This window comes from Micromonospora sp. BRA006-A (genome assembly GCF_033433935.1).
Taxonomy (GTDB): domain Bacteria; phylum Actinomycetota; class Actinomycetes; order Mycobacteriales; family Micromonosporaceae; genus Micromonospora; species Micromonospora aurantiaca.
Genome location: NZ_JANCLW010000001.1, coordinates 1,085,914 through 1,142,666 on the forward strand (window position 1 = coordinate 1,085,914; position 56,753 = coordinate 1,142,666).

General features: G+C 72.7%; 53 protein-coding genes (2 of these 53 only partly in view). 37 read left to right on the forward strand and 16 right to left on the reverse strand.

Features of this window, described 5'->3' with window-relative positions; all coding sequences use genetic code 11:
- Positions 1-133: the 3' end of an acetoacetate--CoA ligase gene (locus NMK34_RS05390; RefSeq protein WP_318332455.1), read on the forward strand. Its footprint begins 1,859 nt before the window's first position; only the last 133 of its 1,992 coding nucleotides appear in the window; the start codon falls outside the window, past its left edge; the stop codon is at positions 131-133.
- Positions 134-238: 105 nt separating this feature from the next.
- Here NMK34_RS05390 and NMK34_RS05395 read toward each other — a convergent pair whose 3' ends face one another.
- Complete coding sequence (locus tag NMK34_RS05395) at positions 239-928, reverse strand: TIGR03089 family protein (protein WP_318332456.1); 690 nt, start codon at positions 926-928, stop codon at positions 239-241.
- Between the two features lie 150 nt (positions 929-1,078).
- Here NMK34_RS05395 and NMK34_RS05400 point away from each other — a divergent pair, with 150 nt between their 5' ends.
- Both NMK34_RS05400 and NMK34_RS05405 read left to right on the forward strand, forming a co-directional pair.
- Entirely contained in the window at positions 1,079-2,224 is a 1,146-nt protein-coding gene (locus tag NMK34_RS05400) for a glycosyltransferase family 4 protein (protein ID WP_194798512.1), read from the forward strand.
- Positions 2,225-2,288: 64 nt separating this feature from the next.
- Positions 2,289-3,380, forward strand: coding sequence for a mannose-1-phosphate guanylyltransferase (locus tag NMK34_RS05405; protein ID WP_318332457.1), 1,092 nt, complete (start codon positions 2,289-2,291; stop codon positions 3,378-3,380).
- A gap of 49 nt (positions 3,381-3,429) precedes the next feature.
- On the opposite strand, the gene NMK34_RS05410 is transcribed toward NMK34_RS05405, so the two are convergent.
- The gene (locus tag NMK34_RS05410; protein ID WP_318332458.1) at positions 3,430-3,999 is read right to left on the reverse strand and encodes an NUDIX hydrolase; all 570 of its coding nucleotides are present in this window, start codon (positions 3,997-3,999) and stop codon (positions 3,430-3,432) included.
- 39 nt (positions 4,000-4,038) lie between these two features.
- Between NMK34_RS05410 and NMK34_RS05415 the strand changes: the two genes are divergently transcribed.
- Both NMK34_RS05415 and NMK34_RS05420 read left to right on the forward strand, forming a co-directional pair.
- The gene (locus NMK34_RS05415; protein WP_318332459.1) at positions 4,039-5,082 is read left to right on the forward strand and encodes a hypothetical protein; all 1,044 of its coding nucleotides are present in this window, start codon (positions 4,039-4,041) and stop codon (positions 5,080-5,082) included.
- Between the two features lie 242 nt (positions 5,083-5,324).
- Positions 5,325-6,314: a winged helix-turn-helix domain-containing protein gene (locus NMK34_RS05420; protein ID WP_318332460.1), complete on the forward strand. Its 990-nt coding sequence runs from the start codon at positions 5,325-5,327 to the stop codon at positions 6,312-6,314.
- A 15-nt stretch (positions 6,315-6,329) separates the two neighbouring features.
- Here NMK34_RS05420 and NMK34_RS05425 read toward each other — a convergent pair whose 3' ends face one another.
- Both NMK34_RS05425 and cofD read right to left on the reverse strand, forming a co-directional pair.
- Entirely contained in the window at positions 6,330-7,415 is a 1,086-nt protein-coding gene (locus NMK34_RS05425) for a coenzyme F420-0:L-glutamate ligase (RefSeq protein WP_318332461.1), read from the reverse strand.
- Positions 7,412-8,359 (reverse strand): 2-phospho-L-lactate transferase, encoded by a 948-nt coding sequence (gene cofD / locus NMK34_RS05430; RefSeq protein ID WP_318332462.1) that lies wholly within the window; start codon positions 8,357-8,359, stop codon positions 7,412-7,414. The genes NMK34_RS05425 and cofD overlap by 4 nt, the downstream gene beginning before the upstream one ends.
- A gap of 99 nt (positions 8,360-8,458) precedes the next feature.
- Between cofD and NMK34_RS05435 the strand changes: the two genes are divergently transcribed.
- The 6 genes from NMK34_RS05435 (at position 8,459) to NMK34_RS05460 (ending at position 15,050) form a co-directional block, all read left to right on the forward strand.
- A complete protein-coding gene (locus NMK34_RS05435) occupies positions 8,459-9,394 on the forward strand; it encodes a hypothetical protein (RefSeq protein WP_318332463.1) in 936 nt (311 codons plus the stop codon).
- Between the two features lie 143 nt (positions 9,395-9,537).
- Positions 9,538-12,063: a bifunctional FO biosynthesis protein CofGH gene (locus tag NMK34_RS05440; RefSeq protein ID WP_318332464.1), complete on the forward strand. Its 2,526-nt coding sequence runs from the start codon at positions 9,538-9,540 to the stop codon at positions 12,061-12,063.
- Between the two features lie 150 nt (positions 12,064-12,213).
- Positions 12,214-12,507, forward strand: a complete 294-nt coding sequence (locus NMK34_RS05445; RefSeq protein ID WP_091418605.1) for a hypothetical protein — start codon at positions 12,214-12,216, stop codon at positions 12,505-12,507.
- Between the two features lie 72 nt (positions 12,508-12,579).
- The gene (locus NMK34_RS05450) at positions 12,580-13,977 is read left to right on the forward strand and encodes a DUF4331 domain-containing protein (protein WP_318332465.1); all 1,398 of its coding nucleotides are present in this window, start codon (positions 12,580-12,582) and stop codon (positions 13,975-13,977) included.
- Positions 13,978-13,990: 13 nt separating this feature from the next.
- Positions 13,991-14,329 (forward strand): hypothetical protein, encoded by a 339-nt coding sequence (locus NMK34_RS05455; RefSeq protein ID WP_013284160.1) that lies wholly within the window; start codon positions 13,991-13,993, stop codon positions 14,327-14,329.
- Positions 14,330-14,789: 460 nt separating this feature from the next.
- Complete coding sequence (locus NMK34_RS05460) at positions 14,790-15,050, forward strand: WhiB family transcriptional regulator (RefSeq protein WP_013284161.1); 261 nt, start codon at positions 14,790-14,792, stop codon at positions 15,048-15,050.
- 99 nt (positions 15,051-15,149) lie between these two features.
- On the opposite strand, the gene NMK34_RS05465 is transcribed toward NMK34_RS05460, so the two are convergent.
- Positions 15,150-15,599, reverse strand: coding sequence for a metallopeptidase family protein (locus tag NMK34_RS05465; RefSeq protein ID WP_018787548.1), 450 nt, complete (start codon positions 15,597-15,599; stop codon positions 15,150-15,152).
- Between the two features lie 153 nt (positions 15,600-15,752).
- Between NMK34_RS05465 and NMK34_RS05470 the strand changes: the two genes are divergently transcribed.
- Complete coding sequence (locus tag NMK34_RS05470; protein WP_091418612.1) at positions 15,753-16,124, forward strand: DUF3499 domain-containing protein; 372 nt, start codon at positions 15,753-15,755, stop codon at positions 16,122-16,124.
- 135 nt (positions 16,125-16,259) lie between these two features.
- Here NMK34_RS05470 and NMK34_RS05475 read toward each other — a convergent pair whose 3' ends face one another.
- The 3 genes from NMK34_RS05475 to NMK34_RS05485 all read right to left on the reverse strand — a co-directional run bounded on the left by NMK34_RS05475 (position 16,260) and on the right by NMK34_RS05485 (position 19,652).
- Positions 16,260-17,639, reverse strand: coding sequence for an FAD-dependent oxidoreductase (locus NMK34_RS05475; protein WP_318336279.1), 1,380 nt, complete (start codon positions 17,637-17,639; stop codon positions 16,260-16,262).
- 5 nt (positions 17,640-17,644) lie between these two features.
- Positions 17,645-18,991, reverse strand: coding sequence for an aspartate aminotransferase family protein (locus NMK34_RS05480; RefSeq protein ID WP_318332466.1), 1,347 nt, complete (start codon positions 18,989-18,991; stop codon positions 17,645-17,647).
- 148 nt (positions 18,992-19,139) lie between these two features.
- On the reverse strand, positions 19,140-19,652 hold the full coding sequence (locus NMK34_RS05485) for an Lrp/AsnC family transcriptional regulator (protein WP_318332467.1): 513 nt from the start codon (positions 19,650-19,652) through the stop codon (positions 19,140-19,142).
- A 205-nt stretch (positions 19,653-19,857) separates the two neighbouring features.
- On the opposite strand from NMK34_RS05485, the gene NMK34_RS05490 reads away from it, so the two are divergent.
- The 8 genes from NMK34_RS05490 to NMK34_RS05525 all read left to right on the forward strand — a co-directional run bounded on the left by NMK34_RS05490 (position 19,858) and on the right by NMK34_RS05525 (position 28,628).
- A complete protein-coding gene (locus NMK34_RS05490; RefSeq protein WP_318332468.1) occupies positions 19,858-21,042 on the forward strand; it encodes a spermidine/putrescine ABC transporter substrate-binding protein in 1,185 nt (394 codons plus the stop codon).
- A complete protein-coding gene (locus NMK34_RS05495; RefSeq protein WP_318332469.1) occupies positions 21,039-22,196 on the forward strand; it encodes an ABC transporter ATP-binding protein in 1,158 nt (385 codons plus the stop codon). Before NMK34_RS05490 ends, NMK34_RS05495 begins: the two co-directional genes overlap by 4 nt.
- Positions 22,193-23,101 carry an ABC transporter permease gene (locus NMK34_RS05500; protein ID WP_318332470.1) on the forward strand — a complete coding sequence of 303 codons (909 nt, stop codon included), beginning with the start codon at positions 22,193-22,195 and terminating at the stop codon, positions 23,099-23,101. The genes NMK34_RS05495 and NMK34_RS05500 overlap by 4 nt, the downstream gene beginning before the upstream one ends.
- Positions 23,098-23,931 carry an ABC transporter permease gene (locus NMK34_RS05505; protein WP_318332471.1) on the forward strand — a complete coding sequence of 278 codons (834 nt, stop codon included), beginning with the start codon at positions 23,098-23,100 and terminating at the stop codon, positions 23,929-23,931. Before NMK34_RS05500 ends, NMK34_RS05505 begins: the two co-directional genes overlap by 4 nt.
- Positions 23,928-25,349: an FAD-dependent oxidoreductase gene (locus NMK34_RS05510; protein ID WP_318332472.1), complete on the forward strand. Its 1,422-nt coding sequence runs from the start codon at positions 23,928-23,930 to the stop codon at positions 25,347-25,349. Before NMK34_RS05505 ends, NMK34_RS05510 begins: the two co-directional genes overlap by 4 nt.
- Positions 25,349-26,551, forward strand: coding sequence for a saccharopine dehydrogenase family protein (locus tag NMK34_RS05515; RefSeq protein WP_318332473.1), 1,203 nt, complete (start codon positions 25,349-25,351; stop codon positions 26,549-26,551). Before NMK34_RS05510 ends, NMK34_RS05515 begins: the two co-directional genes overlap by 1 nt.
- Complete coding sequence (gene speB, locus NMK34_RS05520) at positions 26,548-27,561, forward strand: agmatinase (RefSeq protein ID WP_318332474.1); 1,014 nt, start codon at positions 26,548-26,550, stop codon at positions 27,559-27,561. The genes NMK34_RS05515 and speB overlap by 4 nt, the downstream gene beginning before the upstream one ends.
- A 218-nt stretch (positions 27,562-27,779) precedes the next feature.
- Positions 27,780-28,628 (forward strand): DUF559 domain-containing protein, encoded by an 849-nt coding sequence (locus NMK34_RS05525; RefSeq protein WP_318332475.1) that lies wholly within the window; start codon positions 27,780-27,782, stop codon positions 28,626-28,628.
- A gap of 172 nt (positions 28,629-28,800) precedes the next feature.
- Here the strand turns inward: NMK34_RS05525 and NMK34_RS05530 are convergent, their stop codons facing one another.
- The 4 genes from NMK34_RS05530 to NMK34_RS05545 form a co-directional block, all read right to left on the reverse strand.
- A complete protein-coding gene (locus NMK34_RS05530; protein WP_318332476.1) occupies positions 28,801-29,256 on the reverse strand; it encodes a hypothetical protein in 456 nt (151 codons plus the stop codon).
- A 134-nt stretch (positions 29,257-29,390) separates the two neighbouring features.
- Positions 29,391-29,738, reverse strand: a complete 348-nt coding sequence (locus NMK34_RS05535; protein ID WP_318332477.1) for a DUF779 domain-containing protein — start codon at positions 29,736-29,738, stop codon at positions 29,391-29,393.
- Positions 29,738-31,243: an aldehyde dehydrogenase gene (gene adh, locus NMK34_RS05540; protein ID WP_318332478.1), complete on the reverse strand. Its 1,506-nt coding sequence runs from the start codon at positions 31,241-31,243 to the stop codon at positions 29,738-29,740. The genes NMK34_RS05535 and adh overlap by 1 nt, the downstream gene beginning before the upstream one ends.
- 40 nt (positions 31,244-31,283) lie before the next feature.
- Positions 31,284-32,567 (reverse strand): transcriptional regulator, encoded by a 1,284-nt coding sequence (locus tag NMK34_RS05545; RefSeq protein ID WP_318332479.1) that lies wholly within the window; start codon positions 32,565-32,567, stop codon positions 31,284-31,286.
- Between the two features lie 246 nt (positions 32,568-32,813).
- Between NMK34_RS05545 and NMK34_RS05550 the strand changes: the two genes are divergently transcribed.
- Complete coding sequence (locus NMK34_RS05550; protein ID WP_318332480.1) at positions 32,814-33,473, forward strand: hypothetical protein; 660 nt, start codon at positions 32,814-32,816, stop codon at positions 33,471-33,473.
- 67 nt (positions 33,474-33,540) lie between these two features.
- Here NMK34_RS05550 and gabT read toward each other — a convergent pair whose 3' ends face one another.
- Together gabT and NMK34_RS05560 are read right to left on the reverse strand one after the other, a co-directional pair.
- Complete coding sequence (gene gabT, locus NMK34_RS05555; protein WP_318332481.1) at positions 33,541-34,812, reverse strand: 4-aminobutyrate--2-oxoglutarate transaminase; 1,272 nt, start codon at positions 34,810-34,812, stop codon at positions 33,541-33,543.
- Positions 34,813-34,818: 6 nt separating this feature from the next.
- Positions 34,819-36,255, reverse strand: a complete 1,437-nt coding sequence (locus tag NMK34_RS05560; protein WP_318332482.1) for a gamma-aminobutyraldehyde dehydrogenase — start codon at positions 36,253-36,255, stop codon at positions 34,819-34,821.
- 142 nt (positions 36,256-36,397) lie between these two features.
- On the opposite strand from NMK34_RS05560, the gene NMK34_RS05565 reads away from it, so the two are divergent.
- Positions 36,398-37,837, forward strand: coding sequence for an aldehyde dehydrogenase family protein (locus NMK34_RS05565; RefSeq protein WP_318332483.1), 1,440 nt, complete (start codon positions 36,398-36,400; stop codon positions 37,835-37,837).
- Positions 37,838-37,849: 12 nt separating this feature from the next.
- Here the strand turns inward: NMK34_RS05565 and NMK34_RS05570 are convergent, their stop codons facing one another.
- Entirely contained in the window at positions 37,850-39,085 is a 1,236-nt protein-coding gene (locus tag NMK34_RS05570; RefSeq protein WP_412098853.1) for a YwqJ-related putative deaminase, read from the reverse strand.
- Between the two features lie 78 nt (positions 39,086-39,163).
- On the opposite strand from NMK34_RS05570, the gene NMK34_RS05575 reads away from it, so the two are divergent.
- From NMK34_RS05575 to efeB, 14 genes are all read left to right on the forward strand, one after another.
- Positions 39,164-39,577 carry a YbaB/EbfC family nucleoid-associated protein gene (locus tag NMK34_RS05575; protein WP_318332485.1) on the forward strand — a complete coding sequence of 138 codons (414 nt, stop codon included), beginning with the start codon at positions 39,164-39,166 and terminating at the stop codon, positions 39,575-39,577.
- Between the two features lie 3 nt (positions 39,578-39,580).
- A complete protein-coding gene (locus NMK34_RS05580) occupies positions 39,581-39,937 on the forward strand; it encodes a hypothetical protein (RefSeq protein WP_135243437.1) in 357 nt (118 codons plus the stop codon).
- 24 nt (positions 39,938-39,961) lie between these two features.
- Complete coding sequence (locus NMK34_RS05585) at positions 39,962-44,182, forward strand: toxin glutamine deamidase domain-containing protein (protein WP_318336280.1); 4,221 nt, start codon at positions 39,962-39,964, stop codon at positions 44,180-44,182.
- Complete coding sequence (locus NMK34_RS05590; protein WP_318332486.1) at positions 44,179-44,613, forward strand: hypothetical protein; 435 nt, start codon at positions 44,179-44,181, stop codon at positions 44,611-44,613. The genes NMK34_RS05585 and NMK34_RS05590 overlap by 4 nt, the downstream gene beginning before the upstream one ends.
- Before the next feature lie 17 nt (positions 44,614-44,630).
- Positions 44,631-45,350 (forward strand): deoxyribonuclease V, encoded by a 720-nt coding sequence (gene nfi, locus NMK34_RS05595; protein ID WP_318332487.1) that lies wholly within the window; start codon positions 44,631-44,633, stop codon positions 45,348-45,350.
- Positions 45,351-45,455: 105 nt separating this feature from the next.
- Positions 45,456-46,403, forward strand: coding sequence for a hypothetical protein (locus NMK34_RS05600; protein WP_318332488.1), 948 nt, complete (start codon positions 45,456-45,458; stop codon positions 46,401-46,403).
- A gap of 199 nt (positions 46,404-46,602) precedes the next feature.
- The gene (locus NMK34_RS05605; RefSeq protein ID WP_013284195.1) at positions 46,603-46,809 is read left to right on the forward strand and encodes a Trm112 family protein; all 207 of its coding nucleotides are present in this window, start codon (positions 46,603-46,605) and stop codon (positions 46,807-46,809) included.
- Positions 46,806-48,002, forward strand: coding sequence for an SIS domain-containing protein (locus NMK34_RS05610; RefSeq protein ID WP_262012440.1), 1,197 nt, complete (start codon positions 46,806-46,808; stop codon positions 48,000-48,002). The genes NMK34_RS05605 and NMK34_RS05610 overlap by 4 nt, the downstream gene beginning before the upstream one ends.
- A 28-nt stretch (positions 48,003-48,030) precedes the next feature.
- A complete protein-coding gene (locus NMK34_RS05615) occupies positions 48,031-49,053 on the forward strand; it encodes a cation diffusion facilitator family transporter (protein WP_318332489.1) in 1,023 nt (340 codons plus the stop codon).
- Positions 49,054-49,056: 3 nt separating this feature from the next.
- Complete coding sequence (gene manA / locus NMK34_RS05620; RefSeq protein WP_318332490.1) at positions 49,057-50,217, forward strand: mannose-6-phosphate isomerase, class I; 1,161 nt, start codon at positions 49,057-49,059, stop codon at positions 50,215-50,217.
- Between the two features lie 288 nt (positions 50,218-50,505).
- Positions 50,506-52,005 carry an adenosylhomocysteinase gene (gene ahcY, locus NMK34_RS05625; RefSeq protein ID WP_318332491.1) on the forward strand — a complete coding sequence of 500 codons (1,500 nt, stop codon included), beginning with the start codon at positions 50,506-50,508 and terminating at the stop codon, positions 52,003-52,005.
- A gap of 186 nt (positions 52,006-52,191) precedes the next feature.
- Positions 52,192-53,127 (forward strand): iron uptake transporter permease EfeU, encoded by a 936-nt coding sequence (gene efeU / locus NMK34_RS05630; RefSeq protein ID WP_318332492.1) that lies wholly within the window; start codon positions 52,192-52,194, stop codon positions 53,125-53,127.
- Between the two features lie 29 nt (positions 53,128-53,156).
- The gene (gene efeO / locus NMK34_RS05635; protein WP_318332493.1) at positions 53,157-54,287 is read left to right on the forward strand and encodes an iron uptake system protein EfeO; all 1,131 of its coding nucleotides are present in this window, start codon (positions 53,157-53,159) and stop codon (positions 54,285-54,287) included.
- Positions 54,284-55,606 carry an iron uptake transporter deferrochelatase/peroxidase subunit gene (gene efeB / locus NMK34_RS05640; protein WP_318332494.1) on the forward strand — a complete coding sequence of 441 codons (1,323 nt, stop codon included), beginning with the start codon at positions 54,284-54,286 and terminating at the stop codon, positions 55,604-55,606. Before efeO ends, efeB begins: the two co-directional genes overlap by 4 nt.
- 7 nt (positions 55,607-55,613) lie before the next feature.
- On the opposite strand, the gene NMK34_RS05645 is transcribed toward efeB, so the two are convergent.
- The gene (locus NMK34_RS05645) at positions 55,614-56,567 is read right to left on the reverse strand and encodes an RDD family protein (RefSeq protein ID WP_318332495.1); all 954 of its coding nucleotides are present in this window, start codon (positions 56,565-56,567) and stop codon (positions 55,614-55,616) included.
- 41 nt (positions 56,568-56,608) lie between these two features.
- On the opposite strand from NMK34_RS05645, the gene NMK34_RS05650 reads away from it, so the two are divergent.
- A protein-coding gene (locus tag NMK34_RS05650) for a stage II sporulation protein M (RefSeq protein ID WP_318332496.1) crosses the window boundary here: on the forward strand, positions 56,609-56,753 show its 5' portion. Its footprint extends 809 nt past the window's final position; the window shows 145 of its 954 coding nt (coding positions 1-145); the start codon lies at positions 56,609-56,611; its stop codon lies beyond the right edge, outside the window.

Consider the following 56,753-nt stretch of genomic DNA (forward strand, 5'->3'; position numbering starts at 1 on the left):
GAAGATCCTGACCGGTACCCCGGTGGACAGCGCGGCGGCCAAGGGCGCCCTGGCCAACCCCGAGTCCCTGACGGCGTTCGCCGTCCTGGCCCAGCGCCGCGCCACCACCGACAGCCCCGTCTCCCCTAGCTGATCCCGCCCTCTTCCCCGTTGATCTTGCACTTCTTGCCCCGGCGAACGGGGCGAATCACCCGTCCCGAGGGCCGAAACTGCAAGATCAACGGGGGAGGGGTGGGGGTTAGGCCAGGGTGTGGGTGGTCTTCTCGGTTTCGGCGCGGGAAGCCAGGCGGGTCGGGTCGGGGTGGGCGCACGCCACCACGCTGGCGCCTGCGGTGAGCGGGGTGAGCAGCCAGTCGACCGGGTCGGGGTGGACTGTCACGTCTACCAGGAGGCGGTCGCCCTGGGTCAGGCCCAGCTCGGCGGCGCGGGCCGCCGCGCGGGCCAGCAGCGGCGCGTCCCCGTCCCCGGCGGCCGGGTCCGGCGTGAAGTGGTCGCCGTGCCCGCGTACCGCCGCGACGAAGTCGGTGCAGCCCGCCGGCACCTGCCGCATCGGCAGCGCGAACGGGTCGAGCGCCAGCGCGTACCGCTCGCCGGCCGGCCACCCGGCCGCCTCGTCGACCCGGTCGACGGCCACGAACAGCGCCTCCACCGGACCCGGCGGGCCGGCCACCGTCAGCTTCGCCGACCAGCAGCCGAGCAGCACTGCGGCGGTCTGCCAGTGCGGCGGCAGCAGCACCCCGGCCGTGTCGCCGGGCGCGGCGCCCACCTCGTCGGTGAGCAGGTTCGCGGTCTTCGCCACCCAGTTCGCGAGCGTCGCCCCGGAGAGTTCGGTGCGCTCGCCGGTGGCGTCGTCGTACCAGGTCAGCAGCGGTCGGGTGGGGTCGGTCGCGATCGCGTCGGCGAGCACCCGGGCAATGTTGTCGGCCATCGGCGCGAACGATACGCGCCCCGCGTGCGTACTCGATGACAACGACAAGTCGGCGTACCGTCGGGTCGCGGTCAGCGCCTTCCGCCGGGCCCGGCGTAGGCTTGCCGAGAGTGTTCTTCCCCACAACTGCGCCACCTGAGGAGTCGCCCCGTGACCGCCGGTCGCCCGCCCCGCGTTCTCATCGACGCCACGAGTGTCCCCGCCGACCGTGGCGGCGTCGGTAGATACGTCGACGGACTGCTCGGCGCGCTGGGCCGGGTCTGCGGCACCAGCGTCGACCTGGCCGTGGTCAGCCTCCGCACCGACCTGGAGCGCTACACCCGGATGCTGCCCGGCGCGGAGGTGATCCCCGCCCCGGCGGCGGTGGCGCACCGGCCGGCGCGGCTGGCCTGGGAGCAGACCGGCCTGCCGCTGCTGGCCCAGCAGGTCGGCGCCGAGGTGCTGCACTCGCCGTTCTACACCTGCCCGCTGCGCGCCGGCTGCCCGGTGACTGTCACCGTGCACGACGCGACCTTCTTCACCGAGCCGGAGCACTACGACAAGTCGCGCCGGACGTTCTTCCGCAGCGCGATCAAGACGTCGCTGCGCCGGGCCGGCCGGGTGATCGTGCCGAGCAAGGCGACCCGCGACGAGCTGATCCGGCTGCTGGACGCCGACCCGACCCGGATCGACGTCGCCTACCACGGCGTCGACCAGGACGCGTTCCACGCGCCCGGTGACGAGGAGAAGGCACGTGTCCGGGCCCGCCTGGGCCTCGGCGACAGCAGCTACATCGCGTTCCTCGGGGCCAAGGAGCCGCGCAAGAACGTACCCAACCTGATCCGCGGCTGGGCCCGGGCGGTGGCCGACCGGCCGAACCCGCCCGCGCTGGTGGTGGCGGGCGGCCAGGGGCACGACGACGACATCGACCGCGCGGTGGCCGAGGTTCCGTCGCACCTGCGGCTGCTGCGCCCGGGCTACCTGCGCTACGCCGACCTGCCCGGCTTCCTCGGCGGCGCGCTGGTGGCGGCTTACCCCTCGTACGGCGAGGGCTTCGGCCTGCCGATCCTGGAGGCGATGGCGTGCGCCGCCCCGGTGCTCACCACGCCGCGCCTGTCCCTGCCCGAGGTGGGCGGCGACGCGGTGGCCTACACCAGCGAGGACCCGGACCAGATCGCCACCGACTTGGCCGCCCTGCTGGACGACGAGCAGCGGCGGCTGTCCCTGGCCAAGGCCGGTTTCGACAGGGCCAAGGAGTTCACCTGGGAGTCCAGCGCGGAGGTCCACATCGCGGCGTGGCGACGGGCCCGGTCCTGAGCGCCGGCTGCCGGTCCCGGGCGACCGACCGTGACGGCTCGCCCGCTTCGGGCATGATGTGCTGATGTTCTACGCCGTCATCCCGGCGGGCGGCAGCGGCACGAGGTTGTGGCCGTTGTCCCGTGCCGGCCATCCCAAATTCCTCCACCCGTTGACCGGCACCGCCGCCTCGCTGTTGCAGGCCACTGTCGACCGGTTGTCGCCGCTGACCACTCCGGAGCGCACGCTCGTGGTCACCGGTGCCGCGCACGCCGCGGCGGTGGCTCGGCAACTGGCTGGCCTGCCGGAGGAGAACATCCTGGTCGAGCCGTCGCCGCGCGACTCGTGTGCCGCGATCGCGCTGGCCGCGGCGGTGATCGCCACCCGGACCCCGGACGCGGTGATGGGCTCGTTCGCCGCCGACCACCTGATCGGCGACCCGGCCCGGCTGGCCGAGGTGGTACGGCAGGCCATCCGGGGCGCGGAGCAGGGGCTGCTGATGACTGTGGGCATCACCCCGACGCGCCCGGAGACCGGCTACGGCTACCTGGAGACCGGCGAGCCGGCGGGGGACGGCCCGCTGCGCCCGGTACGCGAGTTCAAGGAGAAGCCGGCCGCCGAGGTGGCCGAGGTGTACGTCCGTTCCGGCCGGCACCTCTGGAACGCCAGCATGTTCGTCTGGCGGGTGGACGTCTTCCTGTCCGAGCTGGCCCGCCAGCAGCCGGAGCTGCACGCCGGGATCACCGCCATCGCGGCGGCCTGGGGCACCCCGGAGCAGGACGACGTGCTCGGCCGGATCTGGCCGACGCTGCCCCGGATCTCGGTCGACTACGCGGTGATGGAGGGCGCGGCGACTGCGGGCCGGGTGGGTACGGTGCCCGGCGACTTCGGCTGGAACGACGTGGGTGACTTCCACACGCTCGGCGAGGTGCTGCCCGCCGACGGCGCCGGCAACGTGGTGCTGGGCGGGGACGCGAAGCCGGGCGTGCTGCTGCACGACACCACGGGCACCGTGGTGGTGCCGCACTCCGGCCGGCTGGTGGCGACCGTCGGGGTGCACGACCTGATCGTCGTGGACACCCCGGACGCGCTGCTTGTGTGCCCGCGCGACCGTGCGCAGGACGTGAAGAAGATCGTGGACGAGCTGAAGGAACGCGGCGAGGAGGGCCTGGTCTGATCCGCCGGGCCGCCGGGCCGCGTCCGGCGGCGCGGCGCGGTACCGGCGCTCAGCCGCCGGCGTGGCGAGCCAGCACCGCGAGCGCCGGCGGCACGAGCTGGGCGGTGGCGTGGGCGAGCGGCTCGGGCAGCCGGTCCGGCGGGAACCAGCCGAGCGCCTCGGACTCCGCGCTGACCCGCTCGACCGCGCCCGCCGGGGCCAGGGCGGCGTACCGGACGTCGTAGTGGAACGACCCGCCCTGGCAGGTGACCTCGTGGATGTCCACGTCGATCGGCTCCGGCTCGACGGTCAGGCCGGTGATGCCGGACTCCTCGGTGGCCTCGCGCAGCGCGGCGGCCACGAGCGTCCGGTCGCCGGGCTCGCAGTGCCCGCCGAGCTGCATCCACCTGCGGATCTTGCCGTGCAGGCAGAGCAGCACCCGGCCGTCCGGGTCGAGCACCAGCGCGCTCGCCGTGACGTGCCCGGCCCGGTGCGTCCGGCTCATCGCGACCGGCCCGTCGGCCAGCAGCGCCAGGGTCCGGTCCCGGGCGGCGCCGGCGGCGGGGCTGGTCGCCGTCCAGCGGCTCAGCGTGGCGACGGCGTCGGCGTGCAGTTCGGTGTACGAGGTGAGGTCGGGCACCCGGACACTCTACGAGCGCCGCCTCCGTACCCTGGCGCGGTGACCCTGCGACTCGTCGAGTTCCTGGTGGCCGGCAACGAAGCGAGCGACCTTCTGCCGGTGCGGTCGGCCGCGCTGCTGCGGGCGCACGGCGCGCGCCGCGGCTTCTGGACCGTGCTGGACGAGGGGCCGGTCGAGCAGAGCCTGGCGCTGCTGCTGGAACGCGACGACGGCCACTGGGAGGCGCACCACGTGGCTGCCGACGCGGGCCCGGAGAACGGCCGCACGGAGGACGGCGAGGCGCTGGCCCACCACGACGGCTGGGTGTACGTCTTCGGCTCGCACTTCGGGTCCAAGCGCGGCCCGCTGCGGCCCCGGCGCGGGTTCGTGGCCCGGTTCCGGGAGGACGACGCGGTGGCCGGGCCGCTGCCGGTGCACGTGGTGCGCAACCGCTTCCGGCTGCACCGTGCGGTGAACGACGCGCTCGCCGCCGCCCCGCTGACGCTGCTGCCGGCAGGTGACCGGGTCCGGGAGCGGTTCATCGTGGAGACGCTGGCCCGGGGCACCGCCCGCGCCAAGAGCTGGGTGACCCGGCTGGCCGCCGACGACCTGCCGGTCAACGTGGAGGCGGCGGCGTTCACCCCGGCCGGTACGGCGCTGCTGGGCCTGCGGTTCCCGGTGACCGCCGCGGGGGAGCCGGTCTACGTCGAGCTGGCCGGCGTACCGGAGATGTTCGACGACCCGGAGCACTCGGGTGACCTGCGGGCGCTCGGGGCGTACGCGCTGACCGGGGTGACGCCGCCCGGCGCGCTCGCCGGTTTCCGCGCGATCACGCCGACCGGCGACGGCGGCTACGCGGCGGTGACCGGGTCGATCGACGCGCTGGGCAAGGGTTCGGTGCTGCTTGACGACCACCCGCACGGCGGTGAGGTGACCTCCCGGCACGTGCGGTTCCGGCACGACGCGGGCGCGGGCGCCCTGGTGGCGGGGGAGGTGGTCGCGGAGCTGGCGCCGTTCCACCACGTGGAAGGGCTGGCCGAGCTGGCGGGACGCTGCTACTACGTCACCGACGAGGACCATCGGGTGGCGCTCTGGATCGGATGAGCGAGGGCCGGGCGGCACCCCTGCGACTGAAGTCGCAGACCCTCGTGGTGCCACCCGGCCACGCCCGTCAGCCGGCGTCCGGGTCGATGTTGCGCCCCGGCGTCGGCAGGCAACTGAGAGTTTGCCGAACCCGCCCGCCCACCGTCGAGGTTTTTCACCTGACGCTTAAAGATGGAGATTAGTACCGGCGGGTACAGTGCGAAGTGTGGCGGGCACCCCCGCCGTCCGCACGGGAGCAATCCATGTTGAAGATCATTTTCTCGGGCGAGGACGTCCTGCGGACCCGGGTCGCACCGGCCGCGGACCCGCTCTGGGAGCTGGTCCTCAGCCTGCACCTGCTCCAGGGACGCAGCCGGGACCCGATGATGACCACGTGGCGGCGCACCGTGGCGCACGGACTGCGGACCGACACCGACGCCGAGCAGTATCGTCTCCTGCTCGCGCTCAACCCGCCGCGCGGCTACTTCCCCGACTTCCTCACCCCGTCCGCCAGCCGGGAGGGCATCGAGGCCGGACTGGACGCGGTCCGGGGCACCCCTGTGGACATGCTGCGCCGCGACCTGACGCGGCTGGCCGGGGAGACAACGCTCCCGTCGTCGGCCACCGCGCTCGCCCGTGGCGAACCGGAGACGCTGCACCACCTCACCGACGCCATGGCCCGCTACCAGTCGCTGGCGGTCACGCCCTACTGGGCCCGGGTGCAGGCGGCGGTCGAGGCGGACCGGGCCCGCCGTGCACGCGCCATGCTCGACGGCGGCGCCGAAGGGCTGCTCGCCAGCCTGCGGCCGAACATGCGCTGGGTCTCGGGCGTGCTGGAGGTGCTCGACTACCCGGACACGCGGGAACTGCACCTGGACGGCCGAGGGCTGCTGCTCGTGCCGTCGTTCTTCTGCTCGCGTACGCCGGTGGCGCTGGTCGACCCGACGCTGCCGCCGGTGCTGGTCTACCCGGTGGACCGGCTCGCCGGCCTGACGCCCGCGTCCGGTGCCGCCGCGTCACCGCAGGGCGAGGCGCTCGCCGCCCTGCTCGGCCGTACCCGCTCCCGGGTGCTCCAGGCCGCCGACGAGGGCTGCACCACCGGCGAGATGGCCCGCCGGCTGCGCATCTCCGCCGCCGCGGCCAGCCAGCACACCACAGTGCTGCGCAACGCGGGACTGCTGGTCAGCCAGCGTGACCGCAACACCGTCCTGCACACGCTCACCCCGCTGGGCCGGGCCGTCCTCGACGCCTGAGCACGCCACCCGGAGTCAGAGCGCCAGCGTGGCGCTCGCGGCGCTGCCGGACGGCGGCGGGAGCAACGCCGAGTCGATCCCCTCCGCGGCCAGCGCGGCGCGCAGGCGTTGCAGGTCCGCGCCGAACCGGACCAGGTCCGCCCGGTCGACCGGGGTGGGCGCCGCGCCGAGCAGCAGGCCGGTGGCCGAGGCGGGCCAGCCGGGCACTGTCGCGGCCAGCCCCTCGCGTACCTCGTCGTCCGTGACGTGGGTGAAGACGGTGCCCGGCGCGACCACGTCGGCCACCGCGCCGATCGCCCGCCGCACCGCGTCCGCGTCGGCGGGCTCGGGACCGATCCGGTCCGCGAGCGTCGCCGCCGCCCGCAGACCGGCGACGCGCGCCTCGGCCGTGCCGAGCGAGAACAGGTCCATCGAGGCGTCGCGCACCAGCGTGCGGGCGCCCTCGTCGTCGTCCCGGGTCGCGGCGAGGTAACCCCGCACCACGGCGACCGGCACCTGGTCGCACTTGCCCTTGATCAGCTCACCGGCGGCGGCGAGTTCGTCGACCACCGCCATCTGGGTGACGAACAGTTCGTTGCCGTACGGGTCGACCTCGCCCCGGTGGTCGCGGATCGCCGGCATGCCGGCCACCCCGAGCGCCACGTCGGTGAGCCCGTTGCGCCACGGCCGGCCCATCGTGTCGCTGACGATGACCGCCACGTCGAGGCCGTACCCGTCGCGCAGCGCGGCGCGCAGCGCCCGGGCGGACGCGTCCGGGTCGACGGGCAGCAGCACCAGCCGGGTCTTGTCCACGTTCGAGGCGTCGATGCCGGCGGAGGCCATCACGAACCCGTGGTGGGTCTGCACGATCCGGGTCGCGCCCCGGGTCGCCACCACCCGGGCCGTCTCCCCGGCCAGGATGCGGTCCCGCTCGGCGAGCCGTTCCGGGCCGTCGGCCGGCACGTCGACCAGCCGGCCCTCCGCCTTCGACACGATCTTGCTGGTGACCACCAGGACGTCGTGGTCGCGCAGCCAGGGCGCCGCACCGGTGATCAGCGCCGCCAGGTCGTCGCCCTCGGTCACGTCGCCGATGCCCTGCACCGGCAGGATCTCCAGCCTCACATCAACTCCAGCGCGGCGCGCACCATCGCGGCGGTCGCCGCCTCGTCGGTCATCCGCAGCGGCGCCGCGCGGACGGTCACGTCCGGCACCACGGTGCCCTCGTCCTCCGGCGCGACCAGCCAGCCGTCGAGCAGGCCGCCCGCCGAGCGGGCGCCGTAGAGGCCGCCCACGCCGGCCGCGCTGCACTCCACGCCGAGCACGGCGAGGCAGCGGTCGGCCATGCCGCGTACCGGCGCGCCGCCGATGATCGGCGACACCCCGATCACCGGGGCCGGTCCGCCGGTCACCGCGTCGCGCAGACCGGGCACCGCCAGCACCGGGGCGATGCTCACCACCGGGTTGCTCGGCGCGATCAGCACCACGTCCGCGGCGGCGATCGCCTCGACCACGCCGGGCGCGGGCTTCGCCGCGTCGGCGCCAACGAAGACGAACCGGTCGGTGGGTACGCCTGCTCGATGGCGAACCCACCACTCCTGGAAGTGGATCGCCCGCCGGCCCTGCTCGTCGGTGACGACGGCGTGGGTCTCCAGGCGGTCGTCGGTGGCGGGCAGCAGCCGTACGCCCGGTTGCCAGCGGGCCGCCAGCGCCTCGGTCACCTGGGACAGCGGGTAGCCGGCGTTGATCATCTGGGTGCGCACCAGGTGGGTGGCGACGTCCTTGTCGCCGAGGCCGAACCAACTCGGCTCCGCGCCGTACGCGGCCAGTTCGTTCTTCACCGTCCAGGTCTCGCCCGCCCGGCCCCAGCCGCGCTCCGGGTCGGCGCCGCCGCCGAGCGTGTAGAGCACGCTGTCCAGGTCGGGACAGACCTTCAGCCCGTGCAGCAGCAGATCGTCGCCGACGTTCACCACGGCGGTCACCTCGGCGCCCACCTCGCGGGCGTACGCCCGCACGCCGAGCAGGAAGCGGGCGCCCCCGATGCCGCCGGTCAGTACCACGATGCGCATGGCGTCCATCCTTCCGCACGCGCCGCCATCGATCGTCCGGTGGCCGGAGAGACTACGCTCACTTCGGCAACTGTCCGCTTTCGTCCCCTGGGGGAGTCCGTGACCAGCCCCGCCGAGCCCGCGTCCGGCGACGCCGCGCAGGCCAGCCAGTTGATCAAGCCGTTGCGCGAACTCGCAGCGCTCGTCCTTCTCGGCGCCAACGCCGTGCTTCTCTTCGTCGGCCTGGTGCGCCTGCTGCCGATCGACGACTACAGCACGGCCAGCGGCCGGGCCGGGAGCACGTACTTCACCTTCGTCGGCCTGGAGTCGACGGTCCTGCCGCTGCTCGCCGTCCTGATCGCCACCGCGATCCTCCCGGTCGTACCGAAGGCCAAGCTGATCACGCAGGTGGCACTCGTCGAGTACGCCGTGTCCGTGGTGTTCGGCGCGCTGACGTTCCTGATCTGGCTGGTCGGCCGGCTCGCCGACGGTGAGGTGCTGGACGCGTTCCTCGGTCTGCTCACCCGTGTGGCGTGGCTGGCGATCTTCGGGGTCGCCGCGTTCGTGGTGTTCAAGATCTGGCGCACGCTCTACTACGTGCCGAAGCCCAAGCCGCAGCCGGGCGTGTACGGCCAGCCCCAGCCCGGCTGGCCGCAGCAGCCGGGTCAGCCCGGTGGCTTCCCCGGCGCGGGCGGCTACCCGCAGCAGCCCGGTCAGGGTTACCCGCAGGCCGGCTCGCCCCCGCCCGGCTGGCCGCAGCAGCCCGGCCCGTACGGCCAGCCGCAGTCGGCGCCGCCGTTCAACACCGCCCCGCCGCACGCGCCGCAGTCCGGCCCGCCGTCCCCCGACCCGCAGTCCGGCGTCCCGTACGCCGGTCCGCAGCAGGCGCCGCAGTACGGCTCGTCGCAGTCGGCGCCGCCGTTCGGCCAGCCGCCGTCGGCCGACCCGACGCAGGCGATCCCGCGCCAGTCCGCCGAGCCGGGCGCGCCGTCGCCGGCCGCCGACGACGAGCGCACCCAGCGGTTCGACCGCGAGGACCCGAACCAGCCCCGCTGAGGTCCGGGCGGCGGGCGACGGAGCATCGTCGCCCGCCGCCATCGGAGCCCGCCGCTGTGCGGGGGACCACCCGGTTCGTCCCGCTGCCCGGATCGCGACCGGGGGCGGGCATCCGGCCGTCCGGCAGCGCCTAGGCTGGGCGGATGGTTGATCGCAGCGACCCCGAACCGACCGAGGCGAGCATCCGGCGGGCACTGGGGCGGGCCGCCACCGGCCGGGCGCTCGACGCCGGCGAGGCGAGCGCGCTGCTCGCCGCTCGCGGGCCGATGCTCGACGACCTGCTCCGGATCGCCGGCGACATCCGCGACGCCGGGCTGCGCGACGCCGGGCGGCCGGGCGTGGTGACGTACTCGAAGAAGGTCTTCATCCCGCTGACCCGGCTCTGCCGGGACCGCTGCCACTACTGCACGTTCGCCACCGTGCCGCACCGGCTGCCCGCCGCCTACCTGGAACGCGACGAGGTGCTGGCGATCGCCCGCGAGGGCGCCGCGCAGGGCTGCAAGGAGGCGCTGTTCACGCTCGGCGACCGGCCCGAGGAGCGGTGGCCGGCGGCCCGCCGGTGGCTGGACGAGCGGGGGTACGACTCGACACTCGACTACCTGCGCGCCTGCGCGGTGGCGGTGCTGGAGGAGACCGGCCTGCTGCCCCACCTGAACCCGGGCGTGCTCACCTGGTCGGAGCTGCAGCGGCTCAAGCCGGTCGCGCCGAGCATGGGCATGATGCTGGAGACCACAGCCACCCGGCTCTGGTCCGAGCCGGGCGGCCCGCACTACGGCTCGCCGGACAAGGAACCCGCGGTACGCCTGCGGGTGCTCGACGACGCCGGCCGGGTCGGGGTGCCGTTCACCACGGGCATCCTGATCGGCATCGGCGAGGACCGGGCCGAGCGGGTCGACGCGATCTTCGCGATCCGCCGGGCGATGCGGGAGTACGGCCACCTCCAGGAGGTGATCGTGCAGAACTTCCGCGCCAAGCCGGACACCGCGATGCGCGGCATGCCGGACGCGGAGCTGCACGACCTGGCCGCCACAGTGGCGGTGGCCCGGGTGCTGCTCGGCCCGAAGGCCCGTATCCAGGCTCCGCCGAACCTCATCGCGGGCGAGTACGACCTGCTGCTGCGCGCCGGCATCGACGACTGGGGCGGCGTCTCCCCGGTCACGCCCGACCACGTCAACCCGGAGCGGCCCTGGCCGCACCTGGACGAGCTGGCGGCGCGTACCGCGAGTGCCGGGTTCACGCTGCGCGAGCGGCTGACCGTCTACCCGGAGTACGTGCGTGCGGGCGAGCCGTGGCTGGACCCGCGCCTGCTGCCGCACGTCACGGCGCTCGCCGACCCGGCCACCGGGCTCGCGGTCGAGGCGGCCCGCCCGGAGGGACGGCCGTGGCAGGAGCCGGAGGAGGTCTACGGCGGCCGCACCGACCTGCACGTCACCATCGACGTCACCGGCCGTACCGACGACCGGCGGGGCGACTTCGACAGCGTGTACGGCGACTGGACCGAGGTGGCCGGCAAGGTGGCGCCGCAGGCGCGCGCCGGCGTACCGCTGGGTGCCGGCGCGGACGCCGACCTGCGCGCGGGCCTGCGGCTCGCCGCCGACGACCCGGCGGCGCTGCTGACGCCGGCGCACGAGGCCGAGGCGCTGGCGCTGTTCGGCGCGGACGGCCCGGCGCTGGACGAGCTGTGCCGGCTCGCCGACGACGCGCGCCGGGACGCCGTCGGCGACGACGTGACCTACGTGGTCAACCGCAACATCAATTTCACGAACGTCTGCTACGTGGGCTGCCGGTTCTGCGCGTTCGCCCAGCGGGAGAGCGACGCCGACGCGTTCCGGCTCTCGCTCGAGCAGGTGGCCGACCGGGCCGAGGAGGCGTGGACCGCAGGCGCGACCGAGGTCTGCCTCCAGGGCGGCATCGACCCGAAGATGCCGGTGACCGGGTACGCCGACATCGTCCGCGCGATCAAGGCGCGGGTGCCGGACATGCACGTGCACGCGTTCTCCCCGATGGAGATCGTCACCGCCGCCGCGAAGGCCGGCGTGCCGGTGCGGGAGTGGCTGCTCCAGCTCCGCGAGGCCGGGCTGGACACCATCCCGGGCACCGCCGCCGAGATCCTCGACGACGACGTGCGCTGGGTGCTCACCAAGGGCAAACTGCCGGCCTCCGCCTGGGTCGACGTGGTGAGCACGGCCCACGAGCTGGGCATCCGGTCCAGCTCCACGATGATGTACGGCCACGTGGACCACCCGGGCCAGTGGCTGGCCCACTTCCGGGTGCTGGCCGGCGTGCAGGACCGTACCGGCGGGTTCACCGAGTTCGTGGCGCTGCCGTTCGTGCACACGAACGCGCCGATCTACCTGGCCGGCATCGCCCGCCCGGGTTCGACCTGGCGGGAGAACCGGGTGGTGCACGCGATGGCCCGGCTGCTGCTGCACGGCCGGATCGACAACATCCAGTGCTCCTGGGTGAAGCTCGGCGACGCGGGCACCGTGGAGATGCTGCGCGGCGGCTGCAACGACCTGGGCGGCACGCTGATGGAGGAGACGATCTCCCGGATGGCCGGCTCGGGCAACGGATCGGCCCGCACCGAGGAGCAGTTGCGCGCCATCGCCACCGCCGCTGGGCGGCCGTTCCGCAAGCGGACGACCGCGTACGGTCACGCCCGCGCCTGAGGTCGAACCTTTCCCCGCCGCGGCCCGTACCTGTGGATGCCGGCGGCGGTTTCGGCGAGGACCGCCGCCGGTGACCCCGAACCGGGGCCCGGCGGTGTCCGGGCGCCCGGCCCGCTGCGGCGCTGCGGCGCCGGTCCGGAAAGGTTGCCGATGAGCACTGACGAGACCACCGAGGCGCCGAAACGGCGGACCTGGCCGCGGTTGACCCGCAGGCAGACGCTCACCGCCGCGGCGAGCGCGACACTGGGCGCCGCCGCCCTGACCGTGCCGGGCCTGTCCGCCGCGCAGAACGCGCCCACGGCGAGCCGGCGCGACGAGCCGATCGTGGTCCACCTCCGCGACGCCGCCGCCGGCGTCATGGACGTCTTCGTCGGCACCAACCGGGTCGAGGTGCGCGACCGCGGCCTGGCCGACCGCCTGGTGCGCGCCGCCGGCCGGCGCTGATCCCACCCTCCGCCGGCGCGGGCTCCCGGCGCCGGTTCCGACTTCCGTTCCCCCGACGAAGGTGCGTCCGCCATGTCCTCTCACCGCGAAGCCCCGGAGATCGCCAAGGATCCGGTCGCCGACAGTTCCGACCTGTACGCGTTCGTCACGCCGAGCCAGCCGGACACGGTCACGTTGATCGCCAACTACGTGCCGGTACAGCTTCCGTCCGGCGGCCCGAACTTCTTCGAGTTCGGTGACGACGTCCGGTACGAGATTCACATCGACAACGACGGGGACGGTTATCCGGACGTCACCTATCGTTTCGAATTCACTACCGAGATCACGAACCAGAACAGTTTTCTCTACAACACCGGGCCGATCGAGTCGCTGGAGAGCAAGAACTGGAACCGGCGGCAGTTCTACCGGCTGACCCGGATCGCGGACGGCCGCGCCCGAGTGCTGGCGCACAAGCTGCCCTGTCCGCCGTGCAACGTCGGCCCGCTCTCCACGCCGAACTACCAGAACCTGGTCCGGCAGGCGACGTTCAAGCTGTCCACCGGCGAGAAGGTGTTCGCCGGGCAACGCGCCGACGGTTTCTTCGTCGACCTGGGCGCGGTGTTCGACCTGGGCACGCTGCGGCCGTTCCAGCAGTTGCACGTCGCCGGCAAGAAGCTGTTCCGCACCGAGGGCGAGCCGGTGAACGCGCTGGACCGGCTCAACGTGCACAGCCTCGCCGTGCAGGTGCCGCTGCGCCAGGTACGCCGCAAGGCGTCCCGCTACGGCTACGCCGACCGCGCCTCGACGATCGGGGTCTGGACCAGCGCGTCCCGCCGGCAGGTGCGGGTGCTGGGGGACCGGGTCGCCGCCGACACCGCGGCCGGACCCTTCACGCAGGTGTCGCGGCTCGGTAACCCGTTGTTCAACGAGGTCATCGTGCCGATGTCCAGGAAGGACGTCTGGAACACGCTGCCACCGTCGGAGGACAAGCGGTTCGCCGGGTTCGTGGAGCGGCCCGAGCTGGCCGGGCTGCTGCCGGCGCTCTACCCGGGTGTGTTCCCCAATCTGGACGCGCTCAACAAGTCCAAGAAGCCGCGTGCCGACCTGGTGGCGATCCTGCTCACCGGCGTCCCGGCCGGACTGATCGACGGCTTCGCCAACACCACAGGTGACGTGCAGGCGGACATGCTGCGGCTGAACACGGCGATCCGGCCCAGCCGTACCCCGGACCGGTTCGGCGTGCTCGGCGGCGACCTGGCCGGCTTCCCCAACGGCCGCCGTCCCGCCGACGACGTGGTGACGATCGCGCTGCGCGCCATCGCCGGGCTGACCGTGCCGCTCGTCGACAAGACGTTCCGCCCGGACGCCGCCGCCGCGGCGGTGACTCCCGGCCTGAGCGCGGCCGACGTCACCGCGCCGTTCCTGGCCGACTTCCCGTTCCTCGGCACGCCGTACGACGGGTTCGGCAACCCGCAGGCGAAGAAGTCCTGACGGGAGCCGGCGAATGTCACACCATCACGATCTCGGCCCGTCGGAGGTCGGCAGCGTCGTGCTCGACCTCGGCGGCGACCGGGGCGCGCTGATCATCCACACCGGGCGGGACCTGCACGGCCGGGAGATCGAGATCAGCCGGGTGGACCTCGACGGCCCGCGGACCCATTCCGCCGTACGCGAGCGGCATGTCCGGGACGGGGTGTTCCACAGTGCGGTCTACCCGGATCTGGAGGCGGGTGTGTATACCGTCTGGTGGGACGAGAGTACGTCCGCCGGCGCGATCTCGGTCACCGGTGGGTCGATCGCCGAATTCGTTTGGCCCACCAGCTCACCAGCCCGCTTGGACTGATCCGTCAGTCGCGCCGGAACCCGCGCCTCGTCCACATCATGGACGGGGCGCGGTCGGCGTTGGACGGCTCGACGGGCGGTACCACGGGAAGCGGGTTACCCTTTGCCCCACCAATTCTGATCTTGGTACGAGCGGCCGGCGGGGGCGTCCGGCCGGCCTGCCGGCGATGCGCCACGGCAGAAAACTTCCGGCAACTCGCCGGGGAGGGCGTTACTCGTCCGGGGTCTGAATCGATAGGGCAGGTTGCGAGGCTACGGGCGACCGGGGCGGTCGTCACGGACGTGTCGGGAGGGCGACTCCATTATCAAGTTTGGCTTGACGGCGCACGCATTACACGCGTGTAATTTGAATGGGGTTGTTCGCACGGAACGCAACAAATGGTGACCGTACGGACAGGCACGCCTTTCGCGTGGGGGGTTGCAGCGGCGAATGACGCCGGTGCGCGACAAGGAGGCAATCGATGGACGGCCAGCTCGAGGTGGCCGACCTGCTCGGGAACGCGCCGGAGTGGCAGGAGCGAGCGCTCTGCTCGCAGACCGACCCGGAGGCGTTCTTTCCCGAGAAGGGCGGCTCGACCCGCGAGGCGAAGCGCATCTGCTCGCGGTGCGAAGTGAAGACGGAATGCCTGGAGTACGCGCTCGGCCACGACGAGCGATTCGGAATCTGGGGTGGCCTCTCCGAGCGGGAGCGGCGCAAGCTCAAGCGGCGGGTCGCCGCCTGATCCACGTACGGGTCCACGGGCGGTGGGGGCCGCCCGGACCCGGGTCGTCGTCCGGCCGCCTCGTCCGGCCGGGTGGCGGCGTCTGCCCGGCCGGGCCGGTCAGGCCAGCTCGTCCGGGTCGACCCCGAGCAGATTCGCCACCTGCTCGATGATCACGTCGTGCACCAGGTCGGCGAGGTCCTCGCGGTCCATCGCGCGGAACTCCAGCGGCCGCCGGTAGAGCACGATCCGCGGCGGCACCTCCTGGCGGCCGGGCCGCCCCGGCAGCAGCCGGGCGAGCGGCACCTCGCCGTCCTCCAGCACGTCCGAGTCGTAGACGTTCAGATCCGGCGGGACGTCCTCGACCGCGAACTCCACCCCGGCCAGCTCCTTGGCGAACCGGCGTTCGAGCGTCTCCACCGTGTCGAGCACCAGATCGTCGAAGACCTCGGCCTTCGTCCGCGCCAGCGGGACCGTGGCCGGCACCAGCCGCCCGCGCAGCCCGCGACCGTGCCGGTCACGGTGGGTGCGCCGGCCGGAGCCGGGGCGGCGGTTCTGCGGGCTCGTCATGACGGACAGGGTAGCCCGGGTCGGCGGTCCACCCGCCGTCGCGCGGCCGACCGGCGCGCCGATGTGCCGATCGGCGGAATTGTGATCACCATGACGGGCGTGTCGTAACGCGAAGCGGTGCGCCGGACCCGGTAATGGGGATACCCTGCCGCCGTGAGGTCACCACGGCGCTGCTCCCGTAACGGCTGCCCCCGGCAAGCGGTCGCCACACTGACCTATGTCTACAACGAGTCGACGGCGGTGGTGGGCCCGCTCGCGGCGTTCGCCGAACCGCACACGTACGACCTGTGTGAGCCGCACGCCCGCAGCCTGACCGCCCCGCGCGGCTGGGACGTGGTGCGGCACGAGGGCGAGTTCGAGCCGCCGCCGCCCACCACCGACGACCTGGTGGCGCTGGCCGAGGCGGTACGCGAGGCCGCTCGCCCCGCCCCGCCGCGTCCCCCGGAGGACGAGCCCACCACCAAGCCCCAGACCCCCCAGCAGGGCCGCCGGGGCCACCTCCGGGTCATCCCACCCCACCACTGAACGACCCCGCCCCGGCCACGGCCCCCGGGCCAGACCAAGGTCAACACCAGTACGGGGAAGTGGCGCCATCCAGGCCACCCGGACCCCACCACCACCCCGGACTGGTGTCGATCATGAACCCCGGGCGCACCGGGGTCAGTGGCCCAGGAAGCGGTTGAAGAGATCGGCTCGGCGGGACGTGCGGGACGTGCGGTGCTCGCTCTGGTCGGCTGAGGACATGATCTTCAGGCCGGCGTTCATCGCCAGCCAGCGCAGCGGCTCCGGCTCCCAGCGGGGGGAGCGGTGGCCCACCCAGGGCAGTGCCGTGAGGTCGGTGTCCACGCCCCGGATCAGGTCGGCGAGCGTACGCCCGGCGAGGTTGCTGGTGCCGACGCCGTCACCGACGTAGCCGCCGGCCCAGGCCAGCCCGGTACGCCGGTCCAGCCCCACCGACGCGGCCCAGTCCCGGGCCACGCCGAGCGGCCCGCCCCAGGCGTGCGTCACCGGCACCTCCGGCCCGAGCACCGGGAACAGCTCCCCGAGCGCCCGGCGCAGCGCCGCGAACACCCGCGGCTCCCGGTCGAAGCCCGGCCGGACCCGGGAGGCGTAGTGGTAGGGCGCGCCCCGCCCGCCGAACGCGAGCCGGCCGTCGGCGGTGCGCTGGCCGTACACGATGACGTGCCGGTAGTCGGAGAACGTCTCCCGATCCGCCAGCCCGATCCGCGCCCACGTCTCCTCGGGCAGCGGCGGGGTGGCCACCATCAGCGAGTAGACGGGCGCCACTGTGCGCCGCCGGCCCGGCAGCCCCGGCGTGTAGCCCTCCGTCGCACGCACCACCACGGGCGCCCGGACCACGCCTGCCGCTGTCACCGCCGCGCCCGGCCGCAGCGCGGTCACCGGGGTGCGCTCGTGGATGCGGACGCCCCGGCGCTCCACCGCCCGGGCCAGGCCCCGGACCAGCTTCGCCGGGTGTACGGCGGCACAGTGCGGGGTGTACGTGCCGCCGCGTACCCCCTCGGCGGCGCAGCGCGCGGCGGCCTCGCCGGCATCGAGCAGCGTCAGGTCGTCGTCGGTCAGCCCGTGCGCGTGGGCCTCGGCGACCTCGGCGCGGGCCCGGGCGAGCTGCGCCTCGCCGCGCGCGAGCGTCACCGTGCCGCCGGCCCGCCAGTCGCAGTCGATGCCCTCGGCGGTGGCGACCCGCCCCACCTCGGTGACGGTGTCGTGCATGGCCCGCTGCATGGCCAGTGCCCGGTCCCGGCCGTGCCGCCGGGCCAGCGCCGGCAGCGAGGTGGGGAACAGCGCCGAGCACCAGCCGCCGTTGCGCCCCGACGCGCCGTACCCGGCGATCTCCCGCTCCAGCACGACGACGCGCAACGTGGGGTCGGCGCGGGCCAGGTAGTACGCCGTCCACAGCCCGGTGTACCCGGCGCCCACGATCGCCACGTCGGCGTCCGTGTCGCCGGGCAACCCGGGTCGCGGTGTCAGCGGTTCGTCCAGGCCGGACAGCCAGTACGACAGGTGCCGGTAGTCGGTCATCGGCGTCAGAGCCGCGACCACGCCTCGGTCAGCACCGCGCGCAGGATCTGCTCGATCTCGTCGAAGTGCTGCTGGTCGGCGATCAGCGGCGGGGCGAGCTGCACCACCGGGTCGCCCCGGTCGTCGGCCCGGCAGTAGAGCCCGGCGTCGAACAGCGCGGTGGACAGGAAGCCGCGCAGCAGCCGCTCGGACTCGGCCTCGTCGAACGTCTCCCGGGTCGTCTTGTCCTTCACGAGTTCGATGCCGTAGAAGTAGCCGTCGCCCCGGACGTCACCGACGATCGGCAGGTCGTGCAGCTTCTCCAGGGTGGACCGGAACGCGCCCTCGTTGGCGCGGACGTGCCCGATCAGGTTCTCCCGGGCGAACACCTCCAGGTTGGCCAGCGCGACCGCGCAGGAGACCGGGTGGCCGCCGAACGTCACGCCGTGCGCGAACATGCCGGTCTCGGTGAGGAACGGCTCCATCAGCCGCTCGCTGGCGATCATCGCGCCGAGCGGGGCGTAGCCGGAGGTGATGCCCTTGGCGGTGGTGATGATGTCCGGCTGGTAGCCGTACCGGACGGCGCCGAAGTACTCGCCGAGCCGGCCCCAGGAGCAGATCACCTCGTCGCTGACCAGCAGCACGTCGTACGCGTCGCAGATCTCACGTACCCGTTCGAAGTAGCCGGGCGGCGGCGGGAAGCAGCCGCCGGAGTTCTGCACCGGCTCCAGGAAGACGGCGGCGACCGTCTCCGGCCCTTCCCGCTCGATGGCCCGCCCGATCTCCTCGGCGGCCCAGCGGCCGAACGCCTCGGCGTCGTCGCCGTGCTCGGGGGCCCGGTAGAAGTTGGTGTTCGGCACCTTGATGCCGCCGGGCACCAGCGGCTCGAAGTCGGTCTTGATGCCGGGCAGGCCGGTGATCGACAGCGCGCCCATCGAGGTGCCGTGGTAGGCGATGTAGCGGCTGACCACCTTGTGCTTGGTGGGCTTGCCGGTGCGCTTGAAGTAGGCCCGGGCCAGCTTCCACGCCGCCTCGACGGCCTCGGAGCCGCCGGTGGTGAAGAAGACCCGGTTCAGGTCGCCGGGGGTGAGCGTGGCGATCTTCTCGGCCAGCTCGACGGCCTTCGGGTGGGCGTACGACCAGAGCGGGAAGTAGGCCAGCTCGCCGGCCTGCTTGGCGGCGGCCTCGGCCAGCTCGGCGCGGCCGTGACCGGCGTTCACCACGAACAGCCCGGCCAGCCCGTCCAGGTAGCGGCGGCCCTGCGCGTCCCAGACGTACGCGCCCTCGCCCCGGACGATTGTCGGAACCTCGCCGGCGGGGTAGCTCGCCATACGGGTGAAGTGCATCCAGAGATGGTCGGTGGCGTTGGCCATGTCAGCCCCATCGGGTCTCGGGCCGGTCAGGGGTGACACCGGCCGCTCTGCCCACGGTTATCCCACAGGCGATGCCGATAAGGCAAGCGAACAAGCTTCGGCGCGACGGATTCAGCGCTATATCACTGCGCTGTCAACGGAATCCGCATCAGGCGGTGCCCCAGCTGTAGGTCTGCTTGCGCAGCTTCAGGTAGACGAACGCCTCGGTGGAGAGCACCCCGGGCACGCCGCGCAGCTTCTGCAGGATCTCCAGCAGGTGCGCGTCGTTGCGGCAGACCACCTCGGCCAGCAGGTCGAACGAGCCGGCGGTGATCACCACGTAGTCGATCTCCTCGAACTCGGCCAGCCGGTCGGCGACCGGTTCCAGGTCGCCATCGGTGCGCAGCCCGATCATGGCCTGGCGGGGGAAGCCGAGCTGGAGCGGATCGGTGACCGCGACGATCTGCATGACGCCCGCGTCGAGCAGCCGCTGCACCCGCTGGCGTACCGCCGCTTCGGAGAGGCCGACCGCCTTGCCGATGCTCGCGTACGGGCGGCGCCCGTCCTCCTGGAGCTGCTCGATGATCTGCTTGGCCACGTCATCGAGCAGAGCGTGGTTGGCTCCGTCACGCACAGTGATCCGACGGCCGCCGTTTCCGTTCTCCTGGTGCCGGTTGACCATCGACGCTCCTCGTGTCCGAATCTCCGTGTTGAGCGTAGTGCCCCGCGCAGTCTGGCGTATTTCGTGGCGACTGGCTATTCCGGCAACGGAATCCCTTGTGAGAGAGGTTTTCTCATGTCAGGATCAGTCGTCCATCGCCACTGACCCTCCCGCCGGCGCGCCGCCCCCGTCCCGCCGCCGACGATGCCCCCCAAGGAGTCGTCACATGCGTAGTCCCCTCCGGCCCCTCACCCGGCGTGGTCTGCTCACCGGGACCGTCGGCTCGGCCGCGCTGCTCGCCACCGCGGGCACCCTGGCCGGCTGCGGGACCAAGGGCGCCCAGCAGACCGAAGCCGGATGCAAGAGCGAGGATCTGTCCGCCACCGAGAAGAAGGTCGCCTTCTCGAACTGGCCGCAGTACATGGACACCGACGAGAAGGACGAGTCCAAGCGCCCCACGCTCGACGCGTTCGTCGCCGCCACCGGTATCCAGGTGACGTACACCGAGGACGTCAACGACAACAACGAGTTCTTCGGCAAGGTACGCAACCAGCTCGCCGGGTGCCAGAGCACCGGCCGGGACATCATGGTGCTCACCGACTGGATGGCCGCCCGGGTGATCCGCCTCGGCTGGGTCCAGAAGCTGGACAAGTCGAAGATGCCGAACGTCGAGGCGAACCTGCTGCAGTCGCTGCGCGGTCGCTCCTTCGACGCCGAGACCCAGCTCGCCGTCCCGTGGCAGTCCGGCCTGGCCGGGCTCGCGTACAACGCCAACGTCACCAAGGAGATCCGCACCGTCGACGAGCTGCTCACCCGCCCCGATCTCAAGGGCAAGGTGACCGTGCTGTCGGAGATGCGCGACACCATCGGCCTGCTGCTCCAGTCGCTCGGCCACGACCCGGCCAAGTTCACCTCGGCCCAGTTCGACGACGCGCTGAACAAGCTGAAGAAGGCGGTGGACAGCAAGCAGATCCGGCGGTTCACCGGCAACGACTACGCGCCCGACCTGGCCAAGGGCGACATCGCCGCGTGCATCGGCTGGTCCGGCGACGTGGTCCAGCTCGGCTTCGACGACGAGAAGATCAAGTTCGTGGTGCCCGAGTCCGGCGTCATGCTCTGGTCGGACAACATGCTGGTGCCGAACAAGGCCACCCACAAGGCCAACGCCGAGGCGTTGATGAACCACTACTACGACCCGGCGGTGGCGGCGAAGCTGGCCGCGTACGTCAACTACATTTGCCCGGTGCAGGGCGCGCAGGCCGAGATGGAGAAGATCGACCCGGACCTGGCGAACAACCCGCTGATCTTCCCGGACGACACCATGCTGTCCAAGGCCAAGGTCTTCATGGCGCTCGACGAGGCGCAGGAGAAGGAGTACGAGACCAAGTTCCAGCAGGTGATCGGCGCGTGAAGGGGCAGCAGACCCCGGCCGGTGACCTGCGACTGGTCGACCTGACCAAGCGGTTCGGCGTCTTCACCGCCGTCGACGACCTCACCCTGACCATCCCGCAGGGCTCGTTCTTCGCCCTGCTCGGCGCGTCCGGCTGCGGCAAGACCACCACGCTGCGGATGATCGCCGGGCTGGAACAGCCCACGAGCGGCAAGTTGCTGCTCGGCGAGCAGGACATCGCCGGGCTACGGCCGTACAAGCGGCCCGTCAACACCGTCTTCCAGAGCTACGCCCTCTTCCCGCACCTGGACATCCACGAGAACGTGGCCTTCGGGCTGCGCCGCCGCGGCATCCGCAACGTGGGCGACCAGGTGGAACGGATGCTCGCCCTGGTGCAACTTGAAGGGTACGGCCGGCGCCGCCCGGCCCAGCTCTCCGGCGGCCAGCAGCAGCGCGTCGCGCTGGCCCGGGCGCTCATCAACCACCCGCAGGTGCTGCTGCTCGACGAGCCGCTCGGCGCGCTCGACCTGAAGCTGCGCCGGCAGATGCAGATCGAGCTGAAGCGGATCCAGACCGAGGTCGGCATCACGTTCGTGCACGTCACCCACGACCAGGAGGAGGCCATGACGATGGCCGACACGGTCGCGGTGATGAACGCCGGCCGGATCGAGCAACTGGGCGCGCCCGCCGACATCTACGAGTACCCGGCCACCGCGTTCGTGGCGAACTTCCTCGGCCAGTCCAACCTGCTCGCCGCCGAAGCCGGCGGTCGCGCCGCCGACGACGTGCTGGTCACGGCGCACGGCTCGCGCTTCTCGGTACCAGCCGGCCGGGCCCGGCTCACCGACGGTCCGGCCTTCCTCGGCGTACGTCCGGAGAAGCTGCACCTGGTCGACGGCCCGGACCGGGTGCCGGCCGGACACCAGCACGTCGGCGGCGTGGTCACCGACGCCTCCTACGTCGGGGTGAGCACCCAGTACCTGGTGCGCACCGCGTGGGGCAGCGAACTGTCCGCGTTCGCCGCGAACAGCGGGCTGGGCGGTCAACTCGCGGTCGGTACGGCGGTGACCGCGCACTGGGATCCGCGGCACGCGTTCCTGCTGCCCCGGGCCGCCGGTGAGGACGACCAGACCGCGCCGCTGCTCGACGAGCCGCCGGTGGGTGCGCTGCCATGAGCGCGCTGGCCCACGTACCGACCTCCGCCGGGAAACCGGCGCCGCCGCCGGTGCGGCGCGGGGGCAGCCGGCTCCTGCCGTACCTGTTGCTGCTTCCCGGCGCGGTCTGGCTGCTCGTCTTCTTCGCGCTCCCGCTGGTGCAGCTCGCCTCGGCCAGCCTCTACGACCCGGCCGGCTCGCTCTCCACCGGGTACGCCATGACCTGGGCGTTCAGCAACTACCCGGACGCGTTGCAGGCGTACTGGCCGCAGTTCTCCCGGTCGTTCCTCTACTCGGCGATCGCGCTGGTGCTCGCGCTGCTGATGGGCTACCCGCTGGCGTACGCGATCGCGCAGAAGGCCGGCCGATGGAAGAACCTGCTGCTGGTCGCGGTGGTCGCGCCGATGTTCACCAGCTTCCTGGTGCGCACGCTGGCCTGGAAGACCATCCTGTCGGACAACGGCGCGCTGGTCGGGCTGCTGCGCGACGTGCACCTGCTCGGACCGGACGGCCGGCTGCTCGCCACCCCGATCGCCGTGGTGCTCGGGCTGACGTACAACTTCCTGCCGTTCCTGGTGCTGCCGCTGTACGCGAGCCTGGAGCGGCTCGATCCCCGGCTGCTGGAGGCGGCGAGCGACCTGTACGCGAGCCCGCTGCGCGCGTTCGCCAAGGTCACGCTGCCGCTGTCGATGCCCGGCCTGATCGCCGGCACGCTGCTGTTCTTCATCCCGGCCACCGGTGACTACATCAACGCCGAGCTGCTCGGTACGCCGAACGAGTACATGATCGGCAACGTCATCGACTCGGCGTTCCTGGTCCGGCTGGACTATCCGCAGGGCGCGGCGCTGTCGTTCCTGCTGATGGCCGCGATCCTGGCGATCGTCTTCGTCTACCTGCGCCGCGCGGGAACGGAGGACGTCCTGTGAGCAAACTGAAGCGCTGGCTCGCCGACCGGTGGGTGATGGGCGTGGCACTGCTCGTCCTCGGCTACCTGACGCTGCCGATCATGGTGGTCGCCGGCCTGTCCTTCAACCGGCCCTCCAGCCGGCTCTCCTACGACTTCAACGAGTTCACGCTCGACAACTGGAAGCAGCCCTGCGCCACCTCGGACATGTGCGACGCGGTGGTGCGCAGCATGCAGATCGGGCTCATCGCCACGGTCGTCTCCACGCTCCTCGGCACGCTGATGGCGTTCGCGCTGGTCCGGCACAGCTTCCGCGGCCGGTCCGGGCTCAACGGGCTGATCTTCCTGCCGATGGCCACCCCGGAACTGGTGATGGGCACCTCGCTGCTCGCCCTCTTCGTCGCCGCCGGGGTGCCGCAGGGCTTCTGGACCATCGTCATCGCGCACGTCATGTTCTGCGTGTCGTTCGTCGTGGTCACCGTGAAGGCCCGGCTCTCCGGCATGGACCGGCGGCTGGAGGAGGCCGCGATGGACCTGTACGCCAGCGAGTGGCAGACGTTCCGCCGGATCACGCTGCCGCTCGTGCTACCCGGCATCGTGGCCGCCGCGCTGCTGGCGTTCTCGCTCAGCTTCGACGACTTCATCATCACGAACTTCAACGCCGGCACCACAGTCACGTTCCCCATGTACGTCTGGGGCGCCTCCCAGCGGGGCATTCCGCCGCAGGTGAACGTGATCGGCACCGCCATGTTCGTGATCGCGTTGCTGCTGGTCGGGGCCACCTCGCTGCGCGGGCGGCGGGCGCGCCGGGCCGCCCTCGCGGTGGTCGCCACACCGGCGGGCAAGCCATGACACTCCCGCATACCAGCCGGGCGCTGGCCGACGCCGCGCCCGTGTCGTACTGGCTGGACCGCCCGGTTCGCCCCGACCCGCTGCCGCCGCTGTCCGGCACGCACACCGCCGACCTGCTCGTGGTCGGCGGCGGGTACGCCGGACTGTGGACCGCACTGCTCGCGAAGGAGGCCGACCCGGACCGCGACGTCCTGCTCGTCGACGCGGGCACGTGCGGCTGGGCGGCGTCCGGGCGCAACGGCGGGTTCTGCGCCGCGTCGCTCACCCACGGGCTCGCCAACGGCGTCGAACGGTTCCCCGGCGAGATCGGCGAGCTGGAACGGCTGGGCCGGGAGAACCTCGACGCCATCGCCGCCACCGTGGCGAAGTATGACATCGACTGCGACTTCGAACGCACCGGCGAACTGGCGGTGGCCGTCGAGCCGTACCAGCTCGACGGGCTCGCCGCGGACGCCGAGCTGGCCCGCCGGTACGGCCACGACGTGCGGCTGCTCAACCGCGACGAGGTACGCGCCGAGGTGGCGTCGCCGACGTACCTGGGCGGGATGTGGGACGCCGACCGGGTGGCCCTGCTCGACCCGGCGAAGCTCGCCTGGGGACTGCGCCGGGCCGCGCTCGACCTGGGCGTACGCGTGCACGAGCACACCCGCGTCACCGGCCTGGCCCGCGACGGCGCCGCGCTGCTCGCCAGGACGTCGGGCGGCGCGGACGCGGCACCCGGCACGGTACGGGCGCGACAGGTCGTGCTCGCCACGAACGCGTTCCCGCCGCTGCTGCGCCGGCTGCGCTCCTGGATCGTGCCGGTCTACGACTACGCGCTGATGACCGAACCGCTGACCGAGGCGCAGCGCGACGCGATCGGCTGGCGGCACCGGCAGGGACTCGCGGACACCGGCAACCAGTTCCACTACTACCGGCTCACCGCCGACAACCGGATCCTGTTCGGCGGCTACGACGCCGTCTACCACTACGGCAACCGGGTGGCGCCCGCGCTGGAGCAGCGCGAGGCCACCTTCACCACGCTCGCCTCGCACTTCTTCTCGACCTTCCCCCAACTCGACGGGCTGCGGTTCAGTCACCGCTGGGGTGGCGTCATCGACACCTGCACCCGGTTCTGCGCGTTCTTCGGCACCGCGTACTCCGGACGCCTGGCGTACGCCGCCGGATTCACCGGGCTCGGCGTCGGCGCGACCCGGTTCGGGGCCCGCGTGACGCTCGACCTGCTCTCCGGCACCGACACCCCGCTGACCCGGCTCGACCTGGTGCGCCGCAAGCCGCTGCCGTTCCCGCCGGAACCGGCCCGGTCCGTGGGCATCAACCTCACCCGATGGTCGCTCGCCCGCGCCGACGCGCGCGACGGTCGGCGCAACCTCTGGCTCCGTACTCTCGACCGTCTTGGACTGGGGTTCGACTCCTGATGCGTATCCTCCTCGTCGGCGCCGGTGGCGTCGGCTCCGCCGCCGTATCCATCGCCGCCCGCCGTACCTTCTTCGAGATCATGGTGGTCGCCGACCACGACCCGGCGCGTGCGGCGCGGGCCGTCGCCGGGCACGGCGACCGGTTCGTCGCCGCCACAGTGGACGCCGCCTCCGCCGACGCGGTGGCCGCGCTGTGCCGGGAACACCGGATCACGCACGTGCTCAACGCGGTGGACCCGCGCTTCGTCATGCCGATCTTCGACGGCGCGTTCGCCGCCGGGGCCGACTACCTGGACATGGCGATGTCGCTGTCCCGGCCGCACCCCGAGCACCCCTACGCCGAGACCGGGGTCAAGCTCGGCGACGAGCAGTTCGCCGTCGCGGAGCGGTGGGCCGCGGCCGGGCGGCTCGCGCTCTGCGGCATCGGCGTCGAACCGGGCCTGTCCGACGTCTTCGCCCGCTACGCCGCCGACGAACTCTTCGCCGAGATCGACGAGATCGGGGTACGCGACGGCGCGAACCTCACCGTCGCCGGCTACGAGTTCGCGCCGTCGTTCTCCATCTGGACCACCATCGAGGAGTGCCTCAACCCGCCGGTGATCTGGGAGGCCGGGCGCGGCTGGTTCACCACCGAACCGTTCAGCGAGCCGGAGGTGTTCGACTTCCCGGCCGGGATCGGCCCGGTCGAGTGCGTCAACGTCGAGCACGAGGAGGTGCTGCTCATCCCGCGCTGGGTGCCGGCGAAGCGGATCACCTTCAAGTACGGCCTCGGCGCCGAGTTCATCGAGGTGCTGCGCACGCTGCACAAACTCGGGCTGGACTCCACCCAGCCGGTGCGGGTACGCGGCGTCGACGTGTCGCCGCGCGACCTGGTGGCCGCCGCGCTGCCCGACCCGGCCACGCTCGGCGACCGGATGAGCGGCAAGACCTGCGCCGGCACGTACGTCACCGGCACCGGCCCCGACGGGCGGCCGCGCCGCGTCTACCTCTACCACGTGGTCGACAACGAGTGGTCGATGGCCGAGTACGGCCACCAGGCGGTGGTCTGGCAGACCGCCGTCAACCCGGTCGTCGCGCTGGAACTGCTCGCCACCGGCGCCTGGTCCGGTATCGGCGTGCTCGGCCCGGAGGCGTTCCCGCCGACCCCCTTCCTCGACCTGCTCACCGGCTACGGTTCGCCGTGGGGGATGGAGGAACGATGACCCGGTACGGCCCGATGTACGGACCCGACATCACGTTCCTCGGCGTGCCGCCGTGCACCGTCGAGGAACCGGTCACGTACGCCGACGCGGACGTGGTGATCATCGGAGCGCCGTTCGACGGCGGCACCTCGCACCGGCCGGGCACCCGGTTCGGGCCGTCCGCCATCCGGCAGGCCTGCTACCTGCCGCACGACGGCTCCCGCCCGTCGCTGGCGCTGCGCGTGGACGCGCTGAAGGACCTGTGCGTCTACGACGCCGGCGACGTCGAGATGTTCAGCGGCGACATCGAGCGCTCGCTCGCCGCACTGGAGACCGCCGTGCACGCGGTCGCCGCCGCCGGGGCGATCCCGGTGGTCCTCGGCGGCGACCATTCCATCGCGCTGCCCGACGCCACAGGCGTGGCCCGGCACCACGGGCTCGGCCGGGTGTCGCTCGTGCACTTCGACGCGCACGCCGACACCGGCGACGTCGAGTTCGGTTCGCTGCACGGCCACGGCCAGCCGATGCGCCGGCTCATCGAGTCCGGCGCGGTACGCGGCGACCGCTTCCTCCAGATCGGGCTGCGCGGCTACTGGCCCGGCCCGGACACTTTGGCGTGGATGGCGGAACAGCGGATGCGCTCGTACGAGATGACCGAAGTCGTGGCGCGCGGCCTGGACACCTGCCTGACCGAGGCGTTCGGCATCGCGACCGACGAGTGCGAGGGCGTGTTCCTCTCCGTCGACGTGGACGTGGTCGACCCGGGCATGGCGCCCGGCACCGGCACACCCGAGCCGGGCGGGTTCACCTCCCGGCAGTTGCTCGACGCGGTGCGCCGGGTCTGTTACGAGCTGCCGGTGGTCGGGCTGGACGTGGTCGAGGTCGCCCCGCCGTACGACCACGCCGACATCACCGCGTACCTGGGCAACCGGGTGGTGCTGGAGGCGCTGTCCGCGATAGCCCGCCGCCGCCACGACGCCGAAACCGGAATCCCGTGGAACCCCACCCAGCCGCTCCTGGATGACCGCTGAGCGCGGCCCTCCCCTCCTCCCCGTTGATCTTGCAGTTTCGGCCCCGGCATTCCGGTCATCCCGGGCGCTCGGAGGGCATCAGCTGCAAGATCGCGCGGGTGGGGGAAGGCTTAGCACAAGGGTGGGGGACGGTGGGGGTTGTGCACATCGCGGGTCTTGTCCACAGGGGAGGCGGGCGGTGAGGGAAGCCGGCCGGGTTGGGGCTGCATGGTTCGGGGATGTCGACGCAGCTGTGGCGGACCCGGGAACTGATGCGGGTGCTCACCGTGAAGCGAGTACGCACGCAGGTCAAGCGGGAGGAGTTGATCCGGGTACGGCGCGGTGTCTACGCGCCGACGCCGTGCGATGACGAGGACGAACTGCGAGCCCTGCTGCTGTGTCTTCCCGACGGCGCGTTGCTGGCCATGCAGAGTGCGGCACGCCGCCACGGATTCGGCGTACTCCGGGAATCCGCGGTCCACGTGCAGTTGCCGCCGGGTGTCGCCAAGCCCCGGCTGCCGGGCCTCGTCGTCCACCACTCGGTCCTGCCGGTCCGGCCGGTGCTCGTCGGCGGCCTGCCGTGCGTGCCGGCCGCGCAGTGTGCGGTCGACCTGGCCCGAGGCGTACGCCGGATGGATGCCCTCCCCGTGCTGGACGCGGCACTCCGCTCGGGCGCTGCGACGACCGACGACCTTGCGGCCGAGTTACCCCTGCATCAGGGTCTGCGGGGCGTCCGGCAGGCGCGCGATCTCGTGCCCCGGGCTGACGGCCGATCGGAGTGCCGGCAGGAGAGCCAGCTACGGCTGCTGCTGCTCGACGGCGGGCTGCCGGTCCCGGAGCCGCAGATGTGGATCCACGACCGGTACGGCATCCCGCGCTTCCGCATCGACCTGGGCTACCGCGAGCGGCGGGTGGGGGTCGAGTACGACGGGCTGTCCCACCTGGACCGGGAGCACATGCGGTACGACCGCGACCGGATCAACTGGCTGGACGCCAACGGATGGCGGATGCGCTACTTCACCGACCGCGACCTGTACGGCCGTCCGTCCCACATCCTCGCCACCCTCCGTGCGGCCTTGACCCCCTGACAGCCGCCTGGCCCCGCCCTCGCCCTGCCCCCACGCCGCCCCCGCGCCCCGCCGACCCTCGCGATCTTGCACTTGCCTACCCCGCAAAAGGAACTTGTCGGACAAACAACGGGCACCAAGTGCAAGATCGCGGGGGAGAAGGGCGGGAGGGCGAGGCGAGGGAGGGCGAGGGTCAGGGACGGGTGCAGCGGGGGCGCAGGCGCAAGGGCTCTGTGGTTTCGGTGATCGAGTTGGGCTCGATCACCAGGCGGGCGATCGTGGTGGCCCGGCCGGGGCGGAAGGTGCCCTGGTCGGCGGGGATCGTGGCGGTCCAGGTGCCGGCGGTGCGGTCGTCGGTGCACGCGCCGATCACGCCGAACCCGAAGCCGGTGACCGGCCCGCGCCGTACCCGCTGCTCGAGGTGCACCTCGATGTACGCGAGGCCGCGCTCGGCCCCGCAGTCGAACCGGCCGCCGACGGTGGCGGTGTGCGCCCGTACGTCGGCCGCGCCGAACCAGTTGACGGAGATGGTGGGAGAGACAGAGGCCGCCGGGGCGGCGACGGCGGCACCCGGCGCGAGCCCGAGCGTGGCGGCGGTGGCGAGGGCGGTGAGGCCGGCGGCGAGCACTGGCTGTCGGACCGGGTTCATGCGCGGTCTCCTGTCGGGCGGTGGCGGAACGCGACCCGGTAGCGACTCGCGCGGTGGTGGGACGCGTAATCCGAAGTGGACGGCGTCAGCATCCCACCGCCGCGATGCCCGCGAGCTGCAAGATCTCGGACAGATCAGCGGTTCAGGTGGGACCGGATGAGGAAGCGGACGCCCTCCGGTGCCTCCAGGGAGAAGCCGCTGCCCCGGCCGGGCACCACGTCGACGGTGAGCCGGGTGTGCCGCCACAGCTCCCACTGGGCCTTCGACATCCAGAACTCCACCGGCTCGGGCACGCCGTCGACCGCCAGCGAGGCGAGCAGCACATCCGAGCCGCCGGTGCGGAACTCACCGGCCGGGTAGCACATCGGGGCGCTGCCGTCGCAGCAGCCGCCGGACTGGTGGAACATCAGCGGGCCGTGCTGCCCCCGCAGCGACCGGATCAGGTCGGCCGCCGCGGGGGTCACTGTCACGGTGTCGCCCATCAGAAGAAGCCCAGCTTCTTCGGCGAGTAGCTGACCAGCAGGTTCTTGGTCTGCTGGTAGTGCTCCAGCATCATCTTGTGGTTCTCCCGGCCGATGCCTGACTGCTTGTAGCCGCCGAACGCCGCGTGCGCCGGGTAGGCGTGGTAGCAGTTCGTCCACACCCGGCCGGCCTGGATCGCCCGCCCGGCCCGGTACGCGGTGTTCAGATCCCGGGTCCACACGCCCGCGCCGAGCCCGTACAGCGTGTCGTTGGCGATCTTCACGGCGTCGTCCAGGTCGGCGAAGGAGGTCACCGACACGACCGGGCCGAAGATCTCCTCCTGGAAGATCCGCATCGAGTTGTCGCCCTCGAAGATGGTCGGCTGGACGTAGTAGCCGCCGGACAGCTCGCCGCCGAGGTCGGCCCGCTCACCGCCGGTGAGGACGCGGGCGCCCTCCTGCCGCCCGATGTCCAGGTAGGACAGGATCTTCTCGAGCTGGTCGTTCGACGCCTGCGCGCCGACCATCGTGTCGGTGTCCAGCGGGTGCCCCTGCTTGACCGCCTTCGTCCGCTCGACGGCGGCGGCGAGGAAGTCGGAGTAGTGGCCCTGCTGGATGAGCGCCCGGGACGGGCAGGTGCACACCTCGCCCTGGTTGAGCGCGAACATGGTGAAGCCTTCGAGCGCCTTGTCCCGGAAGTCGTCGGAGGCGGCGCTGACGTCGTCGAAGAAGATGTTCGGGCTCTTGCCGCCCAGCTCCAGCGTGACCGGCTTGATGTTCTCACTGGCGTACTGCATGATCAGCCGCCCGGTGGTGGTCTCCCCGGTGAACGCCACCTTCGCCACCCGCGACGAGGACGCGAGCGGCTTGCCCGCCTCGACGCCGAAGCCGTTCACCACGTTCACCACGCCCGGCGGCAGCAGGTCGCCGATCAGCGAGAGCAGGTAGTGGATCGAGGCGGGCGTCTGCTCGGCCGGCTTGAGCACCACCGCGTTGCCGGCGGCCAGTGCCGGGGCGAGCTTCCACACCGCCATGAGGATCGGGAAGTTCCACGGGATGATCTGCCCGACCACGCCCAGCGGCTCGTGGAAGTGGTAGGCCACCGTGTCGTCGTCGAGTTCGCCGAGCGAGCCCTCCTGCGCCCGGATCGCGCCGGCGAAGTAGCGGAAGTGGTCGATCGCGAGCGGGATGTCGGCGGCGAGCGTCTCGCGTACCGGCTTGCCGTTCTCCCACGTCTCGGCGATCGCGAGGGACTCCAGGTTGTCCTGCATGCGGTCGGCGATCCGGTTGAGGATCAGCGAGCGTTCGGCGACCGACGTGCGGCCCCACGCGTCGGCTGCGCCGTGCGCCGCGTCGAGCGCCTTCTCCACGTCCTCGGCGGTGCCCCGGGCCACCTCGCAGAAGGTCTGCCCGGTCACCGGGGTCGGGTTCTCGAAGTACTTCCCACCGTGCGGCTTCACGTACTCGCCGCCGATGTAGTGGTCGTAGCGGGACTGCCAGTGGGTGGGGGCGTCGTAGCGCGTCATGGGTACCTCCGCCGTCCGTCTGGGGTGGATGGCGGGCAGGCTAGTTTCCGGGACGTTGCAGGAACGTTGCGCGCGGCAGCGCGTACTCCTCGGCGAGCTGGCGGGCCCGCGCGAGCGCGAGCGGCCGGCGGGGCGCGCCCGGCGGCAACGCCCGGGCCAGGGCCTGCCAGGCGGCCAGGTCGTCGGACCCGGCCGCCGTCGCGGTCCAGGCCGCGAGCAGCCCCGGGTCGGCGCCGGCCAGCACGGCGGCGCGCAACTGGCCGTCGACCAGGCGGCGCAGTCGCGCGACTCCCGGCGCGTCCGACAAGGGCAGCAGGGGCCCGGGGTACGCGCGCAGCGCCGCCGCCGGATCGCCACGTTCCAGCAGTTCGGTGACGGTACGGAAGTCGGCGCGCACGGCCGGCCGCAGCCGGTACGGGCGGGAGTCGAGCAACTCCTCGCCGAGCACGCGGCGCAGCCGGGACAGTTCGGCGCGCAGTGTGACCGGGTGCCGCCTGTCGTCGCCGTAGAGGTCGAGGCCGAGTTGTTCCCCGGTCCGGCCCTCGGGATGGTCGACGAGCAGCACCAGAAGTTCGCTGTGCCGCCGGCCGAGCCGGATGCGCCGGCCGCCGACGCGCAGCTCCGCCTCGTCACGCCCGAGCGCCGACACGTACGCCACGTCCGGCGCGGCGGGCGCGGCACCGGCCAGGAACGCCTCGGCGGCGCGGGCGGTGGCCCGGACCAGCGCGAGGCTCTGCGGGTTGGCCAGGTGGTCCCCGCCGGTGATGTCGACGGCGCCGAGCAGCGCGCCGCTGGCCGGGTCGTGGATCGGCGCGGCGGCGCAGGTCCAGCGCTGCACCGGCCGGACGAAGTGCTCGGTGGCGAAGATCTGCACGCCGTGGTCGACGGCGAGGGCGGTGCCGGGAGCGTTCGTGCCGGCGTGCGCCTCGTCCCAGCGGGCGCCCGGTACGAAGTTCATCCGCTCGGCGTGCCGCAGCACCCCGGGGTGGCCCTCCACCCAGAGCAGCCGCCCGGCGGCGTCGCAGACCGCCATCAGGTGCGCGCCGTCCTGCGCGATGCCGCCGAGCAGGTCGCGGAAGAGCGGCATCACCCGGGCCAGCGGATGCGCGGCGCGGTACGTCTCCAACGCGTCGTCGGTGAGGTCGACCGGCGCGGTGGTCTCCGGGTCGAGCAGCGCGGACCGCTCCCAGGACCGGGCCACCACCTCCCGGACCCGGCCGGAGGTGGTGCCGGCGGTGAGGAAGGCCTCGTGGGCGGCACCGATCTGCGCGATCCGCTCCGCCGGATCCGCGCCGAACTCCAGGGCGAGCCACGGGTCAGCCACCAGCGCCTCCTTCCACCCATCGTGACCCACCTCACCCCCGAGCGCCAATGCGTGATCCGGGTCGCCTCGGCGGCGCTCCCCTTCCGCCCGCCGACGGACCGGACGGCCCCACGCCGGTTGCTGCAGGCGGCGATGACCGGAGCGCCACACACCCGTTACGGTCCGCTGTAGTCCACCGATCCGGGTGAACGGTCCGGCCCTCCCGTCCGTACCACGCGTCGAACGACAGCGACGACGGGAGAGAACGTGAGGGTGCAGCGCAAGCACGTGCTGGCGGCGACTGTGGCGGTGACCGCCACGGTGGCGGTCTCGGTGGGCACCGGACTCGGTTTCGCGGACACCGCGCCGGCCGCGCGATCGGTCTGTGCCGGGTCGGTGACCTTCTCGGCCGAGGGCGGACCGCCGGCCGCGACCAGCGACAGGTTCCCGGTGGGCACCCGGCTGCGGGTGACGAACCTGGACAACCGCAAGGTGACCACGGTGACGGTGACCGGGCCGTCCGGGAGCTGCGTGCTGCTGAACACCGCCGCCATGGACCTGGTACGCGAGCCGGGCAAGAACGTCGTCCGCCGCAACGTGGTGGAACGCCTCGACGGCGGCGGCGCCCCGGCACCCGGCGCGCAGCCGGGTGAGACCCGGCCGGGCGCGGCGCAGCCGATCGGCGGCAGCGTCTGCTCCGGCGCGCTCACGTTCTTCGCCGAGGGCGGGGCACCGGCCGCCACCAGCGGCCAGTTCCCGCTCGGCACCCGGCTGCGGGTGACGAACCTCGACAACAACAAGGTGGTGACCGTGACGGTGACCGGTCCGTCCGGTAGTTGCGTGCTGCTGAACACGGCGGCCATGGACGCGATCCGGGAACCCGGCAAGAACCTGGTCCGGCGCAACACTGTGGAGCTGCTCCGCTGACCCTCCGGGCGGAACACCATGGGCCGGTCCTGGGGGAGATCGGGCCCATGGTGTTCCACGTCCGGGGTCAGCCGAAGGCGGCCGCCAGGATGTCCAGTCCCCGGCCCAGCTCGTCGTCGGAGATGACGAGCGGAGGCAGGAACCGCAGCACGTTGCCGTAGGTGCCGCAGGTCAGCGTGAGCAGCCCGGCCGCGTGGCAGGCAGCCGAGATCGCCGCCGTGGCGGCCGGGTCCGGGGTCAGCGTGCCCGGCGCCACGATCTCCACCGCGAGCATCGCGCCGCGGCCGCGTACCTCTGCCACTCGCGGGTCACCGGCGGCGATCGCGCGCAGCCGCTCACCCATCACCGCGCCGATCCGGCGCGCGGCGGCGGCCAGGTCCAGCTCCCGCATCGTCTCCATCGCCGCGAGCGCGGCGGCGCAGGCGATCGGGTTGCCGCCGTACGTGCCGCCGAGACCGCCGACGTGCACCGCGTCCATCAGCTCCGCCCGGCCGGTCACTGCCGCCAGCGGCAGGCCGCCCGCGATGCCCTTCGCCAGGGTGATCAGGTCCGGCTCGACGCCCTCGTGCTCGCAGGCGAACCAGTCGCCGGTGCGGCAGAAACCGGTCTGGATCTCGTCGGCGACGAACACCACCCCGGCCGCCGTCGCCCACTCGCGCAGCGCCGGCAGGAAACCCTCAGCGGGTACGACGAAACCGCCCTCGCCCTGGATCGGCTCGATCAGCAGCGCGGCCACGTTCTCCGCGCCCACCTGCTTCTCGATCATCTCGATCGACCGGGCCGCCGCAGTGACGCCGTCCAGCCCGCCGTCGCGCAGCGGGTACGACATCGGTACCCGGTAGACCTCACCGGCGAACGGCCCGAACCGGTGCTTGTACGGCATGTTCTTCGCGGTCAGCGCCATGGTCAGGTTGGTCCGGCCGTGGTACGCGTGGTCGAACACCACCACCGCGGGCCGCCCGGTCGCGTGCCGGGCGATCTTCACCGCGTTCTCCACCGCCTCGGCGCCGGAGTTGAACAACGCCGAGCGCTTCTCGAAGCCGCCCGGGGTCAGTGCGTTGAGCTGCTCGCAGACCGCCACGTACGACTCGTACGGCGCGACCATGAAGCAGGTGTGGGTGAAGCGTTCGACCTGCGCGCGTACCGCCTCGACCACCCGCGGCGCGGAGTTACCCACGTTGGTGACCGCGATGCCGGCCGCGAAGTCGATCCACTCCCGCCCGTCCACGTCGGTGATCGTGCCGCCGCCCGCCCGGTCCACGTACGCGGGAATCGTGCTGCCCACGCCCCGCGCCACCGCCTCGACCCGGCGCTTGTGCAGCTCATCGCTGGTGGCCATCGCCGATCAGCCCTCGATGTTGTGCATGACGTGCTTGACCCGGGTGTAGTCCTCCAGGCTGTAGACCGACAGGTCCTTGCCGTGGCCGGAGTGCTTGAAGCCGCCGTGCGGCATCTCCGAGACGAACGGGATGTGCGTGTTCACCCAGACGCAGCCGAAGTCCAGCCGACGCGTCATCCGCATGGCCCGGCCGTGGTCGCGCGTCCACACCGAGGCGGACAGGCCGTACTCCACGCCGTTGGCCCAGCGCACCGCCTCGTCCTCGCCGGAGAAGCGCTGCACGGTGATGACCGGCCCGAACACCTCGTCCTGGATGATCTCGTCGGTCTGGCGTACGCCGGAGACCACTGTCGGGGCGTAGAAGAAGCCGCGCTCGCCGACCCGCGATCCGCCGGTGGTGACGTTCGCGTGGTCCGGCAGGCGGTCCACGAAGCCGCTCACCCGGGCGAGCTGGTTGGCGTTGTTCAGCGGGCCGTAGAGCACGTCGGCGTCGTCCGGCGCGCCGGTGCGGGTGTTGCGGGCCTGCTCGGTCAGCGCGGCCACGAAGTCCTCGTGGATGCCCGGACCGGTGAGCACACGGGTCGCAGCCGTGCAGTCCTGACCGGCGTTGAAGTAGCCGCCCATCGCGATCGCCTCGGCCGCCGCCGCCACGTCCGCGTCGTCGAAGATCACCACCGGGGCCTTGCCGCCCAGCTCCAGGTGCGTCCGCTTCAGGTCCGGCGCCGCCGCGGCGGCGACCTCCATGCCCGCGCGGGTCGAGCCGGTGATCGACACGAGCTGCGGGGTCGGGTGGGACACCAGCGTACGGCCGGTGTCGCGGTCGCCGCAGACCACGTTGAACACGCCCCGGGGCAGGTGCTCGGCGGCGATCTCGGCCAGCAGCAGCGTCGACACCGGCGTGGTGTCCGACGGCTTCAGCACCACCGTGTTACCCGCCGCCAGCGCCGGGGCGATCTTCCAGACCGCCATCATCAGCGGGTAGTTCCAGGGCGTCACCTGGGCGCAGACGCCGATCGGCTCGCGCCGCACGTACGAGGTGTGCCCGGCCATGTACTCACCGGCCGAGCGCCCCTCCAGCAGGCGGGCCGCCCCGGCGAAGAAGCGCAGCTCGTCCACCGCGGGCGGCAGTTCCTCGTCGGCGGTGAGCTGCCGGGGCTTGCCGGTGTTGCGCACTTCAGCGTCGACCAGCTCCGCGGCCCGCGACTCCACCGCGTCGGCGAACTTCAGCAGCGCCCGCTGCCGCTCGGCCGGCGTGGCGTCCCGCCAGGTCTCGAACGCGGCGGAGGCGGCCTTCATCGCCGCGTCCACGTCCGCCGCACCGGAGACCGGGGCCTGGGCGAAGACCTCGCCGGTGCACGGGTCGATCAGGTCGGCGTAGCCGCCGTCCACCGGGTCGACGTACTCGCCGTCGACGAAGTTGCGCAGCTGCTGCTGGTCGCTCATCAGAAGTCTCCGAGAAGGTGGCCGGGGGGAGGGTCAGCGGAGGTTATCGCAATCTGACTGCCATCTTGGCTACTAAATCCGAGGCAGACAAGGGTTTGAGCAACTGTTTCCGCGTGAGCACCTGTGGTCTAGGCTGCCGGTCGTGGAGCCGAGAGCCTTCTACGTCGCCGGTCGCCCCGCCCACGGCGAGGACGAGCTGACAGTCACCCACCCGTACGACGGGCAGCCGGTGGGGCGTACCACGCTCGCCACGGCCGACCAGGTCGAAGCCGCAGTCGCGGGTGCCGCCCGGGTGGCCGCGGAGGCCGCGGCCCTGCCCGCGCATGCCCGCGCGGCCGCCCTGGACCACGTCTCCCGCCGGCTCGCCGAGCGGGCCGACGAGGTCGCCGCGCTGATCACCGCCGAGAACGGCAAGCCGGTCAAATGGGCGAAGGTCGAGGTCGGGCGTGCGATCTCCACGTTCCGCTGGGCCGCCGAGGAGGCCCGCCGCTTCTCCGGCGAGTTGCAACGGCTCGACACCGACCCCGCCGCCACCGGGCGGATCGCCCTGGTCCGGCGCGTGCCGCGCGGCCCGGTGCTCGGCATCACCCCGTTCAACTTCCCGCTCAACCTGGTCGCCCACAAGGTCGCCCCGGCGCTCGCCGTCGGCACCCCGATCGTGGTCAAGCCCGCCCCGGCCACCCCTCTCACCGCGCTGCTGCTCGGCGAGATCCTGGCCGAGACCGACCTGCCCGAGGGCATGTTCTCGGTGCTGCCGCTGCCGAACGAGCGCGCCGCCGAACTGGTCACCGACCCCCGGCTACCGGTGGTGTCGTTCACCGGCTCCGGACCGGTCGGCGCGGCCATCCGCCGGGCCGCGCCGGACAAGCACGTCACGCTGGAACTCGGCGGCAACGCCGCGGCGGTCATCTGCGAGGACTGGGCGGCGGACGAGGACCTGACCTTCGCCGCGCACCGCATCGCCACGTTCTCCAACTACCAGGCCGGGCAGTCGTGCATCGCCGTGCAGCGGGTCTACGTGCACGAATGGCTCTACGACGGCTTCCTGCCCCGGCTCGTCGCGGCGGTGCAGGCGCTGCGTACCGGCGACCCGCGCTCCGAGCTGACCGACGTCGGCCCGCTGGTGTCGGTCGAGGCGGCGCAGCGCGTCGAGACCTGGGTGGACGAGGCGGTCGCGGCCGGCGCCGTCATCGAGGCCGGCGGGCGGCGCGACGGCGCCACCTACCCGCCCACAGTGCTCAGCGGCGTACCCGCCGACGCGAAGGTGTGCGCCGAAGAGGTGTTCGGACCGGTGCTGGTGGTCGCCCCGGTCGCCGACGACCGGGCCGCGTTCGCCGCCGTCAACGACTCCGCGTACGGCCTCCAGGCCGGCGTCTTCACCCACCGGCTCGACGTGGCGTTCGACGCCGCCCGCACGCTCGAGGTCGGCGGCGTGATCGTCGGGGACGTGCCGTCGTACCGGGCCGACCAGATGCCGTACGGCGGGATGAAGGGCTCCGGCGTCGGACGCGAAGGGCTGCGCAGCGCGATGGACGACTACACCGAGCCGCGTGTCACGGTGCTGACCGGCGTGGCCCTCTGACCGCCTGCGGCCTCACCAGGTGCCGTCGTCGCGGACCCGGGCGGGGGCGCGGCCGAGCAGCAGGGTGGTGAGGGCGGCGTCGATGTCGGCGCCGAGGAACCACTCGCCGGCCTGGTCGAGGGCGAAGATCCGGCCGTGCTCGTCGACCGCGAGGATGCTCTCCTGACGTTCGCTGCCGAGCGGGAACAGGCGGGCGCCCAGGACGGCGGCGAAGTCGGCGAGGGAGTCGGCGGTGTGCGCGGCCCGGAGCGGATTCGTGGTGAACCGGCTGATCCAGACCTGCTCGCCGGGCCCGCGCCGTCGGCTCAGGACGGCCGGGAACGCGGTGAGCGCCGACCCGGCGGCGGGGAACGCCTCGTGCCGGTGATGCTGTCCCGCGACCGCCTTCGTCTCGGTCATCGCGCCCATCGCGAGTGCCTCGTTGAACATGCTGATCTGCCAGCCGCCGTCCATGAGGGCGTGGGCGACCTCGTCGGGAAACCGCCCGGGTTGAATGACCTCGCGCGGCTCCGGGCGCCATTCCTCCACGAAGGCGAGATCGGACCACGGCAGTACCGCGAAACGCACCAGGAACCGGACGCACGAGTCGCAGGGAAGATCCGCTTGTCCGCCCTGCGGATCGCCCGGCTCACGACTGCGATAGACCTCGATCCGGCTGCTGCCGAGCAGGTCGCGGGCGTCCTCGATGGACAGCGGCGGCAGACCTTCGGCGGCGCGGCGGTGGTCGTGCTCGTACAACGCGTCGGAGACGACGATCATCTCGGCGTGCCGCTCCCCACCGCGTACCAGATGCCCTGCCGGTAGCTCGTCCAGATAGGACCGCACCAGCGGGTGGTGGCGTACCTCGATCTCGCCCTTCGCGCCCTGCGCGACGTGCTGCCGGCCGTCGACAGTGAGGTGCGCCGCCGCGCCGGGCGTGGGCAGGCGGGTCAGCTCACGCAGCAGTTGGGCGGCCGGATCGACGGTACGCGGCGGGCGCGGTTCGGCCGGACGCCGCTGCCGGTACATCCGCTCGACCGCCGCGGCCGGCACCCGCGGCCACGTGGACACCTCGCCGGTCTCCTTGTCGATCACAGTGGTCGGCAGGTCGCCGGGGAGCGCCCGGGCCTCGGTGGACACGACGGAACTCACCACGTAGCCCAGGTCGAACTCCTCGACCTCCGGCGTGCAGGGAAAACCGAGGCGGTCGGAGTCCCGCCGGGCCCACACCGAGGCGATCTGCTCGGCCTGCTGTCGCTCGATCACCACCTGAAATTACCGGACCCCACGGATTTCGTGGCACCCGGTATGGTCGGCCCTACCCACGGTGACGGAAGGGGAGCGACGGTGGCCGAGAGTGCGGACCGGGATGCGAACCGTGCACTACGCGCGCGATTCGACGAGGTGTACGGCCAATACCAGCGCTTGCGGTCCGGTCTGGACGAACTCCAGACCAAGCTGGCCGGCCTGCGGGTCACCGAACGCTCCGACGACGGTCAGGTGACCGCGGTCGTCGGCGCGCGAGGCGAGCTGATCAGCGTCGAGGTGAGCCCGGCGGCGTTCCACGACCGAGACGCCCGGGCGTTGAGCCGGAAGATCACCGAGACCGTGCTGCGCGCCTCCACCGCGGCGACCACAGCCACCCGCGAACTCGTCGCCGGCTACCTGCCGCCGGGCTCGCCGTCGGTCGAGTTCCTGCGTACCCATGACTTCGGCGCGCTGCTCGGCCGGGCCGACTCCGTGCTGGCCCGCGGCGAGTGAGAGGTGGCCGGGGGAGAGATCTGGCTGGACCCGGACCGGGCCCGCCGCGGCGGCGCCGACCTGGCGCTGTCGGGGCGGGCGGTGAGTGCGGCCCGGCGGGAGACGGGCGAGCCGATCGCCGCCGCGAGCGCCCAGCGGCCCTGGGGCCGCGACGACATCGGCGCCGCGTTCGACAAGCACTACCAGGGCTACGCCGAGACGCTGCTGCGCGCGTGGGAGCTTCTCGGCCGGTCACTGGAGGTGCTCGGCTCGGACGTCGTCCGCTCGGTCACGGCCACCGTGGAGACGGACCTCAGCAACGCCCGTGACCTCGGGACGATCCCGCAGCAAGGGCACAACCCCCATCGGCCCCGGCGCTGACCACCGGAGGACCCGCGCGTGAGCATGCTGCCCAGCCCGATCCCGCACCCGCTCGACTTCTGCCCGTGGGATCTGCCCGGCTGGATCTACGAGGCGCTCGACTGGGTGGTCGGCGTCGAATGGCCGGAGGGCGACGAGCGCGCCGTCTGGAACCTGGCCGACCAGTGGTACGGCGTGGCAGGCGTCCTGACCCGTCCGCGCGACGACGCGATCACCGCCGCCGGCGAGGTGAAGAGCGGGTACGGGGGAGTCGGCCTGGTCGCCGGCGCGTTCGACACGGCGTGGCACAAGCTCGCCGAGGGTGAGGACGCGCCACTGCACGTCCTGGTCGGGGCCACCGGCGAGCTGGCCCGTCTGGTCGACTCCTGCGGCTGCGACATCGAGGGCGCGAAGCTCGAAGCCTGGATCGAGCTGGGCATCCTGGTCGTCGAGTTGCTGTCCCTGGCCGTCGCGACGGTGCTCACCCTGGGCGCCGCCTCACCGGCGGCGGCCGCCGCGATCACCGCCACGCGGGTCGTGGTGCAGCAGATCTTCAAGCGGCTGGTGGCTCAGCTCGCCCGCAAGGCGGTCAAGCAGAGCCTCAAGGAGGCGGGCGAACGGGCCGCGAAGGAGGCGGCCAAGTCCGGTGCCCGCAAGCTGGCCCGGCGGGCCGCGATCGGCGGCCTGCTGGAGGCCGGTCAGGAGGCGGGCACCAGCCTCGGCACGCAGGCGTACCAGAACTCCACCGGCCGGCGGGACGGCCTCGACCTGACCGACGTGAGCACGTCGGCTCTCGGCGGATTCGCCGGCGGCGCGGTCGCGCCACTGGCCGGGCTGGGCCGGCACGCCAACGGGCCGTTCGCGGAGATCGCCGAGCGGTTCGGGCGGGAGATGGGCGGGGAGACGCTCGCCGAGACCGCCGCGGGTCTGGCGACCGGCCAAGGGCCGTCGCTCGAGGATCTGGCGCGCGCCGCTGCCTCCGGGGCCAGCGGGTCCGCCACCAACCAGGCGGATTCGGCACTGCAACGCCGCCTCGACGGGCAGCTGAGCGGGTTGACGGTGTCCCCGGTCGGCCTGGACGTGCCGGTCGCCGCCGATCCCGTCGGGCTGATCCCGGCCCAGCGGGTCGCCGAGCCGATCGTCCAGGGCGGCGACACGGTCGCCGGCGCCGTTCCCGCGACACCCGCACACGTCACGCCCCATGCCGCCGGTCCGCACCCACTCGCCGTGGACCTGCCCCGCCCGGCGCCGGACCCCACGACGACGCCGCTCGGCGACGTCGTCCCGCACGACGTGGCACGTCCGACCGTCACCACGAGCCCCACCTTGTCCTCGGTGATCACGGACGCGCCCGTCGCCACGCCCCCATCGACCGCGCCCGGAGTCCACAACGGCGCGGGTCCGGTGGCGACGCCGATCGACCACCCCACGCCGTCCTCGACCAACCCGATCCAGGCGGCAGCCGCACCGACGACACTCCCTGCACCGCCTGCCGACCACCCGCGGGTCGCGCCGCCACCAACGGCGGACCGCGCCGCCCCCCTCAGCAACGGAGGTCAGGCGGGACCGCCTCCGGTCTCACCGGTCAACCCGCAGGCGGGGCCGCATCCGGGAGCGCCGGCCGTCGGGCCCGAGCACCGACCGGGGCCGAACCCCCGTTTTCCGCTGCTGGAGTCCTTGGCTCCGCATCGCCCTCCTACCGACTCCCCAGGGCCCCACCCGGGCCCGCCCCACGTCCAGGGGTGGCCTCGTGAGACCGCCGAGGAGCGCGCCGCGCGGCTTAAGGCCGATCGGGAGGGTCTGGACCGGCGGCGCTACCAGGGCTATCTGCAGTCCCAGCGTGCCTTACACGAGGAGAACAGACGGGAAGCGCAGATCAAGGAGCTGCGTGATCTCGCCGAACAGCATTACGAGGCGGCGCGTTGGCTCCTCATGCAGGCCCACGAACTGCGCCAAGCCGGGCGGCACGAGCTCGCCGACAGGCACGTGTGGGAGGGCCGACGGCGAGAGCGCCTGCATTACCGAGCCGTCGACGAGGTGGAGGCGGTCCGTGCCGGCCAGCGTCTGCCGCGGGAGGTGATGGTCGAGGACGACCTCGACTTCTACCGCATCAACGACGACGTGGCGGACCTGGCCGTCGGCGCGGTGGATACGGCCGACCACTCGGCGCTCACCGGTCACGGGCACCCCGAGCCGATCGACAGATCCCGGCCCTACGGCCGCCGGGGAGGACTCCGGCCTCCGCTGGCGCTGCACCAGACCGACCTCGAACGGCAGATGCCCCGCAACCCCGACGGCAGCGTGACCCGTACCGCCGATCCTCGCCGCGGCAGATGGTTCCGCCTCGCGAACGACGGCGGCCCGGCGGCCGATGCCACCCGGGGGATCAACTGCCTCGACTGCACGCTGTCGCTGTTCGAGACCTGGGTTCACGGACGGCCGCGCGTCGCGGCGCCGCGAACGTTCGACGGCTACCTGAACGGCGACGTGAACCGGCCGGTGGGCGGGGAGGCGGACGGGCCGCTTCGCGTCGAGCAGACGACCGGCGGCCGATTCCAGAACCTCTGCCCGCCGGACCGGCCCGGTGTCAGCGGCCGGGAGCGGCAGCTGTTGGTGGACGCCGGTTACCGGGACCTGTACGCGCAGCTCGCATCAGGCGGCCACGGCAGTTACGCGTTCCTCATCACCAGCTTCGAGGGCGGCGGATCGCACGCGTGGGTGGCGTTGAACCAGAACGGCACCATCCTCTTCCTCGACCCGCAGACGGGCGACGTGGCGGACCGGCCGATCTACCACCACAGCGGCCGTCCGGCCCGCGGCAACGTGGTCGGCGTCGACGCTCTGGTGCTCGGCCCCGACGGCCGCCCGATGCCGCTCGCCGGCCGCCCGCCCGGCACCTACAACGTCCTGCCGGAGCCGCTGCCCCGCCCGGCGCCGCCACGGCCGCCGGCCCCGCCGCCGATCGCCGACGGCCCCGTCCCGGATTTCAACCACGTCCATCTGCTCGGCGAGTCCACGACCATCCACCGCCGCGCCGACGGACCGATGCCGGGCAGTGCGCCGCCCGTCGAGCCGGAACCCGACCGGGTACGCGAGGACCACCGGCAGGCACACGCCGCCCGGATCGCCGCCGGGCTCTACGTGCGCGACGCGCTGGCGGAGAGCGGGAACCTCGACGCCGCCTTCGCCGCCGGGGTGACACCAGTCGAGTTGGCGCAGCACGCGGATGTGCCGACGTTGCGGCGGCTCGTACCGGGGCTGGACGAGAGCGGTGCGGCCGACCTCGCCCGGTTGTTCGCCGACCCGCGCGTGCAGCGGATGCTCGACCAGAGCTGGGAGGCGCCGCCGCGACGCGAGGAGTTGCTGGCCGAGACGCTGGTGCGGCAGCTCGCGGAGCGGCCCGACCTGGTCCGGATGATCCTGACGACACCGGAACTCGCCAACTCGCTCACCGCCCGGCCGCTGACCCTGTATCACCTGGCCAGCCACAAGCAGGCCATCGACGTACTCGGCGAAGTCATGACCGACATTGCCATCCGAGGGGCCGAGGCGGTCATCGCTCCGAAGCCACTGAAGCCCCAGCCGACGCCTATCAGCGAAGAGCAGCGGGAACTCGGCGAGCGAGTTGGGAGGCGCGGCCAACGGCGGTTGCAGCTCGGATTCGATAGAGCCCGACGAGATGATGAGGTGTATCGCCTCGCCTACGTCGATCGGCTGTACGCGGACGCGGCGGCAGCCCAACCGGAGTTGAATGCGCTTGCTGTTGCGCTGGCTGGCGACCAAGGCAGCCCAGATTGGAGGAGGGAACCCAAGAATCGGGACCGCGTTCTGGACAAGCTGATCGAGTACGAGAACGACGCGTCAAAGCTCAAGGACTTGGCGGGCGCCAGAGTGCAATTCGACACGCTCGATGCTTTCTACCAGGCACTCGGACGGCTGGCAGTCGACCCGGATGTGGTGATCCTTCATATCAAGGACCGGTTCCTCGATCCACAGGACAGCGGCTACCGGGACCTCTTACTCAACCTTCGGATGTCGAACGGCCATATGGCAGAACTTCGACTGCAGCTCGCTGGGATCGAGGAGGCCGCGGAATGGGAACATGCGCTGTACGAAATCCGACGCGACCTAGAAGCGCTGTCCGAGAGTGAAGGCAGGCCGTTGACACAGACAGAACGCGCCATCCGTGACGGACTCCTCCGGCGAGCGCAAAGTACCTACGGGAGCAAGGCGGAGGAGAGCATCGGGGAGGTGCCGACGCAGTGAGGCCGGCGGAGGGCTTGACGCTGCCCAAGTTCTTCAACTATTTCGACTCTCCCTTGAAGTTGGTCGAAACCGCAGACGGGGGCGTGGCCGGCTGGAGGTTGTCCAAGGACACTGGGGGCTGGCGCGAGGCCAACAACCTTATCGATAAGGTGCTGTTCGAGGGCGGCGACGAGATCTATGAGGTCTCGCCGGAAGAGTTCGTGCAGCTCACCGAGCTTGAGAGAAGCCTCTACCTCCAGGGCGACGGGCCGATCTTCGCGCTCTACGAAACCGTCCGGGCGATAGAGGACACGCTCCAGCAGGAACGCCGGTACCCGACGCCCGAGGAGCAGGCGCTGATCCGGGGCGTCCGGCGGCGGACCTTCGTGATGTTCGAGGAGCAGCTCCAGCAGGCCGGCGACCCCGCCGCCGACCCCACCATCGCCTCCTGACAACGACCGGGAACGCCATGCCCTCCACCGACGGCACACCCGTGCCCTACGTGCCGCCCGCCGACGTGGCGGAGGCGCGACGCGTACAGGAGGAGTTGCGGTTCCGGGCGGACCTGGTCGGGCCCGGTCCTGCCGCGCCCGCGACGGTGGCCGGCCTGGACGTGGCGTACGCGCAGGACGGTGACCTGCTCGCGGCGGCCGTCACGGTCCTCGACGCGGCCACCCTCGACGTGGTGGACGAGGCGGTGTGCGTGGGGCGGCCCGCCTTCCCGTACGTGCCGGGGCTGTTCGCGTTCCGCGAGATGCCGGCGTTGCTCGCCGCGCTGGACCGGCTCACCGTCCGTCCCGAGCTGCTGGTCTGTGACGGGCACGGGCTGGCGCACCCGCGCCGGTTCGGGCTGGCCTGTCACCTGGGCCTGGTGACCGGGCTGCCGACGATCGGGGTGGGCAAGACTCCGCTCGTCGGCTCGTGGACGGGTCCCGGTCCCGCGCGTGGTGACAGTGCCGACCTGTGCGACGAGGGCGAGGTGGTCGGGCGGGTACTGCGGACTCAGGACGGTGTCCGGCCGGTCTTCGTGAGCGTGGGACACCGGATGGGGTTGGACGACGCGGTGCAGCGGGTACTGGCTCTGACGCCCCGGTACCGGCTGCCGGAGACCACCCGTACGGCCGACCGGCTGTGCCGGCGGGCGCTCGCCGATGCAGGCGCGTCGGGCGGTGACCTGGGCGGGCGGTGATCGCGTGGCGCTGCACACATGTGGCGTGCTCGATGCGCGGGTGCCCGGAGGGGCCGGTAGTAACCTGACCGGCGGATCCGGTCCGGACGCAACGGTGAGGTGGAGATGTCGGCAGGGCGGCACGCGGCGCGGTGGGCCATGGTCGGCGCGCTGCTGGGTGGCCTGATCGCCGTCCCGGCGTCACCGGCGTCGGCCCGGGACGACCGGGTGGGACTGCGCGCGGCGAAGAGCTTCACCGCCGGTGGCCCGCCCGGGACGGTGGCGGTCGAGGTGCGCAAGCGGACGGACGGCTGCGTGCAGTTGCGTACCGCCGTCGGGCTCCGGCTGGAGGGCCTGCGGGCCGACCAGGTCCGGGTGCAGGTGGCGTCCGGCGGCCGATGGATGCCGGTGCAGGTCTCCGGGAACGGCGGTGCCGTCGCCACCGCCGCGGTGGCGCCTGTCGACCGGCCGCTGTGCAAGGGCAAGGGCGTCACCGTGCGATACCGGGTGTCCTTCCTGGCCGGGGCCGTCGGCGGCCGGCTGGAGCTGGCCGGTGAGGCGAGCGCCGCGAACGGCGACGTGCTCGGCCGGGCCGGCGGGTCGGCCCGGCTGGTGGGCGCGCCGTCGCCGAGTCCCACCCCGTCCCGTAAGCCCTCGCCGACGCCCAGCGCGAGCGAGACCACGGCGGCCGAGGCGACCGACACGTCGCCGGTCGCCGCCGCCGTCGCCCCGGCCACCGCCGCGGCCGACGACTCGTCGTTCGGAGGTTCCATGATCATGTGGTTCGGTATCGGGCTGGTGCTGGTCGGCGCCGCCCTCATCGTCCTGCTGCTGCGCCGCAACCGCGCCGACCGCAGCGGTGGCGGCGCGGACACCGGCCTCCCGCCGGTCCCGCTGCCGCGCAGCACCACCACCTACCGCTCCGGCACGCCCGGACCGGCCCCCACGCTGTACGGGGACGCGACGCCGCCCCGCCCGGCCGGCAACGTGTACGGCGCGCCCGCGTCCGCCCCGACGCCACCGGCCCCGCCCGCCGGGGACGCGACGAGCGTCTTGCCCCGCTTGCCGGACTGAGCCGGAACCCGACCCGCTCCCGGGGTTACCGTGACGGTGGGTGGTCGCGCCGTGACCCGGTGGCCGCCACCTGCCCGACCGGAGGACGGAACACCGGGGCCGAACGGGGCCCGGTGCCGGGGCCGCTCGGCCGATAAGATCGCGTGCGCCGATCGGCACCGCCGACCGGTGAGACCGCATACGTGGAAGGAGCCGCGCCGTGGCCCTGGACCCGCAGTTGCTCGACATCCTCGCCTGCCCGGACACGCACCACGCCCCGCTCGACTACGACGCGCAGGCGCAGACGCTCACCTGCACCGAGTGCGGTCGCATCTTCGAGGTCCGGGACGACGTCCCGGTGCTCCTGCTGGACGAGGCGCGTGGTGGACCCGCCGCCGACGACGCGCGGGGCGGGTCGTCGCGGTGATGGAGGGTACGGCCGGGGTCAGCGGCCACCGGCACGCGGACGAGGCCCTGCTGGACGACGCGGCGCAGCTCTCCGAGCGGGATCCGGGCGGCATGCTCCGGTTCACCGCGTCCGCCGGCGCGCAGGTGCGCGAGTCGGCGGCGCTGGCCGCCGAGGCGAATCTGACAGTGCTCGCCGACGACGGACGACCCCGCGCGGTGGTCATCGCCGGCATCGGCACCGCCGGGCGTACCGGTGACGTGCTGGCCACCGTCGCCGGGCCGCGCTGCCCGGTGCCGGTCATCCCGCACCGCAGCGCCGGCGTGCCGGGCTGGGTGGGCGCGGCGGACGTGGTCATCGCGGTGAGCGCGTCCGGTCGCAGCCCGGAGGCGCTGGGCGCGGCCGAGGCGGCGCACCGGCGCGGCGCCCGGCTGGTCGCTGTCGGCGCGCCCGACTCGCAACTCCAGTCCGTGGCGGAGCGGGCCCGGGCGCCGTTCATCCCGGTGCCCCGGCGCGCGCCGGCCCGGGCCAGCCTCTGGGCGCTCACCGTGCCGGTTCTGCTGGCCGCCCGTACCCTCGGGCTCGTGAAGGTCAACGAGGCGGATCTGGCCGAGACGGCGGCCCGGCTGGACGCCGACGCCGATCGATGCCGCCCGACCGCCGAGTCCTTCGTCAACCCGGCGAAGTCGCTGGCGCTGGGCCTGTCCGGTTCGATCCCGATCGTGTGGGGTTCGTCCCCGCTGGCCACCGTGGCCGCCCGGCGGTTCGGTGACACGCTGTCCGCGAACGCCCGCTACCCGGTGGTCGCCGGCGCGCTCGGCGAGGCGGGCCGGGGCCGCGTCGGTCTGCTCGACGGGGTGTTCGGCGGCCTGGCCGAGGGCGAGCGGGACATCTTCGCCGACCCGGGCGACGACGAGCCCGACGGCACCCGGCTGCGGCTGGTGCTGCTGCGCGACGGCGGGCTCAACGCCGACGACGACACCGACGAGCCGCTGGCGGTCGAGGAGCGCCGCGCGGACGCGGTGCAGACGCTCGCCGAGCGGCGCGGCGTGCGCTGCGACGTGGTGACCGCCGAGGGCGGCTCCGCGCTGGAGCGGCTCGCGTCGCTGGTGGCGGTCCCCGACTTCGCCTCGATCTACCTGGCCCTGGCACACGGGCTGGACCCGATGGCGGTACCGGCCATCACGGAGATGAAGGAGCTGGCCAACCAGTGAGCACACGGGGCATCGAGCGAGGCGGGGAATGAGCGCAAACGGGGGCACGAAGGCGATCGTCGCCGCCCTGGCGGCGAACCTCGGCATCGCCGTCACCAAGTTCATCGCGTTCGCCCTCACCGGCTCGTCGTCGATGCTGGCCGAGTCGATCCACTCGGTGGCCGACTCGGGTAACCAGGGCCTGCTGCTGATCGGCGGCCGGCGGGCCAAGCGGCAGGCCACGCCGCAGCACCCGTTCGGGTACGGCCGGGAGCGCTACATCTACGCCTTCATCGTGGCGATCGTGCTGTTCAGCATCGGTGGCCTGTTCGCGCTCTACGAGGCGTACCACAAGGCGTCCGACCCGCACCCGATCGAGAACTGGCACTGGGTGCCGGTGGCGGTGCTCGTGGCGGCGATCGTGATGGAGAGCTTCTCCTTCCGTACCGCCATCAAGGAGTCGAACCTGGTCCGGGGCAACCAGACCTGGGTCCGGTTCATCCGTCGCGCCAAGGCACCGGAGCTGCCTGTGGTGCTGCTGGAGGACTTCGGCGCCCTGGTCGGTCTGGTCTTCGCGCTGTTCGGCGTCGGCATGACGCTGATCACCGGCAACGGCATGTGGGACGCCGCGGGCACCGCGATGATCGGCGTGCTGCTGGTGATCATCGCGATCACGCTGGCGATCGAGACCAAGAGCCTGCTGCTCGGCGAGGGCGCCGAGCAGAGCGAACTGAACAAGATCGAGCAGGCCGTGACGAACGGTCCCGAGGTCGAGCGGATCATCCACATGAAGACGCTCTACCTCGGCCCGGAGGAGCTGATGGTGGCCGCGAAGATCGCGGTGCCGGCCTGGGAGACCGCCCACGACCTGGCCCGCGACATCAACGCCGTCGAGGCGCGGATCCGGCGTGAGGTGCCGACGGCCCGGGTGATCTACCTGGAGCCGGACATCTACTCGCCCGCCGCCGAGCAGGCCGGCACCGGGCAGGCGGCGGACACCGCCGTTCCGGAGGCCGTGACCACCGGCGGGACGCACGCGGCCGACGAGGTCGCCGGGCGGCCCGGGAGCTGACCGATGGAGTTGTTGCAGGGCCGGATCCGTGACTACGCCTGGGGCTCGCGCACCGCGATCGCCGAGTTGCAGGGGCGGCCGGTGCCGAGCAACGGGCCGGAGGCGGAGCTGTGGCTGGGCGCCCACCCGGGCGCCCCGGCCACTGTGCAGCGCGACGGCCGGCCGGTCAGCCTCACCGACCTGCTTGTGGCCGAGCCGGGCCACTGGCTGGGTGAGCGGCTGGTCGGCCGGTTCGGCACCCGGCTGCCGTTCCTGCTGAAGGTGCTCGCCGCCGACTCGCCGCTGAGTCTCCAGGCGCATCCGGACGCCGAGCAGGCCCGCACCGGGCACGCCGCCGACGTAGAGCGGGTCAACTACGTGGACCCGTACCACAAGCCGGAGCTGCTGGTGGCGCTCTCCGAGTTCGACGCGCTGTGCGGCTTCCGCGACCCCGGGGAGTCGGCGGAGGCGATCGCCGCGTTCGGCGTACCCGCGCTGGAACCTGTGGTGGCGGCGTTGCGGGACGGGCCGACGGGGCTGCGGGAGGCGGTCCGCCTGCTGTTGAGCTGGCCGCAGGCGGAGCGCGCCGGGCTGGTGGCGGCCGTGCTGGCGGCGGCGGAGGCCGGGCCGGCCTCGGCGGACGCCGAACTGGTCCGCGCGCTGGCGGCCGGCTATCCGGCCGACCCGGGCGTGGTGGTGGCGTTGCTGCTGCATCATGTCCGGCTGGCGCCCGGCGAAGGCATCTGGATGCCGGCCGGGAACCTGCACGCCTACCTGCGCGGTACCGGCGTGGAGATCATGGCGGCCAGCGACAACGTGCTGCGCGGCGGGTTCACCGCGAAGCGGGTCGACGTGGACGAGTTGCTGCGGGTGCTCCGGTTCGAGGTGTTGACCCGGCCGGTGCTGCGGCCGGAGCAGGTGGAGCCGGGCGTGCTGACCTGGCCGGTGCCGGTGGAGGACTTCGCGCTGCACCGGGTCGAGGTGGCCGCCGGGTCGGCGGGTGTGCGGCTGACGCTGCCCGGGCCGCGGGTGGTGCTCTGCCGGGCCGGGAAGCTGACCGTCGACGACGGCGTGGGGTCGGTGACGCTGGACGCAGGTCAGTCCGCTGTGGGTACGGCGGCCGGTGGCCCGCTGGCGGTGAGCGGGGCGGGCGAGGCGTTCGTCGCCACTTGCGGCATGCACTGACCCGGACAAGTCCGACTTTCCCGAAACGGCTTGACGGTCACCCTGCGTGGTGTGACTCTATGGGTACGCAGCGTTGTCGCGACGAAGGTCCGGTGACGTGCGGGGGAACCAAACCGGGGGGATGCGCGGGGCGGCCGGGCCGTGAGTGGAGAGTCCGCTCACGACCGACCGCCCCGTGCGCTGTCCGCCGACCGGCCGATTGCGCGGTCGGCCAACCGGGCACGGGTCGAGTGGTCCGCGAGCGTAAGGTGGAAGGCTGCGCACCACCATCGTTCGACAGGAGCTTCCATGACCAGCACCCTCCCGGCGGCCTCCAGCGGCGCGTCGTCGCAGGCCCGGCCGAGCACCCTCGCCGAGGGCGACTACAAGGTGGCGGATCTGTCGCTCGCCGCGTTCGGGCGCAAGGAGATCCGGCTCGCCGAGCACGAGATGCCCGGCCTGATGGCGATCCGGCGTGAGTTCGCCGAGGCCCAGCCGCTGGCCGGCGCCCGCATCACCGGCTCGCTGCACATGACCGTTCAGACCGCCGTCCTGATCGAGACCCTGGTCGCGCTCGGCGCGCAGGTCCGCTGGGCGTCCTGCAACATCTTCTCCACCCAGGACCACGCCGCCGCGGCGATCGTGGTCGGTCCCGAGGGCACCCCGGAGGCCCCTGCGGGCGTGCCGGTCTACGCCTGGAAGGGCGAGACGCTGCCGGAATACTGGTGGTGCACCGAGCAGGTGCTCAACTGGCCGGACGGGCAGGGCCCGAACATGATCCTCGACGACGGCGGCGACGCCACCCTGCTCGTCCACAAGGGCGCCGAGTTCGAGAAGGCCGGCGTCGTGCCGCCGGTCGAGTCCGCCGACTCCGAGGAGTACGCGGTCATCCTCGAACTGCTGCACCGCTCGCTGGCCGAGGACGGTCAGCGCTGGACCCGGATCGCCGCCGGCATCAAGGGCGTCACCGAGGAGACCACCACCGGCGTGCACCGGCTCTACGAGATGCACCGCGCCGGCACGCTGCTCTTCCCGGCCATCAACGTCAACGACTCGGTGACCAAGAGCAAGTTCGACAACAAGTACGGCTGCCGCCACTCGCTCATCGACGGCATCAACCGCGCCACCGACGTGCTGATCGGCGGCAAGATGGCCGTCGTCATGGGCTACGGCGACGTGGGCAAGGGCTGCGCCGAGTCGCTGCGCGGCCAGGGTGCCCGGGTCGTGGTGACCGAGGTCGACCCGATCTGCGCGCTCCAGGCGGCGATGGACGGCTACCAGGTCGCCACGCTCGACGACGTGGTGGAGCAGGCCGACATCTTCATCACCGCGACCGGCTGCTTCGACGTCATCACCAACGAGCACATGGCCCGGATGAAGCACCAGGCCATCGTGGGCAACATCGGCCACTTCGACAACGAGATCGACATGGCCGGCCTGGCCAAGCGCAGCGACGTGACCCGGGAGAACATCAAGCCGCAGGTCGACGTGTGGCGCTTCGACGACGGCCACGCCATCATCGTGCTGTCCGAGGGCCGCCTGCTGAACCTGGGCAACGCCACCGGCCACCCGAGCTTCGTGATGTCGAACTCGTTCGCCAACCAGACGATCGCCCAGATCGAGCTGTTCACCAAGACCGACGAATACCCGATCGGCGTCTACGTGCTGCCCAAGCACCTGGACGAGAAGGTCGCCCGGCTGCACCTGGACGCGCTCGGCGCGAAGCTGACCACGCTGACCAAGGAGCAGGCCGCCTACCTGGGCGTCTCCCCGGAGGGCCCGTTCAAGTCGGACCACTACCGCTACTGAGTTCCACGCTCCCGGAGGGACCGGGGTCGGCCGCCGCGCGGCCGTCCCGGTCCTTCTCGCGTACGGGGGAGTCCGGCGGATGTCGAGCCGGGTGACGTTACCCGGATCAGCTTGACGTTTGCTGTGAACAGGAGCAAGGTATGGCTGCCCTAAGTTAACTGAGGCAAGCCTGAGTACGGAGTCTTCATGTTCGCCACGTACCTGATCGGCCTGCGCGAGGGCCTGGAAGCGACGCTCGTGGTCAGCATCCTCGTCGCCTTCCTGGTCAAGTCGCAGCGCCGGGACCGGCTGCCGCAGGTGTGGGCCGGTGTCGGCCTGGCCGTGGCGCTGTCCGTCGGCTTCGGCTCCCTGATCCAGTACACCTCCACCTCGCTGCTGCGCACCTCCGAGTCGCGCGAGCTGTTCGAGGCGGTCACGTCGGTCGCCGCCGTGGTGTTCGTGACCTGGATGATCTTCTGGATGCGCCGGGCCGCCCGCACCATCGCCGGTGAGCTGCGCGGCAAGCTCACCGACGCGCTCGCCGTCGGCTCCCTGGCCGTGGCCGGCATGGCGTTCCTCGCCGTGATCCGCGAGGGCCTGGAGACCGCGCTCATCTTCTACGCCGCCGCCGAGAGCGCGGCCGGCGGCACCGGGCCCGGCTCGCTGCTCGCCCTGGCCGGCGGCATCGCCACCGCCGTCGTGATCGGCTTCCTGCTCTACCGCAGCGCGGTACGGATCAACCTGAGCCGGTTCTTCACCTGGACCGGCGCGCTGCTCATCCTGGTCGCCGCCGGCATCCTCAAGTACGGCGTGCACGACTTCCAGGAGGCGGGCGTGCTGCCCGGCCTGAACGACCTGGCCTTCGACATCTCGAACACGCTCGACCCGGGCTCCTGGTACGGGGCGTTGCTCGCCGGCATGTTCAACGTCACCGCCGCGCCGACGGTGCTGGAACTGGTCGCCTGGGTCGCGTACGCGGTGCCGGTGCTCGTGCTCTTCCTGCGCAAGCCGGCCAAGCCCGCTCAGCCCGCTCAGCCCGCGACGCCGGCCCGGTCCGCCGAGCCGGTCCCGGCAGCCGCGCCCGCAGCCGACACGTCCGGCGCGCCGGCCGACGTCGCCGCCGTTCCGTCCCCCCGCGCCTGAACCACCCGTTCCCGAGGAGACCCCGCACGATGCGTACCACTCGACTCGTCGCGCCCGCCGCCGCCGGGCTGCTCGCCGTCGCCGGACTGGCCGGCTGCGGGGGCGGTGACGACGCCGACGCCACGAACGGCGGGCCGATCGCCGTCAAGGCCACCGACACCGTCTGCGAGGTCGGCGACACCGAGATCGACGCCGGTCAGGTGACCTTCAAGGTGACGAACACCGGCTCCAAGGTCAACGAGTTCTACGTCTACGCCGCAGGGGACCGGGTGATGGGCGAGGTGGAGAACATCGCCCCCGGGCTCAGCCGTGAGCTGCGCGTCGAGCTGACCGCCGGCACGTACGAGACGGCCTGCAAGCCGGGGATGAGCGGCCGGGGCATCCGGGGCGCGCTGAAGGTCTCCGGTACCGCCGCCACCGTCGCCCCCGACGCCGCGCTGACCCAGGCCACCGAGAGCTACCAGCGGTACGTGCGCAGCCAGACCGCCGCGCTGCTGACCAAGACCGAGGAGTTCGTGGCCGCGGTCAAGGCGAACGACGTGGCGAAGGCCAAGGCGCTGTACCCGGTGGCCCGCACCTACTGGGAGCGGATCGAGCCGGTCGCGGAGAGCTTCGGCGACCTCGACCCGAAGATCGACGGCCGCGAGGAGGTGGTCGAGGAGGGCATGGAGTTCACCGGCTTCCACCGGATCGAGAAGGACCTCTGGACCACCGGGGACGTCAGCTCCGACGGCCCGATCGCGGACCGGCTCCTGGTCGACGTCAAGGCGATCGTCGCCAAGGCGGACGCCGAGAAGCTCACCCCGCTCCAGCTCGCCAACGGCGCCAAGGCGCTGCTCGACGAGGTCGCCAGCGGCAAGATCACCGGCGAGGAGGAGCGCTACTCGCACACCGACCTGTGGGACTTCAACGCCAACCTGGAGGGCTCGAAGGCGGCCATCGCCGCGCTGCGCCCGGCGCTGGAGCAGCGCGCGCCCGACCTGGTGAAGCAGCTCGACAGCGAGTTCGCGAACGTGGAGGCCACGCTCGGCAGGCACCGCGCCGGCGACGGCTGGAAGCTGCACACCCAGCTCGGCAAGGCCGAGCTGAAGGAGCTGTCGGACGCGGTGAACGCGCTGGCCGAGCCGGTCAGCAAGGTCGCGGCGGCAGTCGCGCGATGACCGGCCCGGCCGGCGGTGACGCGACGAGCGAGCCGAACCGCGAGCGGACCGGCCGCGGCCTGTCCCGGCGCCGGGCGATGACCCTGGCCGGCGCCGGCGTGGCGGGCGTCGCCGGGGTGGCGGGCGGCGCGGGCGCGCTGCTCGCCGGCGGGAACGAGGCGTCAGCCACCGGATCCGCCGCCGGGTCGGTGCCGTTCCTCGGCGAGCACCAGGCCGGCATCACCACCCCGGCCCAGGACCGGCTGCACTTCGTCGCGTTCGACGTGGTCACGAAGGACCGGGACCGGCTCGTCGCCATGCTCCAGGAGTGGACCGCCGCCGCGGCCCGGATGACCGCCGGCAAGGACGCCGGGGTGATCGGCGCGGTCGGCGGCATGCCCGAGGCCCCGCCGGACGACACCGGCGAGGCGCTCGGACTGCCCCCGTCGCAGCTCACCCTCACCGTCGGCTTCGGGCCGACGCTGTTCCGCGACGCGCAGGGCCGGGACCGCTTCGGCATCGCCGCGCGCCGCCCGGCCGCCCTCGCCGACCTGCCGCACTTCGCCGGGGACGCGCTCAAGCCGGAGCTGTCCGGCGGCGACCTCTGCGTCCAGGCCTGCGCCAACGACCCGCAGGTGGCGGTGCACGCCATCCGCAACCTGGCCCGGATCGGCATGGGCGTGGTGAGCGTCCGCTGGTCGCAGCTCGGCTTCGGGCGTACCTCGTCGACGTCCCGGGACCAGGCCACCCCGCGCAACCTGTTCGGCTTCAAGGACGGCACCGCCAACCTCAAGGCCGAGGACGCCGGCCTGCTCCGCGAACAGCTCTGGGTGCAGCCCGGCGACGGTCCGGACTGGATGACCGGCGGTTCCTACCTGGTCACCCGGAAGATCCGGATGCTGATCGAGACGTGGGACCGCAGCCCGCTGGCCGAGCAGGAGATGATCGTCGGCCGGACCAAGGGCAGTGGCGCACCGCTGGGCCGCCGGGACGAGTTCGACGAGCCGGACTTCGCCGCGAAGGGCGACGACGGCGCGCCGCTCATCGCCGACACCGCGCACGTACGGCTTGCCCACCCGGACGCGAACGGCGGTGCCCGGCTGCTGCGCCGCGGCTACAACTTCGTGGACGGCTCGGACGGGCTGGGCCGGCTCGACGCCGGTCTGTTCTTCATCGCCTACCAGCGGGATCCGCGCCGGCAGTTCGTGCCGATCCAGACCCGGCTGGCGCGCAACGACGCGATGAACGAATACCTGCGGCACGTCTCCAGCGGTCTGTTCGCCTGCCCGCCCGGCGTACGCGACGCGGCCGACTGGTGGGGGCGGACGCTGTTCGACTGAGCCCGGCTCAGCGGCGTACCGGATCGGGCCCGGCGTCCGGTACGGCGGACCGCAACCGGCCGTCAACCGGCGCAGCCGGACGCAGGGCGGCCGGTACGGCGGCCGCCGCCGGGACCAGCTCCGGCCAGAGCGTGGCGGTGACCGCCCGGGCCCGGCCCAGCCGCAGCGCCGCCCGGCGCCCCCGCTCGGCCAGGACGGCGGACAGGTAGACCCAGTCCGGCGCGGCCCACGGCGGAGGCGGCGAGGTGACCGCGGCGACCTCCGCCCACAGCGCCCGGCCCAGCCGGAAACGGTCCGGCTCGGCCAGCTGGGGGAGCCGGTCCAGGTACTGCCGGACGGCCAGCGCCAGCCCGCCGTCGAACCGGGTCAGGTCGAGCGTGGCCGCCCAGGCCAGCAGCGGCGGCGGGGCCGGTGGCAGCGGCCGCCACAGCGTGGCACCGCGGCTGTGCACCACGAGTGTGCCGGCGACCAGGTCACCCAGCCGGCGACCGCGCGGATCGGTGAGCATCACCGTGACGCTCGCGACCCAGCTCAGCAGCGGCAGCACCAGCCCGGGCCACTCCACCGCGACGCCCACGAGCGCCCGGGTCAGCGACTGGCCCACACCCACCGGGCCGCCGTCGGCGCGTACCACCCGTAGCCCCACTGCCAGCTTGCCGACCGTCCGGCCACCGGCGAAGCGTTCCATCGTCACCGGATAACCGAGCAGGACCAGCACCATCAGCACGACCTGGAGCGCGCCGGCCAGCGCCAGGTCGAGGGAGTCACCGAGCAGGGCGAGCGCCGCCATCGCCAGCACCGCGCCGAGCACCAGGAACAGCGCGACCTGGATCACGGCGTCGATCAGCAGGGCGAGCACGCGGGAGCCCAGCCGGGCCACCCGGACGTCCAGCTCCACCGCCTCGCCGCTGACCAGACCGGCGTCGCCCCAACGGGGCGGTGGGGGAGGTTGCGCGCGCACCCCGACAGTGAACACCATGGACGCCGAACGGGGGAGGGTGAGTGGATCTCGACGCGTACGTGGCCGAGCACGGCGCCGAATGGCGGCGGCTGGAACACCTGACCGGGCGGCGTCGGCTCGACGCGGCAGAGGTCGACGAGCTGGTGGCGCTCTACCAGCGAAGCGCCACGCACCTCTCCGCGCTGC

Bases quoted from the DNA above. Each gene is read 5' to 3' on its own strand.
- NMK34_RS05475 (WP_318336279.1), bottom strand. From the start codon at position 17,639: ATGACCGACTACCGGCACCTGTCGTACTGGCTGTCCGGCCTGGACGAA.
- NMK34_RS05560 (WP_318332482.1), bottom strand. From the start codon at position 36,255: ATGAGCGACCAGCAGCAGCTGCGCAACTTCGTCGACGGCGAGTACGTC.
- efeO (WP_318332493.1), top strand. From the start codon at position 53,157: ATGCGTACCACTCGACTCGTCGCGCCCGCCGCCGCCGGGCTGCTCGCC.
- ahcY (WP_318332491.1), top strand. From the start codon at position 50,506: ATGACCAGCACCCTCCCGGCGGCCTCCAGCGGCGCGTCGTCGCAGGCC.
- cofD (WP_318332462.1), bottom strand. From the start codon at position 8,359: ATGCGCATCGTGGTACTGACCGGCGGCATCGGGGGCGCCCGCTTCCTG.
- efeB (WP_318332494.1), top strand. From the start codon at position 54,284: ATGACCGGCCCGGCCGGCGGTGACGCGACGAGCGAGCCGAACCGCGAG.
- NMK34_RS05465 (WP_018787548.1), bottom strand. From the start codon at position 15,599: ATGACGAGCCCGCAGAACCGCCGCCCCGGCTCCGGCCGGCGCACCCAC.
- manA (WP_318332490.1), top strand. From the start codon at position 49,057: ATGGAGTTGTTGCAGGGCCGGATCCGTGACTACGCCTGGGGCTCGCGC.
- nfi (WP_318332487.1), top strand. From the start codon at position 44,631: ATGCCCTCCACCGACGGCACACCCGTGCCCTACGTGCCGCCCGCCGAC.
- gabT (WP_318332481.1), bottom strand. From the start codon at position 34,812: ATGGCCACCAGCGATGAGCTGCACAAGCGCCGGGTCGAGGCGGTGGCG.
- NMK34_RS05460 (WP_013284161.1), top strand. From the start codon at position 14,790: ATGGACGGCCAGCTCGAGGTGGCCGACCTGCTCGGGAACGCGCCGGAG.
- NMK34_RS05530 (WP_318332476.1), bottom strand. From the start codon at position 29,256: ATGAACCCGGTCCGACAGCCAGTGCTCGCCGCCGGCCTCACCGCCCTC.
- efeU (WP_318332492.1), top strand. From the start codon at position 52,192: ATGTTCGCCACGTACCTGATCGGCCTGCGCGAGGGCCTGGAAGCGACG.
- NMK34_RS05490 (WP_318332468.1), top strand. From the start codon at position 19,858: ATGCGTAGTCCCCTCCGGCCCCTCACCCGGCGTGGTCTGCTCACCGGG.
- NMK34_RS05485 (WP_318332467.1), bottom strand. From the start codon at position 19,652: ATGGTCAACCGGCACCAGGAGAACGGAAACGGCGGCCGTCGGATCACT.
- NMK34_RS05405 (WP_318332457.1), top strand. From the start codon at position 2,289: ATGTTCTACGCCGTCATCCCGGCGGGCGGCAGCGGCACGAGGTTGTGG.
- NMK34_RS05510 (WP_318332472.1), top strand. From the start codon at position 23,928: ATGACACTCCCGCATACCAGCCGGGCGCTGGCCGACGCCGCGCCCGTG.
- NMK34_RS05615 (WP_318332489.1), top strand. From the start codon at position 48,031: ATGAGCGCAAACGGGGGCACGAAGGCGATCGTCGCCGCCCTGGCGGCG.
- NMK34_RS05440 (WP_318332464.1), top strand. From the start codon at position 9,538: ATGGTTGATCGCAGCGACCCCGAACCGACCGAGGCGAGCATCCGGCGG.
- NMK34_RS05395 (WP_318332456.1), bottom strand. From the start codon at position 928: ATGGCCGACAACATTGCCCGGGTGCTCGCCGACGCGATCGCGACCGAC.
- speB (WP_318332474.1), top strand. From the start codon at position 26,548: ATGACCCGGTACGGCCCGATGTACGGACCCGACATCACGTTCCTCGGC.
- NMK34_RS05525 (WP_318332475.1), top strand. From the start codon at position 27,780: ATGTCGACGCAGCTGTGGCGGACCCGGGAACTGATGCGGGTGCTCACC.
- NMK34_RS05445 (WP_091418605.1), top strand. From the start codon at position 12,214: ATGAGCACTGACGAGACCACCGAGGCGCCGAAACGGCGGACCTGGCCG.
- NMK34_RS05480 (WP_318332466.1), bottom strand. From the start codon at position 18,991: ATGGCCAACGCCACCGACCATCTCTGGATGCACTTCACCCGTATGGCG.
- NMK34_RS05500 (WP_318332470.1), top strand. From the start codon at position 22,193: ATGAGCGCGCTGGCCCACGTACCGACCTCCGCCGGGAAACCGGCGCCG.
- NMK34_RS05420 (WP_318332460.1), top strand. From the start codon at position 5,325: ATGTTGAAGATCATTTTCTCGGGCGAGGACGTCCTGCGGACCCGGGTC.
- NMK34_RS05585 (WP_318336280.1), top strand. From the start codon at position 39,962: ATGCTGCCCAGCCCGATCCCGCACCCGCTCGACTTCTGCCCGTGGGAT.
- NMK34_RS05450 (WP_318332465.1), top strand. From the start codon at position 12,580: ATGTCCTCTCACCGCGAAGCCCCGGAGATCGCCAAGGATCCGGTCGCC.
- NMK34_RS05535 (WP_318332477.1), bottom strand. From the start codon at position 29,738: ATGGGCGACACCGTGACAGTGACCCCCGCGGCGGCCGACCTGATCCGG.
- NMK34_RS05600 (WP_318332488.1), top strand. From the start codon at position 45,456: ATGTCGGCAGGGCGGCACGCGGCGCGGTGGGCCATGGTCGGCGCGCTG.
- NMK34_RS05455 (WP_013284160.1), top strand. From the start codon at position 13,991: ATGTCACACCATCACGATCTCGGCCCGTCGGAGGTCGGCAGCGTCGTG.
- adh (WP_318332478.1), bottom strand. From the start codon at position 31,243: ATGACGCGCTACGACGCCCCCACCCACTGGCAGTCCCGCTACGACCAC.
- NMK34_RS05515 (WP_318332473.1), top strand. From the start codon at position 25,349: ATGCGTATCCTCCTCGTCGGCGCCGGTGGCGTCGGCTCCGCCGCCGTA.